Origin of the sequence: Mesorhizobium sp. BH1-1-5 (assembly GCF_020165615.1) — a bacterium.
Classification (GTDB): Bacteria; Pseudomonadota; Alphaproteobacteria; order Rhizobiales; family Rhizobiaceae; genus Mesorhizobium.
The window spans coordinates 1-44,995 of the sequence record NZ_JAIUIM010000040.1; the positions used below are offsets into that span (position 1 = coordinate 1).

The 44,995-nt window shown below is 65.1% G+C and carries 42 protein-coding genes; 25 read left to right on the forward strand and 17 right to left on the reverse strand.

Going from position 1 to position 44,995, the window contains the following annotated elements:
• The 7 genes from LB572_RS32205 to LB572_RS32235 form a co-directional block, all read left to right on the forward strand.
• On the forward strand, window positions 1–571 hold a 571-nt coding region (locus LB572_RS32205; protein WP_224670624.1), incomplete at its 5' end, for an arginase family protein.
• Window positions 568–1,362: an imidazole glycerol phosphate synthase subunit HisF gene (hisF, locus tag LB572_RS32210; protein ID WP_224670625.1), complete on the forward strand. Its 795-nt coding sequence runs from the start codon at window positions 568–570 to the stop codon at window positions 1,360–1,362. The genes LB572_RS32205 and hisF, both read left to right, overlap by 4 nt.
• 9 nt (window positions 1,363–1,371) lie before the next feature.
• A complete protein-coding gene (locus tag LB572_RS32215) occupies window positions 1,372–1,695 on the forward strand; it encodes a phosphoribosyl-ATP diphosphatase (RefSeq protein WP_224670649.1) in 324 nt (107 codons plus the stop codon).
• Window positions 1,696–1,732: 37 nt separating this feature from the next.
• Window positions 1,733–2,692, forward strand: a complete 960-nt coding sequence (gene coaA / locus LB572_RS32220) for a type I pantothenate kinase (protein ID WP_224670626.1) — start codon at window positions 1,733–1,735, stop codon at window positions 2,690–2,692.
• A gap of 176 nt (window positions 2,693–2,868) precedes the next feature.
• Window positions 2,869–3,903 carry a glycosyltransferase family 2 protein gene (locus tag LB572_RS32225; protein WP_224670627.1) on the forward strand — a complete coding sequence of 345 codons (1,035 nt, stop codon included), beginning with the start codon at window positions 2,869–2,871 and terminating at the stop codon, window positions 3,901–3,903.
• 80 nt (window positions 3,904–3,983) lie between these two features.
• Window positions 3,984–4,382 (forward strand): GtrA family protein, encoded by a 399-nt coding sequence (locus LB572_RS32230; protein ID WP_224670628.1) that lies wholly within the window; start codon window positions 3,984–3,986, stop codon window positions 4,380–4,382.
• Between the two features lie 38 nt (window positions 4,383–4,420).
• Window positions 4,421–5,974 (forward strand): hypothetical protein, encoded by a 1,554-nt coding sequence (locus tag LB572_RS32235; RefSeq protein ID WP_224670629.1) that lies wholly within the window; start codon window positions 4,421–4,423, stop codon window positions 5,972–5,974.
• Here the strand turns inward: LB572_RS32235 and LB572_RS32240 are convergent.
• The 4 genes from LB572_RS32240 to LB572_RS32255 all read right to left on the reverse strand — a co-directional run bounded on the left by LB572_RS32240 (window position 5,937) and on the right by LB572_RS32255 (window position 9,354).
• On the reverse strand, window positions 5,937–6,554 hold the full coding sequence (locus tag LB572_RS32240; RefSeq protein ID WP_224670630.1) for an alpha-ketoglutarate-dependent dioxygenase AlkB family protein: 618 nt from the start codon (window positions 6,552–6,554) through the stop codon (window positions 5,937–5,939). The two genes, LB572_RS32235 and LB572_RS32240, sit on opposite strands and share 38 nt — an antisense overlap.
• Before the next feature lie 113 nt (window positions 6,555–6,667).
• Window positions 6,668–7,144 carry a peptidoglycan-binding protein LysM gene (lysM, locus tag LB572_RS32245; RefSeq protein ID WP_140801603.1) on the reverse strand — a complete coding sequence of 159 codons (477 nt, stop codon included), beginning with the start codon at window positions 7,142–7,144 and terminating at the stop codon, window positions 6,668–6,670.
• Window positions 7,145–7,222: 78 nt separating this feature from the next.
• Entirely contained in the window at window positions 7,223–7,660 is a 438-nt protein-coding gene (gene arfB, locus LB572_RS32250; protein WP_140801602.1) for an alternative ribosome rescue aminoacyl-tRNA hydrolase ArfB, read from the reverse strand.
• Window positions 7,661–7,743: 83 nt separating this feature from the next.
• A complete protein-coding gene (locus LB572_RS32255; RefSeq protein ID WP_224670631.1) occupies window positions 7,744–9,354 on the reverse strand; it encodes a phosphoenolpyruvate carboxykinase in 1,611 nt (536 codons plus the stop codon).
• A 339-nt stretch (window positions 9,355–9,693) separates the two neighbouring features.
• Here LB572_RS32255 and LB572_RS32260 point away from each other — a divergent pair, with 339 nt between their 5' ends.
• The 14 genes from LB572_RS32260 to LB572_RS32325 all read left to right on the forward strand — a co-directional run bounded on the left by LB572_RS32260 (window position 9,694) and on the right by LB572_RS32325 (window position 28,517).
• Window positions 9,694–10,395: a response regulator transcription factor gene (locus LB572_RS32260; protein ID WP_126063331.1), complete on the forward strand. Its 702-nt coding sequence runs from the start codon at window positions 9,694–9,696 to the stop codon at window positions 10,393–10,395.
• A gap of 153 nt (window positions 10,396–10,548) precedes the next feature.
• Window positions 10,549–12,333 carry a sensor histidine kinase gene (locus LB572_RS32265; RefSeq protein WP_318014096.1) on the forward strand — a complete coding sequence of 595 codons (1,785 nt, stop codon included), beginning with the start codon at window positions 10,549–10,551 and terminating at the stop codon, window positions 12,331–12,333.
• A gap of 14 nt (window positions 12,334–12,347) precedes the next feature.
• A complete protein-coding gene (locus tag LB572_RS32270; protein ID WP_224670632.1) occupies window positions 12,348–12,809 on the forward strand; it encodes an HPr kinase/phosphorylase in 462 nt (153 codons plus the stop codon).
• A gap of 164 nt (window positions 12,810–12,973) precedes the next feature.
• Window positions 12,974–13,375 carry a PTS sugar transporter subunit IIA gene (locus LB572_RS32275; RefSeq protein WP_040986851.1) on the forward strand — a complete coding sequence of 134 codons (402 nt, stop codon included), beginning with the start codon at window positions 12,974–12,976 and terminating at the stop codon, window positions 13,373–13,375.
• Window positions 13,372–13,668 (forward strand): HPr family phosphocarrier protein, encoded by a 297-nt coding sequence (locus tag LB572_RS32280; RefSeq protein ID WP_140801598.1) that lies wholly within the window; start codon window positions 13,372–13,374, stop codon window positions 13,666–13,668. The genes LB572_RS32275 and LB572_RS32280 overlap by 4 nt, the downstream gene beginning before the upstream one ends.
• Window positions 13,669–13,835: 167 nt before the next feature.
• Window positions 13,836–15,236, forward strand: coding sequence for an adenosylhomocysteinase (gene ahcY / locus LB572_RS32285; RefSeq protein ID WP_140801597.1), 1,401 nt, complete (start codon window positions 13,836–13,838; stop codon window positions 15,234–15,236).
• Window positions 15,237–15,426: 190 nt separating this feature from the next.
• On the forward strand, window positions 15,427–18,006 hold the full coding sequence (locus LB572_RS32290; protein WP_224670633.1) for a sensor histidine kinase: 2,580 nt from the start codon (window positions 15,427–15,429) through the stop codon (window positions 18,004–18,006).
• 10 nt (window positions 18,007–18,016) lie between these two features.
• A complete protein-coding gene (gene tsaE, locus LB572_RS32295; RefSeq protein WP_224670634.1) occupies window positions 18,017–19,528 on the forward strand; it encodes a tRNA (adenosine(37)-N6)-threonylcarbamoyltransferase complex ATPase subunit type 1 TsaE in 1,512 nt (503 codons plus the stop codon).
• Window positions 19,525–20,262: a nucleotidyltransferase family protein gene (locus LB572_RS32300; protein WP_224670635.1), complete on the forward strand. Its 738-nt coding sequence runs from the start codon at window positions 19,525–19,527 to the stop codon at window positions 20,260–20,262. The genes tsaE and LB572_RS32300 overlap by 4 nt, the downstream gene beginning before the upstream one ends.
• Window positions 20,259–23,378 carry a double-strand break repair protein AddB gene (addB, locus tag LB572_RS32305; protein WP_224670636.1) on the forward strand — a complete coding sequence of 1,040 codons (3,120 nt, stop codon included), beginning with the start codon at window positions 20,259–20,261 and terminating at the stop codon, window positions 23,376–23,378. The genes LB572_RS32300 and addB overlap by 4 nt, the downstream gene beginning before the upstream one ends.
• The gene (gene addA / locus LB572_RS32310) at window positions 23,375–26,887 is read left to right on the forward strand and encodes a double-strand break repair helicase AddA (protein WP_224670637.1); all 3,513 of its coding nucleotides are present in this window, start codon (window positions 23,375–23,377) and stop codon (window positions 26,885–26,887) included. Before addB ends, addA begins: the two co-directional genes overlap by 4 nt.
• 74 nt (window positions 26,888–26,961) lie before the next feature.
• A complete protein-coding gene (gene trxA / locus LB572_RS32315; protein ID WP_112097238.1) occupies window positions 26,962–27,285 on the forward strand; it encodes a thioredoxin in 324 nt (107 codons plus the stop codon).
• A gap of 130 nt (window positions 27,286–27,415) precedes the next feature.
• On the forward strand, window positions 27,416–27,697 hold the full coding sequence (locus tag LB572_RS32320; protein WP_140801591.1) for a cupin domain-containing protein: 282 nt from the start codon (window positions 27,416–27,418) through the stop codon (window positions 27,695–27,697).
• A 55-nt stretch (window positions 27,698–27,752) separates the two neighbouring features.
• Window positions 27,753–28,517, forward strand: a complete 765-nt coding sequence (locus tag LB572_RS32325) for a sulfite exporter TauE/SafE family protein (protein ID WP_140801590.1) — start codon at window positions 27,753–27,755, stop codon at window positions 28,515–28,517.
• A 14-nt stretch (window positions 28,518–28,531) separates the two neighbouring features.
• On the opposite strand, the gene LB572_RS32330 is transcribed toward LB572_RS32325, so the two are convergent.
• The 4 genes from LB572_RS32330 to LB572_RS32345 form a co-directional block, all read right to left on the reverse strand.
• Entirely contained in the window at window positions 28,532–29,812 is a 1,281-nt protein-coding gene (locus LB572_RS32330) for a TRAP transporter large permease (RefSeq protein ID WP_224670638.1), read from the reverse strand.
• Window positions 29,809–30,339: a TRAP transporter small permease gene (locus LB572_RS32335; protein WP_224670639.1), complete on the reverse strand. Its 531-nt coding sequence runs from the start codon at window positions 30,337–30,339 to the stop codon at window positions 29,809–29,811. The genes LB572_RS32330 and LB572_RS32335 overlap by 4 nt, the downstream gene beginning before the upstream one ends.
• A gap of 53 nt (window positions 30,340–30,392) precedes the next feature.
• On the reverse strand, window positions 30,393–31,352 hold the full coding sequence (locus LB572_RS32340) for a TRAP transporter substrate-binding protein (RefSeq protein ID WP_224670640.1): 960 nt from the start codon (window positions 31,350–31,352) through the stop codon (window positions 30,393–30,395).
• A gap of 72 nt (window positions 31,353–31,424) precedes the next feature.
• Window positions 31,425–32,699: an aspartate aminotransferase family protein gene (locus tag LB572_RS32345; protein ID WP_318014097.1), complete on the reverse strand. Its 1,275-nt coding sequence runs from the start codon at window positions 32,697–32,699 to the stop codon at window positions 31,425–31,427.
• A gap of 329 nt (window positions 32,700–33,028) precedes the next feature.
• Between LB572_RS32345 and LB572_RS32350 the strand changes: the two genes are divergently transcribed.
• On the forward strand, window positions 33,029–33,694 hold the full coding sequence (locus tag LB572_RS32350) for a GntR family transcriptional regulator (RefSeq protein ID WP_224670642.1): 666 nt from the start codon (window positions 33,029–33,031) through the stop codon (window positions 33,692–33,694).
• A 6-nt stretch (window positions 33,695–33,700) separates the two neighbouring features.
• Here LB572_RS32350 and LB572_RS32355 read toward each other — a convergent pair whose 3' ends face one another.
• The 5 genes from LB572_RS32355 to LB572_RS32375 all read right to left on the reverse strand — a co-directional run bounded on the left by LB572_RS32355 (window position 33,701) and on the right by LB572_RS32375 (window position 39,145).
• Complete coding sequence (locus LB572_RS32355) at window positions 33,701–35,026, reverse strand: bifunctional folylpolyglutamate synthase/dihydrofolate synthase (protein WP_224670643.1); 1,326 nt, start codon at window positions 35,024–35,026, stop codon at window positions 33,701–33,703.
• Between the two features lie 255 nt (window positions 35,027–35,281).
• Window positions 35,282–36,208, reverse strand: coding sequence for an acetyl-CoA carboxylase, carboxyltransferase subunit beta (gene accD, locus LB572_RS32360; RefSeq protein ID WP_224670644.1), 927 nt, complete (start codon window positions 36,206–36,208; stop codon window positions 35,282–35,284).
• A gap of 95 nt (window positions 36,209–36,303) precedes the next feature.
• Complete coding sequence (trpA, locus tag LB572_RS32365; protein ID WP_140801582.1) at window positions 36,304–37,143, reverse strand: tryptophan synthase subunit alpha; 840 nt, start codon at window positions 37,141–37,143, stop codon at window positions 36,304–36,306.
• A 2-nt stretch (window positions 37,144–37,145) separates the two neighbouring features.
• A complete protein-coding gene (trpB, locus tag LB572_RS32370) occupies window positions 37,146–38,396 on the reverse strand; it encodes a tryptophan synthase subunit beta (protein WP_140801581.1) in 1,251 nt (416 codons plus the stop codon).
• An 89-nt stretch (window positions 38,397–38,485) separates the two neighbouring features.
• Window positions 38,486–39,145 (reverse strand): phosphoribosylanthranilate isomerase, encoded by a 660-nt coding sequence (locus LB572_RS32375; protein ID WP_140801623.1) that lies wholly within the window; start codon window positions 39,143–39,145, stop codon window positions 38,486–38,488.
• Window positions 39,146–39,255: 110 nt separating this feature from the next.
• Here LB572_RS32375 and LB572_RS32380 point away from each other — a divergent pair, with 110 nt between their 5' ends.
• Window positions 39,256–39,471: a hypothetical protein gene (locus LB572_RS32380; protein ID WP_140801580.1), complete on the forward strand. Its 216-nt coding sequence runs from the start codon at window positions 39,256–39,258 to the stop codon at window positions 39,469–39,471.
• A gap of 307 nt (window positions 39,472–39,778) precedes the next feature.
• On the opposite strand, the gene LB572_RS32385 is transcribed toward LB572_RS32380, so the two are convergent.
• The 4 genes from LB572_RS32385 to LB572_RS32400 form a co-directional block, all read right to left on the reverse strand.
• Window positions 39,779–40,537, reverse strand: coding sequence for a M48 family metallopeptidase (locus LB572_RS32385; protein ID WP_140801579.1), 759 nt, complete (start codon window positions 40,535–40,537; stop codon window positions 39,779–39,781).
• A 120-nt stretch (window positions 40,538–40,657) separates the two neighbouring features.
• Window positions 40,658–41,137: a DUF2852 domain-containing protein gene (locus LB572_RS32390; protein ID WP_224670645.1), complete on the reverse strand. Its 480-nt coding sequence runs from the start codon at window positions 41,135–41,137 to the stop codon at window positions 40,658–40,660.
• A gap of 116 nt (window positions 41,138–41,253) precedes the next feature.
• Window positions 41,254–42,396: a benzoate/H(+) symporter BenE family transporter gene (locus LB572_RS32395; RefSeq protein ID WP_224670646.1), complete on the reverse strand. Its 1,143-nt coding sequence runs from the start codon at window positions 42,394–42,396 to the stop codon at window positions 41,254–41,256.
• Window positions 42,396–43,169: an alpha/beta hydrolase gene (locus LB572_RS32400; RefSeq protein WP_224670647.1), complete on the reverse strand. Its 774-nt coding sequence runs from the start codon at window positions 43,167–43,169 to the stop codon at window positions 42,396–42,398. The genes LB572_RS32395 and LB572_RS32400 overlap by 1 nt, the downstream gene beginning before the upstream one ends.
• A 215-nt stretch (window positions 43,170–43,384) precedes the next feature.
• Here LB572_RS32400 and infC point away from each other — a divergent pair, with 215 nt between their 5' ends.
• On the forward strand, window positions 43,385–43,921 hold the full coding sequence (infC, locus tag LB572_RS32405) for a translation initiation factor IF-3 (protein WP_010912915.1): 537 nt from the start codon (window positions 43,385–43,387) through the stop codon (window positions 43,919–43,921).
• 263 nt (window positions 43,922–44,184) lie between these two features.
• Entirely contained in the window at window positions 44,185–44,832 is a 648-nt protein-coding gene (locus LB572_RS32410) for a methyltransferase family protein (protein ID WP_224670648.1), read from the forward strand.
• Window positions 44,833–44,995 lie beyond the last annotated feature (163 nt).

A 44,995-nucleotide genomic window follows, 5' to 3' on the forward strand; every position in this document is an offset into this window, starting at 1 on the left:
CCGCCCCGCGGCGGGCGCGGGGCCCGGCCCCGGCGCGGACGCCATCATCTGGGCCGACCAGCATGGCGACCTCAACACGCCGGAAACCAGCACGACGGGCTTTCTCGACGGCATGGCGCTGGCCACCACGCTCGGCCTGTGCTGGCGAGCGATGGCGGCGCAGATACCGGGCTTCAAGCCGGTCGATCCGTCGCGTTGCGTCCTGGTCAATGCGCGCGACCTCGACGCCGCCGAAAAGGACCTGCTGGAGACGCTGCCGATCATCCGGACCGAATGTCCGGACTGGAAGGCTGCTGCGCAACGGCTGAAGGCCGACGGCGCGAACCAGGTGCATATGCATGTCGATCTCGACGTGCACGACCCGGATAAGCTGCAGGCCAACCGCTACACCACGCCCGGCGGTCCGGCGCCGGAGCAGGTGCGCAGCGCGATGTGCGGCCTCGCCGGGCCGCTTTCGATTGCTGGGCTCACCATCTCGGCCTACGATCCGGCCTTCGACCCCAAGGGCGACGTGCCGCCGCTGGTCGGCGAGCTGGTGGTCGACCTGCTCTCGACCCTGGAAGGCAAGTGATGCTCAAGGCCCGCGTCATTCCGTGCCTCGACGTCAAGAACGGCCGCGTCGTCAAGGGCGTCAATTTCGTCGACCTGATCGATGCCGGCGATCCGGTCGAGGCCGCCAAGGCATATGACGCCGCCGGCGCCGACGAGCTCTGCTTCCTCGACATCACCGCATCGTCCGACAACCGCGAGACGATCTTCGACGTGGTCGCCAGGACGGCCGAGCAATGTTTCATGCCGCTCACCGTCGGCGGCGGCGTGCGCCAGGTGGCCGACATCCGCAAGCTGCTGCTCGCCGGCGCCGACAAGGTGTCGATCAACACGGCGGCGGTGAAGAACCCTGATTTCGTGGCGGAAGCCGCCGACAAGTTCGGCAACCAGTGCATCGTCGTGGCGATCGACGCCAAGAAGGTGTCGGCGCAAGGCGAGACCGACCGCTGGGAAATCTTCACCCATGGCGGGCGCGAGAAGACCGGCATCGACGCCGTCGACTTCGCCAGAAAGATGGTCGAGCGCGGCGCCGGCGAGATCCTTTTGACCTCGATGGACCGCGACGGCACCAAGGCAGGCTATGACATTGCGCTGACACGCGCGATCGCCGACGCCGTGCGCGCGCCGGTGATCGCTTCCGGCGGCGTTGGAACGCTCGATCATCTGGTCGAAGGCATCCGCGACGGCCATGCGGGCGCCGTGCTTGCCGCCTCGATCTTCCATTTCGGCACCTACACGATCGCCGAGGCCAAGGCGCACATGGCCAGTGCCGGCCTGCCGATGCGGCTGGACTCGGCTGCCTATGGGGCATAAATGACTGTTATGGCAGACTTTTCGCTCGCCGACCTGGAAATGATCATCCACCAACGCGCCCATTCCGGCGACGCGGACTCGTGGACGGCGAAACTGTTCGCCAAGGGCATCGACAAGGCGGCGCAGAAGCTCGGCGAGGAGGCCGTGGAAACAGTGATCGCCGCCATCCGCGGCGACAAGCAGGCGCTCGTTTCGGAAAGTGCCGATCTTCTGTATCATTGGCTGGTCGTCCTGGGCATAGCGGGCATTCCGCTTGACGACGTGCTGAAGGAGCTCGAAGGCCGGACCAGCCGCTCGGGCATCGCCGAGAAGGCGTCCCGCCCCCGGGGTTGACGGCCCGTGGCTGACGGCGAGGAGGGCAGGAAACCCCATGGACCAACTTGCTCCGACCGAGAAATATTCCCCCTATCGCTTCTTCTCCGCCGAGCAATGGTCGCAGTTCCGCGCCGACACGCCGCTGACGCTCACCGAGGACGAGATCGACCGGCTGCGCTCGCTCAACGACCCGGTCGACCTCGAAGAGGTCAAGCGCATCTACCTCTCGCTTTCGCGGCTGCTTTCGGCGCATGTCGAGGCGAGCCAGCTGCTGTTTCGGCAACGCCAGGCCTTCTTCAAGGCGCAGGACGTCGTCAAGACACCCTTCATCATCGGCATCGCGGGCTCGGTCGCGGTCGGCAAGTCGACCACGGCGCGCGTGCTGAAGGAGCTTCTGGCGCGCTGGCCGTCGAGCCCGAAGGTCGACCTCATCACCACCGACGGCTTCCTCTTGCCCAACGAGATCCTGCGCCGCGAGAACCTCATGGAGCGCAAGGGCTTCCCCGAGAGCTACGACGTCGGCGCGCTGCTCAGGTTCCTGTCCGGCATCAAGTCGGCGCAAAGCAGCGTCATCGCGCCGGTCTACTCGCACCTGACCTATGACGTCATTCCGGGCGAGTTCGTCACCATCGACCGTCCCGACATATTGATCTTCGAGGGCATCAACGTCCTGCAGCCGGGCAAGCTGCCGAAGGACGGCAAGATCGTGCCGTTCCTGTCCGACTTCTTCGATTTCGCCATCTATATCGACGCCGACGAGAAGCTGATCCATCAATGGTACATCCAGCGTTTCATGCGGCTGCGCGAGACCGCCTTCCGCAATCCGGACTCCTTCTTCCACCGCTATTCGCAGCTGTCGGAAGATGCCGCGCGCGCCATCGCGGAGGGGCTCTGGGCCAACATCAACCTGAAGAACCTGCGCGAGAACATCCTGCCGACCAGGGCACGGGCCGACCTCATCCTGCGCAAGGGCGCCAACCACCTGATCGAGGAAGTGGCGTTAAGGAAATTGTGACCCCCTTAACGACGCCTTAGGCAATCCCAATTAGCGTTGCCAGCCAAACTCTAAAGCGCGCCGCGCTGAAACGGTGCAGACGACGCGCTTCAGATCTTTGCTTTCATGCATGTCGTTTTCCCAAAACCGCTACGCGCTTTGGGCGACATGCACTGGCGGGTGTCGGGAGGCAACCGGTGATCAATGCGGGCAATGCCGCGGGCCTTAAGACCCCGGTCTATTCACTGGTCATTCCGATCTTCAACGAGGAGGCGGTGCTGCCGCTGCTTGTCCGGCGGATCACCGCCTTGCTCGACAAGCTCGACGCCAGCGGCGAGGCGATCTTCGTCGACGACGGCAGCCGGGACACAAGCGTCATCTTCCTGCGCGGCATGGCCGCCTCGGATCCACGCTTCCGGCTGATCGAACTGTCGCGCAATTTCGGCCACCAGATCGCGATCACCGCCGGCATGGACGCGGCTGCCGGCGATGCCGTGGTCGTCATGGATGCGGACTTGCAGGACCCGCCCGAAGTGGTGCTCGACCTCGTCGCCAAATGGAAGGAAGGCTACGAGATCGTCTATGCCCGCCGCACCAAACGCGAGGGGGAAACGCTGTTCAAGCGCGCGAGCGCCAGCCTCTTCTACCGCGCCCTCGAGCAGATGACCTCGGTGACCATCCCGCGCGACGTCGGCGATTTCCGGCTCGTGGGAAGGAAGGCCCTGGACACGTTCAAGCAGATGCCCGAGCGCGACCGCTTCGTGCGCGGCATGTTCGGCTGGATGGGTTTCAAGCAGACGGCGGTGTCGTTCGAACGACCCGAGCGAGCGGCCGGCGAAACCAAATATCCGTTCTGGAAGATGGTGCGGCTGGCGGTGCATGGCGTCATCAGCTTTTCCGACAAGCCTTTGCGGCTGGCGCTGTGGGCGGGTCTGGCCATTTCCGGCTTTGCCGCCCTGCTTGGCGTCTACGCCCTGTTTTCCTGGCTGTTTGCCAGCGGCGTCGTCCATGGCTGGACTTCGACGGTGATGATCATTTCCTTCCTGTCAGGCATCAATCTCTTCATGACCGGCATCGTCGGCCTCTATGTTGGCGGCATCCACGCCGAGGTGAAGCGGCGCCCGCTCTATGTGGTCGATCGCCTGACCGGTTTTGAGGAAGCGATCGCCGCGATGAGAAACGCCGAAGCGTCGAAGGACATGGCCGCGGCGCGCGAACGACGGCTCGGCTGACGTTGCGGCAGGCGCTGAATCCGCGAAAGTGCGTGGCCGCGCGAGCTCCCTCGCTCGGCGACAGCTTCCGATCATGGGCCATGGGTCGTTCGGAGTCGGCGCGGATCCTGCGGTTTGCGGCGATAGGCGGCATATCGACCTTGATCTATGCGGTGGTGACGCTGGCGCTGTCGGACCGGCATGGCTTCGGCATGCCGGCGACGACCGCCTCGATCGCCGGCTATGGCGCCGGCGCCGTGTTCTCCTATTGCGGGCACCGTTTCGTAACGTTCATGTCGGACGGCGCGGTCGGCTTCGAGATCGTCCGCTTTGCCTGCGCCACGGCGATCGGATTCCTGCTCTCGGTCGGGTTGGCGGTGGCGCTCGCCGACATCGCCGGGCTGCCGGCATTGGTGCCGGTGGCAATGGCCTGCGCGCTGGTTCCGGTCCTGAACTTCGTCATCTTGCGCAAATTCGTCTTCACGGCAGCGATGCGATGAACATGGAAACCCGCCCTTCGCTTGCCCAGAGGTCCGCCATGGCCCAGACCCTGGACCGCTCGCCGGCCGACACATCCGGCGCCGGCGTGGCCACGCGGACCCTGGTCCTCTGCCTCCTCGTCCTGGCGGCAGCGGTGCCCTGGCAAATACGATGGGGTGTCATACCCGACACCAGCTGGGCAATCACCATGGCCGAGCGGGTGCTCTCCGGCTCCCGGCTCTATGTCGATCTATTCGAGGTCAACCCGCCATTCACGCCCTGGCTGTTCATGCCGGCCGTGGCCCTGGCACAGGCGCTTGGCCTGTCGCCGGAAGTGGTGATCCATGTTTATGCCTATGCGGTCTGCCTGATCGGTCTCGGCTTCGCCGCGCTGATCGCCAGACAGGCAGGCTTTGCGGAGAACCGCGCGCTGTTGTCCATGCTGCCGCTGTTCCTGGCACTGCTGGTCATCTTTCCTGGCAATGCCTTCAGCGAGCGGGAGCATCTGGGCATTGCGTTGTTCCTGCCGTTGCTGGTGCTGATGGCCTGGCGCGCGGCGCCGGCGAGCGGGGCCAGGCCTGGCATGCTGGTGGCGATGCTTGCCGGGCTAGGTGGCAGCGTCCTGTTGCTGGTGAAGCCCTACTACGCGCTGGTGGTGTTCGCCCCGGCGCTGTACGTGGCCTGGCAGCGCCGGTCGATCCTGCCTTTGCTGGCGATCGAATATTGGGTGATCGGCCTGGTCTGCGTCGCCTATGCCGTTGCCGTGATGCTTCTCTATCCGGAATTCCTGAGCGTCATCTACCCGATCCTGGCCGACACCTATATGCGGATGGGAAACATGCAGGGGTTGCTGATCGCCTATGTACCTATCTATCTAATCGCGCTCCTGATCCTGCGTTTTCTCCGGCCGGGGTTGCCATTCTCGCCGCTGGTGAGCGTTTTCACGCAAGCCTCGCTTGCGGCAGTGGTGCCGTTGATCTACCAGGCCAAGGGCTGGCCTTATCACGCGTTTCCGGCGTTTAGCCTGGTGTTGGCGGCGCTGCTTTTGAGAACGGCGCAAGCCGATCCTTCGTCGCCAGGCAAGGCAATGGAGTTCGGCCGGAAGCTGCTGCTTGCGGCCGTCGTAGCGGCGGCCGCCATCCCGTTCATGAAAACGCAGAAGCCGGACGCCGAGCTTGCCGCCAAGATCGAGGCCGCGGCTCGTCAGCCGACCGTCGCGCTTATCGGTTCCGACATCGCGGCGGGCCATCCGCTCACCCGCATGATCGGTGGAACATGGATTTCGCGCTATTGCAGCGACTGGCTGGGTGAATCGGCGCTGTATCTTTCGGCAGTGGCGACCCGGGACGGCAACAAAGAGGCGGCCTACCACTATCGTGAGATCGCCGACCGCTACATCGACGGCAAGCTTGCCGAGCTTGAGACGAAACGACCGATGATGCTCATCATTCAGAAAAACGACAGTGTCTTGGCCGAGGAGCTGTCTCGCCATCAGGACTATGTCCGTTTCACGCAGGACTACCGGCCGATCGCCGAGGACGAGACCGTGCGGGTGCTGCTTCGCGACGCTCGCGTCAGCCAGGCGCCGTCACCCGCCGCAACGTCAGATTGATGCGGCCGCCATTCTTCAAGAGGGCCGACGTCGCGGAATAGATGCGGTCGACGCCGTGGAAGGCGAGGCGCCCTTCGCCGCCCAGCACGACGACGTCGCCGCTCTTCAGCCTGAATGACTTCGTGCCGCCTTCCCGCGTGCTCTGGCCGACCCGGAACAGGCAGTCGTCGCCCAGCGAGACCGACACCACGGGCGCGGCGAAATCCTGCTCGTCGCGATCCTGATGCAAGCCCATCTTGGCATCCGCCGAATAGAAGTTGACCAGGCATGCCTCGGGCGGATGCGGATAGGCCGAGACCTCGCGCCACAATTGCAGCAAAGCCTCGGGGATAGGCGGCCAGGTTTCGCCCGTCACCGGATGCATGGGCTGGTAGCGATAGCCGCGATTCTTGTCGGTCACCCAGCCAAGCGCGCCGCAATTGGTCATGCGCACGCTCATCTCCTTGCCGGTGCGCGGCATCGCCGGCACGTAGAGGGGCGCCGCCTGCACGACGCGCCTGATCTCCTCGACCAGCGCCTCCTGGGCGGGGCGCGCGAGGTAGCCCGGCATATGGCGGACGCCTTTCGGCAAAACGAGCATGGTCGATCCCGGTTGGCTTATCGATGCAGTCGACTGGCCCAAGCATGCCACCGGCAAAAGAAAACGGCGACCCGAAAGCCGCCGTTTGCGCCAATCCCTGCGATGTGCCGGCGTCAGGCCTGGTCGATATCGGGTATGCGCAGCACCTGGCCGGGATAGATCTTGTCGGGATGCGTCAGCATCGGCTTGTTGGCCTCGAAGATGATGTTGTTCTTCGCGCCCTTCCCCTTGCCATAAGATTTTTCGGCGATCTTCCAGAGATTGTCGCCCTTCTGGACGGTGTAGAGCGTCGGTTCCTTGGCCGGCGCCGCCGTGCCGGCCTCAGGCGCGACCTTCAGCTCGTCCGCCTGCACCTTGGACACGCCGAGCGTGTTGCCCACCGCGATCACCGCCTTCTCGAAGACCGACTGATCCTTGACCGTGCCCTTCAAAACCGCGGTGTCGCCTTGAATGGCAACCTGGACGCCGTCCGTGCCCAGCTTGTGCGAATCGAGCTCCTTCTTCAACGTATCCGCGTTTGGCGATGCCTCGTCGTCGCCGCCGATGCCGAGCTTCTTGCCGACGCCTTTGACGAAATCGAAAATACCCATGGCTGGTCTCCTCGCTGTTGCAGCAATCTGAGCTTGCCATCTGCAACCCAGAATTGGAAGCAGCCGATTCAACCGTGCTTAATCGTTATCGACGCGGCCGCGCAGCTTTTTCACCGTCGACCGGCCTGCCTTGCTCTTCAGGCGCCGCTCCACGGCACCCTTGGACGGCCTGGTCTTCTTGCGCGGCGGCGGCGGCGGCTCGGCCGCCTTGGCGACCAGGGCCGTCAGCCGCGCCCGCGCATCGGCGCGGTTCTGCTCCTGGGTGCGGAAGCGGCCTGCCTCGATGACGATGACGCCGTCCTTGGTGGCGCGCTGGCCGGCAAGCTTGATCGCGCGGGCGCGGACCCGCTCCGACAGGCCGGAAGCGTTCGCCGCGTCGAAGCGCAACTGCACTGCGGTGGCCACCTTGTTGACGTTCTGACCGCCCGGGCCGGACGAGCGGATGAAATCCTCATGCAGGTCGCCCGCACGAATGACCGCTTCGCCTGATATGATGATGTCGTCGTCGCTCGCCATGCATGCACTCATGACGCGGCGGCCGCAAAAAGAAAAGCCCGGCGTGAGCCGGGCCCTGGAGGTGAAGACGCTGGCGGCAGCGATTATTCAGCCGCTTCCTGCAGCCGTGGCGCGGCGCCGAGGATGGTGGCGTCGACGTGGCGTTCGAACTTCTCGAAATTGGTCGCGAACATGTTGACCAGCTTCGCGGCCTGGCGGTCGTAACCAGCCTTGTCCGCCCAGGTCGAGCGCGGGTCGAGGATGGCGCTCTCGACACCCGGAACCGCCACCGGCACTTCAAAGCCGAAATTGGCGTCGGTGCGGAACTCGGCCGACTTCAGCGAGCCGTCGAGCGCGGCGCCCAGCAAGGCGCGCGTCACCTTGATCGGCATGCGGCGGCCGGTGCCATAGGCGCCGCCGGTCCAGCCGGTGTTGACCAGCCAGCAGTCGACGCCATGGCTGGCGATCAGCTCGCGCAGCAGATTGCCGTATTCGGACGGATGGCGCGGCATGAACGGGGCGCCGAAGCAGGTCGAGAACGTCGCCTCCGGCTCGGTGACGCCCTTTTCCGTGCCGGCAACCTTGGCGGTGTAGCCCGACAGGAAGTGGTACATCGCCTGCGCCGGCGTCAACCTGGCGATCGGCGGCATGACGCCGAAGGCGTCGGCGGTCAGCATGATGATGTTCTTCGGATGGCTGGCGCGGCCGCTCTTCGAGGCGTTGGGGATGAAGTCCAGCGGATAGGCGCAGCGCGTGTTTTCGGTGAGGCTGCCATCGTTGAAATCCGGAACCCGGCCGGCGTCGAGCACCACGTTCTCCAGCACCGTACCGAAGCGCTGCGTGGTGGCGAAGATCTCCGGCTCGGCCTCGGCCGACAGCCTGATCGTCTTGGCGTAGCAGCCGCCCTCGAAATTGAAGATGCCGTGCGGGCCCCAGCCATGCTCGTCGTCGCCGATCAGCGTGCGCGACGGATCCGCGGAAAGCGTCGTCTTGCCGGTGCCGGACAGGCCGAAGAAGACGGCCGCGTCGCCGTCAGGACCTTCATTGGCAGAGCAGTGCATCGGCATGACGCCCTTTGCCGGCAGCAGGTAGTTCAGCATGGTGAACACCGACTTCTTCATCTCGCCGGCATAGGAGGTGCCGCCGATGAGCACGATCTTGCGGGTGAGGTCGACCGCGATCACCGTTTCGGTGCGGGTGCCGTGACGCGCCGGATCGGCGCGGAAGGAGGGCAGGTCGATAATCGTCATCCGCGGCACGAAACGCTCGAGCTCGGCGGCTTCGGGGCGAATCAAAAGATTGCGGATGAACAGCGAATGCCAGGCGAATTCGGTGATGACCCGGGTCGGCAGCTTCAATTCGGCGTCGGCGCCGCCGACGAGGTCCTGGACGTACAGGTCCTTGTCGGTCGCATGGGCGCGGAAATCCGCATAAAGCGCCTCGAACTGCGCCGGCGAGATCGCCTTGTTGTTGTCCCACCAGACATGCGGGCCGGTGCTGTCGTCGCGCACGACGAATTTGTCCTTCGGCGAACGCCCGGTGTGCTGGCCGGTCTCGGCAACCAGCGCGCCCTGCGCGGTCAACCTCGCCTCGCCGCGCCGGATCGCTTCCTCATAGAGTTCGGCCGCGCCGAAATTATAGCGCACCATGCCCGCGGTCTTCAGGCCGATCGTGTCGATGGCGCAGTCGGGGTTGCGTTTGCCGGCTTCCGACATCAAATTTCCTCTCTGGATTTGGCCGCACGTGACGGGTGGTTTCCCGGAGCCCGCGCTGGGGCCGCCAAGTTCAGAACCAGAAAAGCCGAATGATATCAAATCATTAATCGATTTAAAAAATTTGAAAGTTGTTTAAATCGTTTATATGTGCAAAAAATCACAGAGGTTGCCCAAGGATTGGCAGGCTTCAGTCGTCAATCCCAATATGGGTGCGATGGTGTGTAGCGGCAGGCCGCCCGTGACTTCGGACAGGGCCCGTGCCACATTTTGTACCCAATTTGTCCTGCAAAAGCCCCTTCTCGACGACAGAAGGGACAGCTCATGAGGGAGCCGCTTGAAATGGCAACAATCGCGCTTGTCGACGACGACCGCAACATTCTGACCTCGGTGTCGATCGCGCTCGAGTCCGAGGGCTATCGGGTTGAAACCTACACCGACGGCGCGTCGGCGCTGGAAGGCCTGGCGGCGCGGCCGCCGAACCTCGCTATCCTCGACATCAAGATGCCGCGCATGGACGGCATGGAGCTGTTGCGCCGCATGCGCCAGAAGTCGGACCTGCCGGTCATCTTCCTGACGTCTAAGGACGACGAGATCGACGAGTTGTTCGGCCTCAAGATGGGCGCCGACGACTTCATCCGCAAACCGTTCTCGCAACGCCTGCTTGTCGAGCGCGTGCGCGCGGTGCTGCGCCGCACCAGCGCCCGCGAGGCGGCGGCCAAGGCGCCCACCCAGCAGGCCCGCTCGCTCGAACGCGGCCAACTGGTGATGGACCAGGAGCGGCACACCTGCACCTGGAAGGGCGAGCCGGTGACGCTGACGGTGACCGAGTTCCTCATCCTGCATTCGCTGGCGCAACGCCCCGGCGTGGTAAAAAGCCGTGATGCGCTGATGGATTCGGCCTATGATGAACAGGTGTATGTCGACGACCGCACCATCGACAGCCACATCAAGCGGCTGCGCAAGAAGTTCAAGGCCGTCGACGACGACTTCGAGATGATCGAAACCCTTTACGGAGTCGGATACCGGTTCCGCGAGGCATGAGATAGGCAGTAGTGAGTAGGCAGTAGGGAATAGTCGGTAGTCAGTTTTGAATGTGCTAGCGGCCACTCATGCCAGCCTCGGTCTCAGCCAATCATTTCTCTATTCCCTACTGCCTACTGCCTACTCACTAATTTAACCAGGGCCTGCTATTCGATGGCAGTGGAAGTAGAGCGAGGCAGACGGGCGGGCGCGGCAAGGCGCCCATCGCGGATCGTGCCCGCCTTCGTGTCGAAATTCACGGTGCCGATGCGCCGGTTCCTCGGCCATCACATCTTCTCCAGCCTGACGCGGCGCATCCTGTTCCTGAACCTGGCCGGCCTTGCCGTGCTGGTCACCGGCATCCTTTATCTCAACACTTTCCGCGACGGGCTGATCGACGCGCGCGTCGAAAGCCTGATGACGCAGGGCGAGATCATCGCCGGCGCGATCGCGGCTTCGGCGACCGTCGAGACCGATTCGATCAGCATCGACCCGGAAAAGCTGCTGGAGTTGCAGGCCGGCGAGAGCCTTGGACCGGGTTCGGACCAGCTCGACAATCTCGACTTCCCGATCAATCCGGAACGCGTCGCGCCGGTGCTCAGGCGTCTGATCTCGCCGACGCGCACACGCGCCCGCATCTATGACCGCGACGCCAACCTGCTGCTCGATTCGCGGCATCTCTACTCGCGCGGCCAGATCCTGCGCTACGATCTGCCGCCGGTCGAGGACGAGCAGCCGGACCTCTTGGAACGGGTCGAGAAATTCATCTTCGACTTCTTCCGCAACAAGGACCTGCCGGTCTATCACGAGCAGCCCGGCGGCAATGGCGCGGCCTTTCCGGAAGTGGTCAAGGCGCTGACCGGCAGCCCCTCGACCATCGTGCGGGTGAGCGAGCAGGGCGAGCAGATCGTCTCCGTCGCGGTGCCGATCCAGCGTTTTCGCGCCGTGCTCGGCGTGCTGATGCTGTCCACCGAAGGCGGCGACATCGACAAGATCGTCGCGGCCGAGCGCAAGGCGATCCTGCGCGTATTCGGGGTGGCGGCCCTCGTCACCGCGATCCTGTCGATGCTTCTGGCGTCCACCATCGCCAACCCGCTGCGGCGGCTCTCCGCCGCCGCGGTCCGGGTGCGGCGCGGCGTCAAGAACCGCGAGGAAATCCCGGATTTCTCCGACCGGCAGGACGAGATCGGCAATTTGTCCATTGCCGTGCGCGACATGACGAATGCGCTGTACGCAAGAATCGAGGCGATCGAGAGCTTCGCGGCGGACGTCTCGCACGAGTTGAAGAACCCGCTGACGTCGCTGCGCAGCGCGGTCGAGACGCTGCCCTTGGCGAAAAACGATACGTCGCGCGCGCGTCTGATGGAGATCATCCAGCACGATGTGAGGCGGCTCGACCGCCTGATCACCGACATCTCCGACGCATCGCGGCTCGACGCCGAGCTCGCGCGCGAGGATGCGGCGACCGTCGACCTGAAGAAGTTCGTCACCGACCTCGTCGCGGTCTCGCGCGAGACGACGCGCAACAAGAAGGCGGTCGAGATCGAGCTCAAGGTCGCCAAGCTGCCGGCCGGCGCCAAGGGTTATGTCGTTGCCGGCCATGACCTCAGGATCGGCCAGGTCATCACCAACCTGATCGAGAACGCGCGCTCCTTCGTGCCCGACCAGCATGGCCATATAGCGATCTCATTGGCCCGCGCGGGCAAGTTCAACATCATCACCGTCGACGATAACGGCCCGGGTATCCGGGCCGAGAAGATCGACCGCATCTTCGAGCGCTTCTACACCGACCGGCCGGCCGGCGAGGCGTTCGGCCAGAACTCCGGCCTCGGGCTGTCGATCAGCCGCCAGATCGTCGAGGCGCATGGCGGCACGCTGACGGCCGAGAACATCCCCGGCACCAAGCCCGGCGAGATCAAGGGCGCGCGCTTCGTGGTGACGCTGCCCGCGGAAGGCTGATCGCCGGACCGACCATGCCAGACGCCGCCGTGAAGCTCCGCAACATCCATGGGACGGCCATCCTGATCGGCGAGTGCGGCGTGCTGATCACCGGGCCGTCGAGCGCCGGCAAGACGACGCTGGCGCTGGCGCTCCTCGATCATTGCCGAACCCGCGGGATGTTTTCCCGACTGGTCGGGGACGACCAGTTGTTTTCGGACGCGCGTGGCGGCCGGCTGCTGTGCCGCGCGCCGGCAAGCATCGCCGGCCTCGCCGAGGTGCATGGCATCGGACCGCGACCGCTGGCTTTCGAGCCGGCCGCCGTGATCGACCTCGTGGTGCGGCTTGTCGAACCGGCCGACATGGCGCGTCTGCAGGACGAGACCACAGAGACGATCGACGGATGCCGGCTGCCCCGCATCGACGTCGCCAGGCAGAATGTCGCGGCCGCGCTGCCCATGCTGATGGCGCGATTGTCGATCCAGCCTTTTTCGTGATCCGGCCCGGGTTTTTTGCTGCGATGCGTCAAAATGGCCCGAGCTGCCGCAATTTTGGGCTTGTCAACCGGCCGTGCGTCGACAAGATAGCGCTCCCGCCGCCTGGAATGGCTGGCGAACATAAGATACGCCTGTGAAGCGGCGATGACGGGAGCCACCAGAGAATGATCGGACTCGTGCTCGTGACGCACGGTCAACTCGCCACCGAGTTCCGGCATGCAGTCGAGCATGTCGTCGGGCCGCAAGACAATTTCGAAACCGTGGCGATCGGCGCAGACGACGACATGGAGCAGCGCCGGGCCGACATTGTCGACGCCGTGGCGCGCGTCGACACCGGCGCCGGCGTCATCGTGCTCACCGACATGTTCGGCGGCACGCCCTCCAACCTCGCCATCTCGGTGATGGAATCCGGCCGCACCGAGGTCATCGCCGGCATGAACCTGCCGATGCTGATCAAGCTCTCGTCGATCCGCAAGGGCGACAACATGACCGCCGCGCTCGACGAGGCGCAGGCGGCGGGCCGCAAATACATCAACGTCGCCAGCCAGCTCCTGAGCAGCAAATGAACGCACCGGCATCGGCGACGAATGAGGTGGTGCGGGAATTCCCGATCATCAATCAGCGCGGCCTGCATGCCCGCGCCTCGGCCAAGTTCGTCCAGGTCGCCAGCGGCTTCGACGCCACCATCCATGTCGAGAAGGACGGCGTGAAGGTCGGCGGCACCTCGATCATGGGCCTGATGATGCTGGCGGCGAGCCCGGGCTATTCGATCCGTGTCATCGCCAGCGGTCCGGAAGCCGTGCCGGCCATGGACGCGCTGGAGCAGCTGGTCGCCTCGCGTTTCGGCGAGGAAATCTAGTCCCCGGCTTCACATCTTCGCGCTTCCAAGACATGCGCGCATAAAGATTTCTTTATGTCCCATTGTCGTGCGGCGGCCGATCTGCTAGTCAGGCCGGCAATCGCGCCCTCTCATGCGCCTCCCGGCGTCGGCGCGCCTTTGAGAAAAAATCACACCGGAGCACTGCCATGACGGGTAGCAAGGACTATGTGGTCGCCGACATCTCGCTTGCCGGCTGGGGCCGCAAGGAGATCGAGATCGCCGAAACCGAAATGCCGGGCCTGATGGCCTGCCGCGAGGAGTTCGGCGCCAAGCAGCCGCTCAAGGGCGCGCGCATCACCGGCTCGCTGCATATGACGATCCAGACGGCAGTGCTGATCGAAACGCTGAAGGTGCTGGGCGCCGACATCCGCTGGGCCTCCTGCAACATCTTCTCGACGCAGGACCACGCGGCCGCGGCGATCGCCGAGGCCGGCATCCCGGTGTTCGCCATCAAGGGCGAGACGCTCGAGGACTACTGGACCTACACCGACCGCATCTTCCAGTGGACCGACGGCGGCACCTCCAACATGATCCTGGACGATGGCGGCGACGCCACCATGTACATCCTGCTCGGCGCCCGCGCCGAGGCCGGCGAGGACGTGCTGTCCAATCCCGGCAGCGAGGAGGAAGAGATCCTGTTCGCCCAGATCAAGAAGCGCCTGAAGGCCTCGCCCGGCTTCTTCACCAAGCAGCGCGAAGCGATCCGCGGCGTGACCGAGGAGACCACCACCGGCGTCAACCGCCTCTACCAGCTGCAGAAGAAGGGCCTGCTGCCTTTCCCGGCGATCAACGTCAACGATTCCGTCACCAAGTCGAAATTCGACAACAAGTACGGCTGCAAGGAATCGCTGGTCGACGGCATCCGCCGCGGCACCGACACGATGATGGCCGGCAAGGTCGCGGTGGTCTGCGGCTATGGCGACGTCGGCAAGGGCTCGTCGGCTTCGCTGCGCGGCGCCGGCGCCCGCGTCAAGGTCACCGAGGTCGACCCGATCTGCGCGCTGCAGGCGGCGATGGATGGCTATGAGGTGGTGACGCTGGAAGACGCCGCCCCCAACGCCGACATCGTCATCACCACAACCGGCAACAAGGACGTCGTCACGCTCGACCACATGCGGTCGATGAAGGACATGGTGATCGTCGGCAATATCGGCCACTTCGACAACGAGATCCAGGTGGCCTCGCTGCGCAACCTGAAATGGACCAACGTCAAGCCGCAGGTCGACCTGATCACCTTCCCGGACGGCAAGCGGATGATCCTCCTGTCGGAGGGCCGCCTGCTCAACCTCGGCAACGCCACCGGGCATCCGAGCTTCGTCATGTCGGCCTCGTTCACCAACCAGGTGCTGGCGCAGATCGAGCTTTTCACCAAGCACGGCCAGTATCAGAACCAGGTCTATGTGCTGCCCAAGCACCTCGACGAGAAGGTGGCGCGGCTGCATCTCGACAAGCTCGGCGCCAAGCTCACGGAGCTGTCCGGCGAACAGGCCGCCTATATCGGTGTGACGACGCAGGGTCCGTACAAGCCGGAACACTACCGCTATTAACCAAAGTGAAATTATCTACCAGATATTGAAGCCGGGTGGTTGACTTTCCGCCCGGCTTTATTTTTTGCGCCAATGATTCTTCACGCCGATTCCGGCAAGCGTTATTGTTGTGATTCGCGGTCCGGGGACATGTTGGGCCGGGGACGCATTCAGGGCGGTCTTGCATTCAAGCGGCGAAGAGGACCAAGACATGCCGGGGGATTACCCGCCACGCGCGGGAAAGGCCGTTTCCGGCGGCCATGAGGATTCGAACGAGGCCGGCCCCGCCGTGAGCGGCGGCGGTTTGCGTGCCGGCTTGCGGCTGGCCTCGCTTCTTGCCACCTCGGCGCTTGCCGGCCCGCTGCTGGCGTTTGCCGCCCACGCCGAGACGGGCATCCCGGGAAAGGCCGCACCGCCCGTCAGCACCGTCGAGGTCATGCAGCTCGCCATGTTCGTCGGCGTCATGGGCGCCGCGCTCGTCTCGGCCATCTTCCTGATCCGCGAGCGCACCCGCACCGCCTCGCAGAATGTCCAGCTCAGGGCCCGCATCGCCGACGTCAACGCTGCGCTGCAGCGTTCCGAGGCGCTGCTCAACCTGCGCGACCAACGCCTGGTGGTCTGGACCACGGACAACAAGAAGCCCGAGCTCATCGGCAGCCTGCCGCTGGAAAGCGGCGCGCCCGACGACAGGTCCGCCTTCCTCGCCTTCGGCCGCTGGCTGATGCCGCGCTCGGCGGCGGCGCTGGAGCACGCGGTTGCCGCGCTGCGCGAACAGGCGAAGGCCTTCGACCTGGTCATCGAAACGCAGGCCGGCGTGCCGCTGGAAGTGCATGGCCGCAAGAGCGCGGCGCATGTCTTGGTGCGCTTCGTGTCGCTGTCGGAGACGCTGCGCAGCCAGGCCAGGCTGAAGATCGAGAACCAGCGGCTCAGCACCGACTACGACACCCTGGTCGGTCTGCTCGACGTGTTGAAGATGCCGACGTGGCTGCGCGCCGCGGACGGTCGATTGCAATGGGTCAACCGCGCCTATGCAGAGGCGGTAGAGGCGGAAAGCGCGGCCGCCGCCGTGCGCGACGCGAAGGAATTCCTTGGCGGCCAGGCGCGCGAGCAGATCGCCGAGCAGCATAAGTCGCGCCCGGTGTTCGAACAGACGCTTTCCACCGTGATCGAAGGCGATCGCCGCATGTTCGCGGTCACCGATTTCGCCGGCGCCGACGGTTCGGCGGGGCTTGCCTGCGACACCAGCGCCGCCGAGGCGATCCGCGCCGAATATGAACGTACCGTGCGCAGCCATGCCGACACGCTCGACCAATTGAACACCGCCGTGGCGATCTTCGACACCGAGGAAAAGCTGCGCTTCTTCAATCAGGCCTTCCAGAAGCTGTGGGGGCTCGACTCGGGCTTCCTGCTCAGCGCCCCCTCCAACACGCTGCTGCTCGACAGGCTGCGCTCGGAAGGCAGGATCGCCGAGCAGCCGGAATGGCGGCGCTGGAAGGAAACCCTGCTCAGCGCCTATCGCGCCGTCGAACCGCAGGAACACTGGTGGCACCTGCCGGACGGCAAGACGATACGCGTGGTGGCGAACCCACAGCCGAAGGGCGGCGTCACCTGGGTGTTCGAGAACCTGACCGAGAAGATGGACCTCGAAAGCCGCTACCAGACCGCCGTGCGGGTGCAGGGCGAGACGCTGGACAATCTGGCGGAGGGGGTGGCCGTGTTCGGTCCGGACGGGCGGCTGCGCCTGTCCAATCCCGCCTTCGTCGCGCTGTGGGGGCTGGCGGTCGAAGCGGTCAAGACGAACGTCCATGTTTCGGCGATCCGCGACCTGTGCAACCAGCGTGCCGCGAACAGCCCGTGGGGCGGCTTCGTCGCCGCAGTCACCGGCTTCGACGACGAGCGCCGCGACCGCCGCGGCCAGGTCGAGCTCGTCGACGGCACGGTGCTGAGCTACGCGGTGATCCACCTGCCCAACGGCCAGGTGATGATCACCTTCGTCGACGTCACCGACACCGTCAATGTCGAACGGGCGTTGAAGGACAGGAACGAGGCGCTGGAGAAATCCGACCAGCTGAAGAACGAATTCGTGCAGCACGTGTCCTATGAACTGCGCTCGCCGCTGACCAACATCATCGGCTTCACCGAGCTTCTGTCGCTGCCCGCGACCGGGCCGCTGACGCCGAAGCAGCGCGAATATGTCGAGCATGTCGGCTCGTCGTCATCGGTGCTGCTCACCATCGTCAACGATATCCTCGACCTGGCGACCGTCGATGCCGGCATCATGCAGCTCGACATCTCCGAGATGAACATCGACCGGACCATCGCGGCGGCCGCCGAACTGGTCGCCGACCGGCTGGACGAGCACCGGATCAAGCTCGAGATCGATGCGGCGGAGGCGCCGGCGAGCTTCCACGGCGACGAGACCCGCATCCGCCAGATCCTCTACAACCTGCTCAGCAACGCCGCGAACTATGCGCCGGAGGCAAGCACGATCCGGCTTACCTGCCGCCGGCTGGCCGACAGCGTCGAATTCTCGGTGCATGACGACGGTCCCGGCATGCCGCCGGACGTGCTGGACTCAGTCTTCCGCCGCTTCGAGCCGCGCGCCAATGGCGGGCGGCGGCGCGGCGCGGGGCTCGGGCTCTCGATCGTCAAGAGCTTCGTCGAACTGCATGGCGGAACCGTGCGCATCGAGACCGGCCAGGACAAAGGCACCACGGTGATCTGCACCTTCCCGGACAAGCCTTCGGGTATTCCGGATACGCCGGCGGGCATCCGCGACGCGGCCGAGTAGCGCGGCCTATATGACGGGGATGGTGCTGGAGCGTTTTCTCGCCGACGAGGCGGCAACGGCAAGGCTTGGCGAGGACCTCGCCATGGCTTTGCGCGCCGGCGACGCGATCGCGCTGAGAGGCGATCTCGGCGCCGGCAAGTCGACGCTGGCGCGCGCGCTGATCCGGGCGCTTGCCGACGACACCGGCCTCGAAGTGCCTAGCCCGACCTTCACGCTGGTGCAGAGCTACGAGACGCGCGTTCCGGTGCATCATTTCGACCTCTACCGCCTCTCCTCACCGGACGAGCTCGACGAGCTCGGCCTCGACGATGCCCTCAGCCAAGGCGCGGCGCTCATCGAATGGCCTGAACGGGCCGCGGACCGCTTGCCGGAAAACGCGCTGTGGGTCGATCTGGCCGAACATGGCGAAAGCCGCGTGGCGAGATTGTCCGGACAGGGACCGGTCCTCGAACGCGTGGCGCGGTCGCTGGCGATGCGCGATTTCCTGGCCGCGGCCGGATGGGACGAAGCCAGCCGCCGCCATTTCGTCGGCGATGCCTCCGCCCGCTCCTATGAAATCGTCTCATTGCCCGGCCAGGCGCCGCGCGTGCTGATGAATTCGCCGCGCCTTGTGCTCGGGCCGCCGGTGCGCGACGGCAAGCCCTATGCGGTGATCGCCCATACCGCCCAATCCGTCGCCGCCTTCGTCGCCATCGACCGGGCGCTCCATGCCGCCGGCGTCAGCGTGCCGGCGATCCATGCCCAGGACCTCGACCAGGGCTTTCTGCTGATCGAGCATCTCGGCTCTGAAGGTTTTTTGAACGGCGACGGCCAGCCGATCGCCGAGCGCTATGAAGCGGCGGCCGAGCTGCTAGCCATGATACATGGCAAGACTTGGCCCGACCATATGGAAGCGGCGCCCGGCGTGGTCCACGAGGTGCCGCCTTTCGATCGCGACGCCATGCTGATCGAGGCCGATCTTCTGGTCGACTGGTATGTGCCGTGGATCACCGGCGAACCGGCAAACGACGCGTTGCGGGCAGGCTATCACCAGGTATGGAACGCCCTTCTCGACCGCCTCGCGGGGCGCGAATACACGCTGATGCTGCGCGACTTCCATTCGCCCAACATCATCTGGCGCGCGGAGCGGTCCGGTCTCGACCGGCTCGGCATCGTCGACGTCCAGGACGCGCTGATCGGGCCTGCCGCCTATGACGTCGCCTCGCTGGCTATGGATGCGCGCGTCACCGTCTCGCCCGAGATCGAGCGGCGGACGGTGGCAGCCTATGTCGCGGCGCGGCGCGCCGCCGGCACCTTCGACGAGGCCGGTTTCGCCGAAGCCTACGCGATCATGGCCGCGCAGCGCAACTCGAAGATCCTCGGCATCTTCGTGCGGCTCGAAAAGCGCGACGGCAAGCCTTACTATCTGAAACACCTGCCGCGCATCCGCGACTATCTGAGGCGGGCGCTGGCGCATCCGGCATTGGCCGATTTGAAAGATTTCTACATGGCCCACGGCCTGCTCGAGGAACGGGTCCCATGAAGCCCCCAACCACGACGCCGACGACCGCGATGGTGCTGGCGGCCGGGCTCGGCATGCGCATGCGGCCGATCACCGATACGATGCCCAAGCCGCTGGTGAAGATCGCCGGCAAGACCTTGCTCGACTGGGGACTGGACAGCCTGGAAGCCGCCGGCATCGCCAGGGCGATCGTCAACGTGCACTACCTGCCCGAGCAGATCGTCGCCCATGTCGCCGGCCGCAGGGCGCCGCAGATCGTCATCTCCGACGAACGCGAGGCGCTGCTGGAATCGGCGGGCGGCATCGTCAAGGCGCTGCCCCTGCTTGGCAACGAGCCCTTCTACATCATCAACGCCGATACCTTCTGGATCGACAGCGGTCAGCCCAGCATCGAGCGCCTTGCCCTTGCATGGGACGCCGCCAGGATGGATATTCTGCTGATGCTTACCGATCTCGACTCGGCGACCGGGCATTGCGTCGGCACCGATTTCCTGGTGGCGCCGGACGGCGCACTTACGCGCTCGAAGGGTGATCCGACGGGGCTCATCTATGCCGGCGCCGCGATCATCCATCCGCGTATCTTCAAGGATGCTCCCACCGGCTCGCATTCGCTCAATCTCTATTTCGACCGGGCGATCGCCGCCGGACGCCTGTTCGGCATGAAGATGAACGGACGCTGGATCACCGTCGGCACGCCTGACGCCATTCCGGCGGCCGAAGCGGCGGTCGCCGGCGCCCTCGCGAAAGCGATATGAGCGGCTCGCGCCGCGTCTTTTCCATCCCACCCGGAGCGCCGTTCCTGCCGACGCTGGCGGAGGCTTTGCTCGACGGCCGGCTGATCCCCGGCTTCCGCTTCGACGGCGACCCGCTGGCGCTTGCCGACGCCACCATCTATGTGCCGACACGCCGCGCGGCGCGGGCGCTGCGCGGGGCTTTCGTCGACATGCTCGGTCAACGATCGGCGATCCTGCCGACGGTGCGGCCGCTCGGCGAGTTCGACGAGGACGAGGCGGCCTTCGACGCGGAGGCAGCACCTGCCATCGAGCTTGCGCCGCCGATAGCCGCGCAGGAACGGCTGCTCTTGCTGGCGCCGCTGGTGCGCGCGTGGAAGGAAAGCCTGCCGGCGCATGTCAGGGAGCGGTTCAACGAGGAGTTCGTCGTGCCGACCTCGGCCGCCGACGCCATCTGGCTAGCGCGCGACCTCGCGCGGCTGATGGACGAGATCGAGACCGAGGGCACGGATTGGGCGAAGCTGGCGACGCTGGTCCCCGGTAACCTCGCCGGATGGTGGCAGGTGACGCTCGATTTCCTCGGCATCGTCACCGGCAACTGGCCGGAATTGCTCAAGGAGCGCAACCGCTCCAATCCGGCCGCGCATCGCAGCACGCTGATCCGGCTGGAAGCGGGGCGGCTGAAGCGCAATCCGCCCGCCGGGCCGGTGATCGCCGCCGGTTCGACCGGCTCCATCCCCGCCACGGCGGAACTGCTTGCAATGATCGCCGGTCTGCCCAACGGCGCCGTCGTCCTGCCCGGGCTCGATCGCGAGCTGGACGACGCATCATTCGCGGCGATCACGGCGCCCGGCGCGCGTCCGGCAACACTCGGCCATCCACAATACGGCCTCGCCAAGCTGATCGGCGGCATTGGCATTTTGCGCCACGATGTCGAGGATATCGTCGCCGCGCCGCCGCCGCTTTCATTGCGCGCGGCCCTTGTCGGCGAGGCGCTGCGGCCGGCCGAAACCACCGAATACTGGACCGAGACGCGGCCGCGTTTCACGGCATATGACATCGAACAGGCGCTTGCCGGCGTGACGCTGGTGGAGGCGGCGAACGAGCGCGACGAGGCGGCGGCAATCGCCATCGCGTTGAAGCGCGCCGTGGAGATCCCTGGCAAGCGCGCGGCGCTCGTCACCGGCGACCGGGCGCTGGCGCGGCGCGTGTCGGCCGAGCTTCTGCGCTTCGGCGTCGTCGCCGACGATTCCGGCGGCGCGCCGCTCATCAACACGCCGGCCGCCAGCCTGCTCAGGCTCGCGCTGAGCGCGGCATTCCGGCCCGGCGATCCGGTCGGCCTGCTCGCCCTGCTCAAGCATCCGATGCTCGGGCTCGGCCTTGAGCGCCAGAGCGTGCGCAAGGCCGCCGAACTGGTCGAACTGGTGGCGCTGCGCGGCGGCACGGGCCGGCCCGACGTCGCATCGCTCGGCGCGCTTTTCGAGACACGGCTTGCGGAGCTGAGCGGCGACACGAGGCAGCCTTTCTGGTTTTCACGCCTGTCGGTCCGCGGCATCGAGCAGGCGCGAGCTATGCTTAGCCGCCTTACAGACGCGCTCTTGCCGCTCACCACGATGCGCGACGAGAAAGACGCCGACATCGCGACGCTGACGCGCGCCAGCGTTGTCGCGCTGGAGGAGCTGGGCCGCGCAGCCGATGGCAATCTGGCCGACCTCTATGCCGGCGACGCCGGCGAAAAGCTGGCCGAGCTGCTGCGCGGGCTGGTGGCGGCGTCCTCGTCCTTCACCTTCGCCGCTTCGGAATGGCCCGACGTGATGGAGGCGTTGATTGCGCCGGAGACGGTGAAGCCGGCGCAAGGCACCGACCGCAACATCGCCATCTGGGGCGCGCTGGAAGCCCGGCTGCAAGATGTCGACACGCTGGTCATCGGCGGGCTCAATGAAGGGGTCTGGCCGCGCAAGCCCGAGAGCGACCGCTTCATGTCGCGGCTGATGAAGACCGGCATCGACCTCGAACCGCCGGAACGGCGCATCGGCCTTGCCGCGCATGATTTCCAGATGGCGATGGGCGCCGGCGAAGTGGTGCTGACGCGTTCGGCCCGCTCCGGCGATGCACCGGCGGTTCCGTCGCGCTGGCTGCAGCGCATGCTGACCTTCATCGGCAAGGAGCCGGCGGCGGCACTGCGCGGGCGCGGCGACGCGCTGCTTGCCTGGGCGCGCGCGCTCGATGCCGGCGAGAAGAAGGATTTTGCCCCACGCCCGCAGCCCAAGCCGCCGCTCAGCATGCGGCCGCAGCATTTCTCGGTCACCGAGATCGAGACTTTGCGCCGTGACCCCTACGCGGTCTACGCGCGGCGCATCCTCGGGCTCTCGCCACTGGAGCCATTGATCCGCGATCCAGGTGCGGCCGAGCGCGGCACGCTGTTCCACGAGATCCTGCACCTGTTTTCGCGGCGGGTGGAGGATCCAAGGGCGCCAAACGCGCTGGCAAATCTCATCGAAGCCGGCCGTGTCTGCTTTGCCGAGGCAAAGCTTCCGCCGGATATCGAGGCCATCTGGTGGCCGCGCTTCGAAAAGCTCGCCGAAAACATCATCGAATGGGAGCATGGCCGCGCCGATGCCGTTGCCAGGCGCTATGCCGAGGAGCGCGCCGACAAGACCGTGGTCGGCCGCACCGGCGTGACGCTCTCCGGCTATGCCGACCGCGTCGACCTGCTGGCCGGCGGCATGGCCGACATACTCGACTACAAGACCGGCTCCTCGCCCTCGAAAGCGCAGGCGCACACGCTGCTGTCGCCGCAGCTTGCGCTGGAAGGTGCCTTGCTCAGGCGCGGCGCCTTCAAGGAACTCGGCATTCGCGAGCCCTCGCAGCTTGCCTTCGTGCGGCTGAAGCCGAATGGCGAGGTGTTCGAGGAATCGATCCTCGAATACAACCGCAAGCCCCGCACCGCCAACGACCTCTCGGAGGAAGCCTGGGCGCGGCTGGAGCGGCTGCTCTTCCATTATGCCGACCCGACCGCCGGCTACCTGTCGCGCGCCCTTCCCTTTCGCGAGGGCGAGGCCGACGGCGACTACGACCACCTGGCGCGCGTGCTGGAATGGTCGGCGGGCGGCGCCAGCGAAGACGAGGCGGAAGGATGAAATATCCGATCCCCTCCGATACCGCCGCCAGCCAGGCGCGCGCCTCGGATCCGGCCTATTCCGCCTGGGTGTCGGCCAATGCCGGCTCGGGCAAGACCCATGTCCTGGCGCAGCGCGTCATCCGTTTGCTGCTCAACGGCACCGATCCGTCGAAGATCCTGTGCCTCACCTACACGCGGGCAGCCGCCGCCAACATGTCGAACCGCGTGTTCTCGACCCTGTCGGAATGGACGGCGCTGCCCGATGCGGAGCTGGCGGTCAGGATCGCGGCGCTGGACGGCCGCGGCGCCGATCGCGACATGATGCGGCGGGCGCGCCGGCTGTTTGCCGAGGCGCTCGAGACGCCGGGCGGGTTGAAGATCCAGACCATCCACGCCTTCTGCGAATCCGTGCTGCACCAGTTCCCGCTCGAAGCCAACATCCCGGCGCATTTCGAGATGCTCGATCCGCAGATGGAGGCCTCGCTGTTCGGCGACGCCCGCCGCGACATGATCTCGGGGGCGGGCGCCGGCGTCGAAGGCTTGGCGGAAGCCTTTGCCACCGTGCTGGAACGCGGCGGCGAGTTCGGGCTCGACACGTTGCTCGGCGAAACCGTCGGCAAGCGCGACGAACTGCGCGATTTCATCGCCAAGCTCGGCAAAAGCCAGGATTTCCGGCCGCTGTTCGCCGAATTCGGCTTCCGAGCCGGACAGACGGCCGAGGACATCGCCGCTTCGCTCTGGCCGCTGCCTGGCTTTGCGACCGGCCAGTTCGCAGAATTCGCCTACGCCGCGGAGGCCGCCGACGCGAAGCAGGTGCTGAACAATGTCCTGCCTTATGCGCAAAGCGCCTTTGCCGAGGCCGACCCGATCCGACGGCTGCGGCTGCTGGCAAAGGCTTTCCTCAAGGCCGACGGCGACCCCTATGAGCCGCCCAAGATCTTCAGGAAGGCGCTGGTCGACCGGCTACCGGACCTGCCCGAACGCTATCTGGTGGCGGCCAGGGCAATCCTCGACGTGACCGACCGGCTGGCGCTGTTCCGCATGCTGGAAGGGACAGCGGCGGCGCTAACCGTCGCAGGCTGGCTGATCGAGCGCTACGAGCAGCTGAAGCGCGGGCGGGGCTTCCTCGACTTCAACGACCTGATCACCCGCACCGTTAGCCTCTTGTCGCGGCCCGATGCCGGGCCGTGGGTGCAGTTCAAGCTCGACCAGGGCATCGACCATATCCTGCTCGACGAGGCGCAGGACACCAGCCCGGACCAGTGGGAGGTGGTGAAGAAGCTGACGGAAGAGTTCTTTGCCGGGCTCGGCCAGCGCGAGGCGGTCACGCGCACGATCTTTGCCGTGGGCGACGAAAAGCAGTCGATCTACTCCTTCCAGGGCGCGGCGCCGGATTCGTTCGCCGAAAGCCGGCTGTTGTTTGCCGGCCGCGTGCGCGACGCGGAAGCCGCCTTCGCCAATCTCAAGCTCACCTGGTCGTTCCGTTCGAGCGACGACGTGCTGGCCGCGGTCGACCGGGTCTTCGCCGAACCGGGTGTGCGGCGCGGCATCAGCCACGACCCCGATCCGCTGAGACACCAGGCGATCCGCAATGACGCGCCAGGCTATGTCGAGGTGTGGCCTTCGGTCGGCGCCGAAATGGTCGAGGAGCCGGATGACTGGACCTTGCCGGTCAACCATGCCAGCGCACCCGCCGTGCGCGTCGCCGAGCATGTGGCGGCGACCATCCAGACCTGGCTCAAGCACGGCGAGGTCATCGAGGGCAAGGGCAGGAAACTGACCGCCGGCGACATCCTCGTGCTGGTGCGCAAGCGCGACCGCTTCGTCCATGCGCTGTCGCGCAGCCTGAAGAACCGGCAAATCCCGGTCGCCGGGGCCGATCGGCTGAGCCTGCCCGGCCATATCGCCGTCCAGGACCTGATCGCGCTTGGACATTTCCTGATCCAGCCGGAAGACGATCTTTCGCTGGCCGCGGTGCTGCGCAGTCCGATCTTCGAGGTCGCGGAGGAGACGTTGCTGGCGCTCGCCGGCTCGAGGCCGAAAGGCCAGTCGCTGATTGGCTCGCTGCGGCAACATGCGGCCGAGGATGTGGCCCTCGCCGCCGTGGTTATCCGGCTGGATGGCTGGGCAACCGAGGTTGCGTTCAAGCCGGTGTTCGAATTCTACGCCGCGGCGCTGGCGCGCGACGATCTGCGCCGCAAGATGACGGCGCGGCTCGGGCCGGAAGCCGGCGACATCCTCGACGAATTCCTGAGCTTTTGCCTGGCCGAGGAACGGACCGGACTGCCGGGGCTGGAATCCTTCCTGTCGACGCTGGAAAATGCCGGCCCCGAGATCAAGCGCGAGATGGACCAGACGCGCGACGAGGTCCGCGTCATGACCGTGCATGCCGCCAAGGGCCTGGAGGCGCCGGTCGTCTTCCTGGTCGATGGCGGCTCGGCGCCGTTCAGCGACCAGCATCTGCCGCGGCTGATGCCGTTCGAGGGCTCCGGCGAGCAATGGAGGGGCAAGGGCTATTTGTGGCGCTCGGCGAGCGATGTCGCCAATGGCGTCTCGAAGGCGGCCTCGGTCCGGGCGCGCGAACTGGCGGATGACGAATACCGGCGGCTGCTCTATGTCGGCATGACGCGCGCCGAGGACCGGCTGATCGTCTGCGGCTATCACGGCAAGCGTCAGCCCAGCCCCGGCACCTGGCATTCGATCGTCAGCCGGGCATTGCTTGGCGCGCCCGAGAGTGCCGAGCGGCCCCATCCTGCCACGGCCGATGTAGCCGTGCATCGCTTCCACATCACCAAATTGCCGCCTGTGGCGCTGACTGGCGCCAACGAGGCAGAACCTTTCGAGCACACCGCGCCGCTGCCCGAAAACCTGTTCCGGCCGCTGCCGCCTTATGAGGAGCTGCCGCGGCCGCTTTCGCCTTCCGGCGCCTCGGCTCTGATCGACGAGGCAAAGGACGCCGCCCCCGACACGCGCTCGCCGGTGCTCGACGCCGCAGCCGAACCCGGCTTTGCGGTCGTGCGCGGCCTTGCCCTGCACAAATTGCTGCAGATGTTGCCCGGCATCGCGGAGGCGGAGAGGCGGGGCGCGGCCGAGCGTTACCTGGCGCGCGCCGGCGCGGACTGGCCTGATAGCGAGCGCGACAAGGCGCTTGAGGCTGTGCTGTCGATCCTGTCCGACAACCGCTTCGGCCCGTTGTTCTCGCCGTCCTCGCGCGCGGAAGTCGCGGTGATGGGCAGCCTCGAGGTGAAGGGCAAGCTGCGCTCGATTTCCGGCAAGATCGACCGGCTGGCGGTCACGCCGGAGAAGGTTTCGATCGTCGACTACAAGACCAATCGGCCGCCCCCCAAAAGCCTGGCGGAGGTTCCGCCTGCCTATGTGCTGCAGCTTGCGCTCTACCGCGCGCTGCTTAAGCCGCTCTATCCGGGCCGCGAGGTGACGGCCGCGCTGCTGTTCACCGAGGCGCCGCGGCTGATCGAGCTGCCCGCCCCAGTCATGGACGACGCCCTTGCCCGACTCACGGGAGCGTGACACAAGAACTGCTTGAACATCGCCGCCACAACCACCACATTTGGTGCAACCCGAGTTTTCGAAAGGATTTCAGCATGGCCACCGTCAAGGTCGACAAGGGCAATTTCCAGGCCGATGTGCTCAACGCCAAGGAGCCGGTCGTGGTGGATTTCTGGGCCGAATGGTGCGGCCCTTGCAAGATGATCGGCCCGTCCTTGGAAGAGATCGCCACCGAGCTCGGCGGCAAGGTCAAGATCGCCAAGCTCAACATCGACGAGAATCCCGAGCTTGCCGCGCAGTTCGGCGTGCGCTCGATCCCGACCTTGATGATCTTCAAGGGCGGCGAAGTCGCCGACATGAAGGTGGGCGCGGCGCCGAAGACCGCGCTGTCGCACTGGATCAACGGCAGCCTCGCCTGAGCCAATCCAAATAGTCGAAGAAAAAGCCCGGCCGTCGCGCCGGGCTTTTTCTTTGGCGTCATGGCTCGACGCGCTCTGGCCCTCGCACGTAGGCACGTCATACTCTCTGCTTCAGAAAAAGGAGAGCGCCATGACCGGGACAGCCAAGGCAACAGTTCACGTCGACAATGAGCGCGTCATCGTCACCGAGTACCGTTTCGCGCCGGGCGCCAACACCGGCTGGCACCGTCACGGCCACGATTATGTCGTGGTGCCGCTGATGGACGGCAAGGTGAAGCTGGTGACCAGTGACGGCGAATCCTTCGCCGAGATGAAGAAAGGCGCGCCCTATTTCCGCCGCGAGGGCGTCGAGCACGACGTCATCAACGCCAATGACGGCGAATATGCCTTCATCGAGATCGAGCTGAAGTAGGACCAGCCGTGATCGCCGGCTTGCGCCGTCTCATCCCGGCGTCGTACGGGACGCCATGGGTGTAGCACCTCTCGTGGCGTTTGCCGGCTTTGCGGCGGTCGGCGCCTATGTCCAGACGCTGACCGGTTTCGCCTTCGGCCTGGTGATGATGGGCGCGATCGCGCTTGTCGGCCTGTTGCCGCTGCCCGACGCCGCCGCGATGGTGGGTATGCTCACCCTGGTCAACGCCACGCAAATGCTGATCCAGGGCGGCTGGCGCGAGGTTGCGCGTCGCGAGCTGCGGCTGATCCTGATCGCAAGCCTGCCTTCGTTGTTCGTGGGTTATGCCCTGTTGGAATGGCTGGCGGACGCACGGGCCGACCTGCTGAAAATCGGGCTTGGCCTGGTCATCATGCTGTCCAGCCTGCAACTGGCTATCAGGCCTGCCGGTTTGGCAAAACGGTCGTCGGACGCAAGCTTTGTCGGCTTCGGCGTCGTCTCGGGCCTGATGAGCGGACTGTTCGCGACCGGCGGCCCGCCGCTTGTCTATCATCTCTTCCGGCAGCCCTTCCCGCATGAACGCATTCGCGAAACGCTGGTCGCCGCCTTCGGCGCCGCGCAGGTGGTGCGGATTGCGATGGTCGTTGCAAGCGGCAACCTGCCGACCATGTCGCCTGTCGCGCTCATCCTGGCCGTGCCGGCGGTGATGGCGATGACTTACGCGGCGCGCCGCTGGCCGCCATCGCTGTCGCCGCGGGCGATGCGAAAAATCGTCTTTGTGCTGCTTTTCCTGTCCGGCCTGTCGCTGGCATTGCCTGCCACCATGCATCTGGCCGCGTAAGCCACAACGAAGCGCTACAGGCCCATCACGCCCGGCAGCCAGAGCACGGTCTGCGGCACGAAGGTAATGATCAGCAGCACGGCCAGGATGATCGCGACGATCGGCAGGCTGGCCCAGATCACCTCGCGCATCGGCACCTTGGCGATCGACTGGGTGATGAGAAGGTTGAGACCCAGAGGCGGGTGGATCAGGCCGACCATCAGGTTCAGCACGATCACCAGGCCGAAATGCGTCGGATCGACGCCAAAGCTCTTGGCCGCGGGCAGGAAGATCGGCACGAGGATGATGGTCGCCGGCGTCGAATCCAGAAACATCCCGGCCACCAGGAAGACCACGTTGACCAGCAGCAGGAACTCCCACGGCGACAGGTCGGCATTGTGGAGCAGGCTTTGTATGTCCGCCGGAATGCCGTGGACGACGACGAGGTAGGCGATGAATGACGAGACCGCGACGACAAGCATGATGTTGGCGGTCTGCAGCCCCGCATCGGTCAGCAGGTTCGGAAACTGCCGCCAGCTGAACTCGCGATGGATGACCCAGCCGATGAAGATGGCATAGAGCACCAGCACCGCGCCGAGCTCGGTCACCGTGAAAAGACCGCCCTTGGCGCCGACGACCAGGAGCAGCGGCATCGACAGCGCCCAGGCGCTGCCCTTGAACTGCTTGCCGATCGTGCCCCATGACGGCCGTCCGCGCGCCCGAAGCTGGTGCCTGCGGGCATAGGAGGTCACATAGGCGATCAGCGCCAAAGCAATGAGGATGCCGGGGACGTAGGCGCCGACGAAAAGCTTGGTGATGGAGACCTGGGCGATGACGCCATAGATCACCAGCGGGATGCTGGGCGGGATGATCGGGCCGATCACCGCGGCCCCGGCCGTCAGCGCCGCCGCGAAGGCGCCGGAATAGCCGTCCTTGCGCATTTCGGGGATCAGCAACGCGCCGCTTGCCGAGGCGTCGGCGACAGCCGAACCGGATATGCCGGCCAGAAAGACGTTGGTGCCGATATTGACGACGCCCGAGCTGCCGCGAATGCGGCCGAGCGCGGAGGAGAACAGGTCGACGACGCGCGTGGTGATGCCGCCGCTGTTCATCACCGAGGCGGCCAGGATGAAGAAGGGCACGGCAAGCAGCGGGAAGGAATCGATGCCGTTGACCATCTTCTGCGCGAGGATGAAGCCCGGCATGCCCCAGATGGCGATCACCAGCAGGGCCGAAAGCCCGAGCGCGATGGCGACGGGAACCGCCAGCAAGGCGAGCACCAGGAACACGACCGACAGCACCAGCAGCATCATCATGACCGGGCACCTTCATGCGCGACGGGCTTTTCGGCAGCCGGAACCGTTTGCTGTCCGGCGCGGCTTGCGCCGAACAGCCGCTCCAGGATGAAGAACAGGCCGAGGACCGAAAAGGCCAGCAACGCGCCGTAGAACCAGTCGAAGCTGATGCCCGTCGCCGGCGCGATCTTCTGCCCGACCACGATCATCAGATGGCGTGCGTAGACGGCTAGGGAAACGAGAAACACCGCGGTCGCGATGTCCACGAGAACCTTCAGCCGGGTAAAGATGCCGCTGCTCAGCCGGTCATGCAAAAGGTCAATCACGATGAGCTGGCGCTGGCTCACCAGCAGCGCCGCGCCAAGGAACGTCATCCAGATGAACAGGATGCGCGAGATCTCGGCCAGCTCCGGCGTCGGCGCGCCGATGAAATAGCGGCTGAACACCTGGATGCAGACGAGAAGCACGATCGCGAGCAGCGCCGCGCCGACGAGGAAGCCGAGCACGCGGCGCAACCCGTTACCCACGGATGCGAGCAGGTTTGCCATGGAGCATCTCCGACTGGAACCGCCCGCCCAGGCAAGGGCGGGCGCGCCAGTTGCTACTTAACCGCCCGGATCTTGTCGATGTAGGGCTGCAAGGCGGCGTCGTATTTCGAGTCCGCCGCGGCCTTGGCGATGAATTCGTCGAGGTTGGGCTTATGGACGACGACACCCTGGGCGACGAGCTCTTCCAGCACCTTGGCCTGCGAGGAATCGGTGTATTCCCGATACCAGTCGGCGCTGGCGTCGGCGCTCTTGGCGAAAGCGTCCTGCACCCGCTTGTCGAGGCCCTGGTACCACGGTTCGCCGCACATGAAGCCCATCGTTTCCGCCATGTGATTGGTCATCAGCAGATGCTTGGCCACTTCGTAGAAGCGCTGGTCCTTGATCGCCACCAGGGGCTGCTCGACGCCATCGACGACACCTTGCTGGATAGCGGTGTAGACTTCCTCGAAAGGCACCGTCGCGGGGTTGGCCCCAAGCGCCTGGATGGAAGCAATGTAGGCCGGAATGCCGGGCGCGCGGATCTTGCGGCCCTGCAGATCAGCCAGGCTTTCGGCCGGCTTGGTCAGCAGGAACTGGCGGAAGCCGTGGAAGGCCGGTCCAAGCACGCGGAAGCCCGCATCCTTGGCGATGGCGTCGAGGATCTCCTTGCCGACCGGACCGCGCCAGATGCGGAAGAAATGATCCTCGTCGCGATAGAGATAGGCCACGCCCTCGACATTGGCCGCCGGGTGGAAGGAGCCGAGGTCGCCGACGCTTTCATACATGCATTCCAGCACGCCGCCTTTCACTTGCTCGACCATTTCGTCGACGGTGCCGAGCTGCGAGCTCGGGAAAAGCTGGATCGAGACGTCGCTGCCCAGCTCCGCCTCCATCTTCTGCTTGAACACCTCCATGGCCTTGGTGTCGGGGCTGTCGGGCGAACCGGCGCCGCCGATCCTGATGGTGACGCCCGCCTGGGCGGAAACGGTGGTCAGCGCCGCGATGCAGGCGGCCGCCAGTATGGATTTGAGCATTGCAATTCCCCTTCTTCTTTGTGGTTGGTTTCGAGTTCGGCCTGCCTCCCACGGCATTCCGGCTGGTGACCTTCAAACGATCTCGGTGATGACCTCGTCGAGCGTGTCGACGATGACTTCGATCTCTTCCTCCGTGACGATATATGGCGGCGTGATCTGGATATGATCGCCGCCCTGGCCGAAATTGGCGCCCGGCACGCCGCCGCCAACGATCACGCCGCGCTCGCGCATGCCGGCCACCAAGCGCGAGGTGAACGCCTTTTCCACCGGGAAAGGCTGGCGCGTGGCGCGGTCGGCGACGAATTCCACCCCGGCATAGAGCCCCCTGCCGCGCACGTCGCCGATACAGGCATGGCGCTGCTGAAGCTGCCTCAGGCGGCTTGCAAGATATTGTCCGATCTGGCCCGGCCGTTCGAACAGGCCTTCCCTCGACATGATGTCGAAGACCTGCTGGCCGATGAAGCAGGACGCCGGATGGCCGCTATAGGTGAAGCCGTGGACGAAGCGCTTGCGGTTGTCGCGGAAGAAGTCGGTGATGCGGTCGTTGACCAGCACCGCGCCCAGCGGCGCGTAGCCGCTGCCGATCGCCTTGCCGCAGGTGATCATGTCGGGGGTGACATCCCAGTCGGCAATGGCGAAGGGAACGCCAGTGCGGCCATAGCCGGCGAGCACTTCGTCGGCTACGAACAGGATGCCGTAGCGGTCGCAGACCTCGCGCACCCTTTTGTAGTAATCCTTATGCGGCACGAGGCCCGAAGCCGTGGTGCCGACGATGGTTTCGGCAAAGAACGCCGCGACCGTCTCAGGGCCTTCAAGGTTGATGGCGCGCTCCAGCTCGTCGGCGCAATCCAGCGTGCAGCCGCCATTGTCGCGGCAATATGCGCAGCGATATTCGTAAGGCGGCGAAATATGCACCACCGGCAGCAGATAGGGCGAATAGGGCGTGCGCCAGCTCGTGCGTCCGGACAGCGAGAGGGTGGCGATGGTGACGCCATGGTAGCTCTGCCAGCGCGAAATGATCTTGTGGCGCTGCGTATCGCCGCGCTCCAGATGGTATTGCCGCGCCAGCTTCAGCGCGGTCTCGTTGGCTTCCGAGCCGCCGGACACGAAATAGACCGACGCCATTCCCTTCGGCGCCACCGACAGGATCGAACTGGCGAGCTGTTCCTGCCACGGGTGGGTGAAGGTGGCCGTGTAGGCGAATGTCACCTTGTTGCCGGCGTCGGCCAGGGCGCGATAGATCTCGGTCCGGCCATGGCCGATGCCGACGACGCCGGCGCTGCCCATGCCGTCGAGATAGGCCTTGCCGTCGGTGTCGTAGACATAGACGCCGCTGCCGTGAGCCACCTTCGGTAGCTCCGCCGCATAGTCTCTCGAAAAGATTGGTGACATTACCCCGGCCCGTCTGACGTCGGGCGACAATCGCGAAAGTCGGTAAAGCTGTCAATATCGATTATCGATAAATGATAAGAGTCATGACCTGCGCCATTCGATCTGCTAGAGAATTCGCCGTGGGGTTGAATCCCTTGCCCGAGAGGAAGCCGCCGGCCCAGGAAGCGCGCAGCGGCAGTCTGTGGCCATCGCCGTAGCAGGCGGGGTGGCCATCGCAGGTCCGTATTGGACAAGAGGAACGATTTGAAGCGGCTCGGAAGCACAGGACAGGAAAACTCCAGACCATGAGAATCTCGGGCGACAATCACCCATCCCTGGAAAGCGAGATCGGCAAGGCGCTGAGGGCAGCCATCGTCGATGGCGAGATCGAGCCCGGCACCCGGCTCATCGAGCTCGACCTTGCGGGCCGTTTCAACGTCAGCCAGGGCACGATCCGTGGCGCCCTCAAATATCTGCAGGCGCAAGGGCTGATCGTCTATCGGCCGCGCCGCGGCAATTTCGTCATCACCGTGGAAAAGCCCGACGTCTACGAAATCTCGATGCTGCGGGACTCGCTGGAGGCGCTCGGCGCGCGGTTGGCCGCGAAACGCATAGACGAGGCCGGCCGCAAGCAGCTGACCGACATCGTGGCGGCCATGAAGACCGCCGCCTCGAACGGCAACCGCAGGAAGCTGATGGAGCTGGATTTCGAATTCCACCGGACGGTCATCGGTATTTCCGGACACCGGCGGCTGATGGAGATCTACGAAAGGCTCGAAGGCCAGACGCGGATGTTCCTGCGGCTGACGGATCGGTTCTACAACAATCTCCACGACATACCGACCCTGCACGAACCCCTGGTCGCCGCGATCGTCGGCGGCGACGCCGACACGGCATTCCAGCTGGCCATCCGCCATGCCGATGCCGACGCCGAGGAACTTGTGTCGAGCATGGCCTCGGCGAGCCGCTGAGTCCCCTCAGGTCGGCGGCGTGCCGTTCTCGGCCAGCACAGCGCCGGCGAAATAGAGCGAGCCGCCGATCAGGATGCGCGGCGCCGGGCCGTCCCAGGAGTCGCGCAACAGCATCAGCGCGCTGGCGACGGAGCTGACCGGCTCGGCCGACAGGCCGGCCTCTTCGGCACGCAATGCCAGCTCGTCATTCGGCACGCCGGCTTCGCTGTTGGTCACCGGCACGGTGTAGACATGGCGGGCCAAACCCTTGAAGGCGCTGAAATAGCCGGTCTGGTCCTTGGTGTTGATCATGCCGGAGATCAGCACCAGCGGCCTTGGATTCTTCTCCTCCTGCTCGGCGAGCGCCTCGGCGATGACGATGCCGGCGCCGGGATTGTGGCCGCCGTCCAGCCAGATCTCGGCGCCCTTCGGCGCTAGGTCGACCAGCTTGCCCTGCGTCAGCTTCTGCATTCGTGCCGGCCAGGCGACATTGGTCATCGCCCGCTCGGCGGCGCGGTGGCCGATCTCGAAGCCGGCAGCCTTGACTGCGGCGATCGCCGCCGCGGCGTTGGCGTATTGATGGCGCCCGGGCAGGCGCGGCGACGGTAGGTCCATCAGCCCGTCCTCGTCCTGATAGACCATGCGGCCGTTCTCCTCGAAAGCGAGGAAATCCTGGCCATAGACCACGGTCGGGCAGTCCAGCCGCTCGGCTGTCTCGATCAGCACCTGAAGCGCGGTGTCGCTTTCCTGGGCGCCGATCACCACCGGGCAGCCGCGCTTCATGATGCCGGCCTTTTCGGCGGCGATGAGCTCGACGCGGTCGCCGAGATAGGCTTCGTGATCCATCGAGATCGGCATGATCACCGAAACGGCCGGTCGCTTGATGACGTTGGTGGCGTCGAAGCGGCCGCCGAGGCCGACCTCGATGATCGCCGCTTCCGCCGGGTGCTCCGAAAACAGGATGAAGGTGACGGCGGTGAGTATCTCGAAGACGGTGATCTTCTGGCCGCCATTGACTTCCGCGACACGCGCGATGGCCTCGGCGAAAACATCGTCCTCCACCAGCCTGCCGCCGCCTTCGGCCGCCAGCCGGTAGCGTTCGTGCCAGTTCACCAAGTGCGGCGAGGTGTGGACATGGACGAGGTGGCCGGCCGCCTCCAGCAGCGCGCGCGAGAAGGCGGCGCAGGAGCCCTTGCCATTGGTACCGGCAATGTGGATGACTGGCGGCAACCGGTCCTGCGGATTGCCGAGGCGTTCGAGAAGCCGCGTGACGCGGTCCAGCGAAAGGTCGAAGCCTTTCGGATGCAGCGTCATCAGGTGTTCGATTTCGCGTTCGGCGGAAAGCGTTGTCATAGCGGAATCCTAGAGCAGTTCATCGTTTCATGGAAATTCTGAACCGCTCTCTCTTTTTTTGTTTACGCAATTCCGGACGGAAAACCGTTTCACACTTTTCCTGGAATTGCTTTAGCGCCTAACCCAGAGACCGGGAATCGGTCTCGGAACGGTCATGCGCAAATCAGAGGCTACAGCACGCAACAGGCGACGCAAATCGCGGTTCGCGGCGAAGGATGTCGCGCAGGCCTATATCGCGTCAGGGCCGATCTCGCCTCAGGCTTGCGGCCGCGCCTCGGCGTTGACCACCGCCGGCGGCAGTATCTCCGGCTCCAGCGGCTTCTCGGCCTCCGGCATCTTGAGCAGCATCTTCAACAGCCGCGCGATGGTCTGGCGCATCTCCAGCCGCGACACGACCATGTCGACCATGCCGTGCTCCATCAGATATTCGGCCCGCTGAAAACCATCGGGCAGTTTTTCGCGGATGGTCTGCTCGATGACGCGCGGGCCGGCAAAGCCGATCAGGGCGCCGGGTTCGGCGATCTGGACATCGCCCAGCATGGCGTAGGAGGCGGTGACGCCGCCGGTGGTCGGGTTGGTGAGCACGACGATATAGGGCAGGCCGGCTTCCTTCAGCCGGTCGACGCCGACCGTGGTGCGCGGCAACTGCATCAGCGACAGGATGCCTTCCTGCATGCGGGCGCCGCCGGAGGCGGCGAACAGGATCAGCGGCCGCTTGCGCTGCAGCGCGACCTCAAAGGCATGCACGATGGCCTCGCCGGCGGCCATGCCGAGCGAGCCGCCCATGAAGGCGAAGTCCTGCACGGTGACGATGACCGGCAGTCCGTCGATGGTGCCGGCGCCGTTGAGGATCGCATCCTCGAGGCTGGTCTTGGCCTTCGCCTCTTTCAGGCGGTCGGTGTAGCGCTTCTCGTCGCGGAATTTTAGCGGGTCCAGGACGACCTTGGGGTTTTCCAGCACCTCGTATTTGCCGTCGTCGAAGAAGTATTTCAGCCGCTCCTTGGCCGAGATCTTCATGTGGTGGCCGGAAGCCGGGATGACGAACTGGTTGGATTCGAGATCCTTGTGGAAGATCATCTCGCCGGTCTCGGGATCCTTGATCCAGAGGTTTTCCGGCATGTCGGCGCGCCGGCCGAGCATCGAATTGATCTTCGGGCGGACGTAATTGGTGATCCAGTTCATGGCTTCGGCTCCTGTCCTGGAAGAGACTTCGAGCAATTCAGGAAAAATCTGTGGCGGATTTCCGGCCCGAACTGCTGAGGAAACAAATAGTGCGGCTATTCGGCGGCGGCGAGGCGGGCCGAGCGGACGCCCTGGGCAAGACCGCTGACCAGGGTGGCCACGGCTTCCGCCGGATCGGCTGTTTTCTCGCCCTTGGGTCCCAGCACGTTGGCGATCGCGTTGACGATCGCCGTGCCCACGACAACGCCGTCGGCCGAGGCGCCGATGACACGCGCCTGCTCGGCGGTCTTGACGCCGAAGCCGACGCAAACCGGCAGCGCGGTGTGGCCCTTGATGCGCGTGACCGCCGCCGAGACCTTGGCGGTGTCGGCGAGCGCCGAGCCGGTGATGCCGGTCATCGAGACGTAGTAGACGAAGCCGGAGGTGTTTTCCAAAACCTTGGGGAGGCGCTTGTCGTCGGTGGTCGGCGTCGCCAGGCGGATGAAGTTGACGCCGGCCTTCAGCGCCGGAATGCAAAGCTCCTCATCCATCTCCGGCGGCAGGTCGACGACGATCAGGCCGTCGATGCCGCTCGCCTTGGCATCTACCAGGAAGCGGTCGACGCCGTAGATGTAGATCGGATTGTAGTAGCCCATCAGCACGATCGGCGTGTCATTATCGCCGGCGCGGAATTCCGCTGCCATCTTCAGCGTCCTGGCCAGCGTCTGGCCACCTTTCAGCGCCCTCAGACCCGCCGCCTGGATCGCCGGACCGTCGGCCATCGGATCGGAGAACGGCATGCCGAGCTCGATGATGTCCGAGCCCGCGAGCGGCAGCCCCTTCATGATCGCCAAGGCGGTGTCGTAATCGGGGTCGCCACCCATGATGTAGGTGACGAGAGCCGGGCGGCCCTCGGATTTGAGCTTCGCCATGCGGCGGTCGATGCGGGTGGTCATTGTCAGATCTCCATGCCCAGCATGTTGGCCACCGTATGCACGTCCTTGTCGCCGCGGCCGGACAGATTGACGATGACGATCTGGTCCTTGTCCATCTTCGGCACGATCTTCATCGCATGGGCGATGGCATGCGCCGATTCCAGCGCCGGGATGATGCCCTCGACCCGGGTGGTGAGCTGGAAGGCTTCCAGCGCCTCGTCGTCGAGGATCGGCTCATATTGGACGCGGCCGGAATCGCGCAGCCAGGAATGCTCGGGACCGACGCCGGGATAATCCAGGCCGGCCGAGATCGAATGACCGTCGAGGATCTGGCCGTCCGAGTTCTGCAGCAGATAGGTGCGGTTGCCGTGCAGCACGCCGGGCCTGCCGGCGCTCATCGAGGCGCAATGCTCGATGCCGTCGAGGCCGCGCCCGCCGGCTTCGATGCCGATGATGCGCACATCCTTGTCGTCGAGGAAGGGATGGAAGAGGCCGATGGCGTTGGAGCCGCCGCCGACGGCGGCGATGATGACATCAGGCAGCCGGCCTTCCTGCTCCAAAATCTGGGCGCGGGCTTCCGTGCCGATCACCGATTGGAAGTCGCGCACCAGCTCCGGATAGGGATGCGGGCCGGCGGCGGTGCCGATCAGGTAATAGGTATCCTCGACATTGGTGACCCAGTCACGCAGCGCCTCGTTCATGGCGTCCTTCAGCGTGCCGTGGCCGGCGGTGACCGGCCGCACCTCGGCGCCGAGCAGCTTCATGCGGAACACGTTCGGGCTCTGGCGCGCAACGTCGGTGGCGCCCATGTAGACAACGCAGGGATAGCCGAAGCGCGCCGCGACCGTGGCAGAGGCCACGCCATGCTGGCCGGCGCCGGTCTCGGCGATGATGCGCTTCTTGCCCATGCGCTTGGCGAGCAGGATCTGGCCGAGGCAGTTGTTGATCTTGTGCGAGCCGGTGTGGTTGAGGTCCTCGCGCTTGAAATAGACCTTGGCGCCGCCCCCGAGGCCCTTCGCCGAGGAAACCTCACGAAGATGCTTCGTCAGGCCCTCGGCGAAATAGAGTTTTGAGGGCCGCCCGGCATAATGGGTCGACAGGTTCTGCAGCTCGGCCTTGAACTCGGGATCGTTCTTGGCCTTGTTCCACTCGTCTTCCAGATCGAGGATCAGCGGCATCAGCGTCTCGGCGACAAAGCGGCCGCCGAAAATGCCGAACATGCCCTGTTCGTCGGGCCCGGTGCGGAAGGAATTGGGCATTGCCGGCTTGTTCATCGCCGATCTCCTGACTCTTTGCTTCTGAGCATGTCCTTGTCGGAAAACCGGTTCCCACTTTTCCGGGACATGCTCGGGTTTGAACCTGCTCAGGCGGCGCGGTCATCGCGCGCGGCCCTGACGGCCCGGAAAAACTGCTCGATCAGCGCCGGATCCTTGACGCCCGGAGCGCTTTCCACGGCCGACGAAACGTCTATTCCGGGCGGATTGGCCAGTCTCAGGGCATCACCGATATTGGCGGCGTTGAGGCCACCGGAAAGCATGTAATCGACGCCGGCGTCAAGGCCGGCAAGGATGCGCCAGTCGAAGGCGACGCCGTTGCCGCCTGGAAGCTGCGATCCCTTCGGCGGCTTGGCGTCGAACATGAAACGATCGGCGATGCCGACGAACGGCTTTATGCGCTCGATATCGGCAGCCTCGCTGACGGAAAACACCTTCATGACCGGGAGGCCGTAACGGGCCTTGAGCTCCGCCACGCGCTCGGGCGTCTCCGAACCATGCAGCTGCAGCATGTCCGGCTGCATCCTGGCGACGATCTCGTCCAGAAACGCATCATCGGCATCGACGGTGACGGCGACCGCCTTGGCCTTGCCGCGCGCCGCTTCGCGCAGGCGCCCGGCCTCGGCGGGCTCGACATAGCGCGGGCTCTTGGCGAAGAAAATAAATCCGACATGGCTGGCGCCGCCGGCAAGGGCAGCGGCCATCGCGGCGTCGGTCTTCAATCCGCAGATCTTGATGTCGAGCGTCATGGCGCGGGATTGGCACGAAACGGGAAAAGAGTCGAGAAAAAGCATGCTGTTGCCGGCTCTGCGGAAAACACTACCTTCATATAGGAACCACAGGCGGGAGCACGACAAGCATGGCCGACCGGACCGTTGCCGAACTCAGGCAGAAGATCGCGCAGGCGCGCGAGGTGATCACGCATCTGATGGACAAGGCCGCCTTCAACGGCGCCGAGGCGCATCGGGCGCTGGAGTATTTTGGCAGCGATGCGTTTGACGGGAACTTTCTGCCGTGGCCGCATACCGAGGAAGGGCTACGGCCGGAGGAGTTGAACGCGGCGAATGACGATTGAGGAGAAGGTTCCTAGGGCGCCAGCCGTAACTTCGTCATCCTAGGGCGGAGCGACGCGAAGCGGCGCGCAGACCCTAGGATCCATGCCGTTACATTGGTCGAAGGACGCGGCGAGGGAAGATATTCCCTTTTCGTTTAATGATATAGCGTCTTTTGCATCGCTGCGGCGCTCGCACGTCACGGCATGGATTCTAGGGTCTGCGCCGCGTCGCTTCGCTCCTTGCTTCGGCCTAGAATGCCGAAGCCGCGAGAGCGTTCGGCCAATCTCCACCGTTTGCGGGCTGGTGGCCCCGCACAACCTATCGCCTCTACTCGAACACAATAGCCTGCAGCGCGCCGCCGTTGCGCTTCAGCCAGTCCTTGCAGCGGTCGGTGTCGGGACAGAGCTTCTCGCACAGTTTCCAAAACTTCGGGCCGTGGTTCATCTCCTTGAGATGCGCCACCTCATGCGCCACCAGGTAGTTTATCACCGCCGGCGGCGCCATCATGATGCGCCAGGAGAAGGAGAGATTGCCCTCCGAGGTGCATGACCCCCAGCGGCTGGAGGTATCCTTGTACCTTATGGCCTTGGCGCGCTTGCCGATCGCCTCGGTGTGCTTGACCACCAGCTTCTCGATCTCCTTCTTGGCCTCGCGCTTGAGGTGGTCGGCGATGCGGCGCGGCAGATGGATGCGCTCGCCATGGACGATCAGAAGCGGGCCGCGCTCGTCGCGCGAGACGGCGACGGTGCCGCGCTTGGAGGGCTCATGCACGATGCGGTGCGGCACGCCGCGGATCGGGATCCTGATGCCGGGACGCACCTGCGGCCTCGTCGGCACCTTGGCCAGGCGCTGCTCCAGCCAGTCCTGGTGGCGGTCGAGGAATTTCTCCACCTCGCCGCGGCGCAGGCCGGGCGGCACGGTGACGCGCAGGCCCTGGCCGCCGGAATCGATGCGCAGCGTGAGCCGCCGGGCCCTGGCGCTTTCGACGATTTTCAGCGGCAGCGTGCGGCCGGCGACGCAATGTTCGCGCTCCACCACTGGCGTGGGCTTTGGCTTGGTCAGATTGCGAAAGAAGCCGAGGGTCATGGCTGGACGATACGCGATTCGAAAAAAACGGCCAGTGGAGGGAAGCTACAAAGAGAACAAAAAAGAAACGGCGCCGCTCGCGCGACGCCGTTTTATCATCCTAAGACCGGTCGCCGGATCTTAGTCGTCGAGCAGGTTCGTGCCCTTGCCGCGCTTGGGAGCGGGCTTGTCGGTCGAGCCGGTGGTGGTCGGCGCGGTCGACTTGTTGCGGTTCGCCATGAAGCGGTCGAACTCGTCCTGGTCCTTGGCGCGGCGCAGCTCGCGAGCGTAATCGTCGAACTCGGTCAGCATCTCGTCGAGCTTGCGACGCTCCTCGGCGAGGCGCTCGAGCTCCTTCTCGCGCCAGTCGTCGAAGGCGACGTTGCCGGTGCGGGCCGAGCCGTGGCCCCAGCGGGCCGCCTTGTCGGAGCCGCGACGGCAGCAGGCGAAGATGCCGTCCGTGGCGCGGTTGACGTCGCGCTTGAAGCCATCGAGCCGGTCGCCCCAGATGATGTAGGCGAGCATGGCGAAGCCGAGCGGCCAGAACACCATGAAGCCGATGACCATCAGCGCGATGGTGGCCGGCGTCCAGGCCGGACGGATCAATGCACTTGTGTTCATTTTCTCCAAATCCTTCCGTTGGAAACAGCCAAACCGGCTGCGTGGAATCGAAATGGGAAGGCGAAATAGGCGATTCAAGGCAAGTTCGGCCAAAACCGGCGAAGCATCTGAAATGATTATCGCTTTTTGAGTTTTTCCAAGAAAAGCACTGCCATTCCGGCAACCAGCCCCCAAAATGCCGCGCCGACGCCGAAGAGCGTGAGCCCCGAAGCCGTGACGGCGAAGGTGGCGGTGGCCGGCATGCGTTCGGCCTCGTCCTTCAGCGCGATCGACAGCGCGTTGGCCAGGGGCGCCGTCAAGGCGAGCCCCGCGACCAGCACGATCAGGCTTTGCGGCAGGACCGCGAAGATCGCCACGAGGGAGGCGCCGAAGATCGCGAAGATGAGATAGGCGAGCGAGTAGAACGGCCCGGTCTTCCAGCGCTCGGCCGGGTCGGGATGGACATCGGGGCCGGTGCAGATTGCAGCCGAGATCGCCGCAAGATTGGTGGTGGCGGCGCCGAACGGCGCCGAGAGCAGCGAAAACAGACCGGTGACGCCGATCAGTGGACCTGGCTCCGGATGATAGCCCGCGGCGCGCAGCACCGCGAGGCCGGAAAGGTTCTGCGAGGCCATGGTGACCAGATAGAGGGGCAGGGCAAGGCCAATGGTCGCCGAGGCGGTGAATTGCGGCGCAATGAACGTCAATGTCGACAATTCCGGCGCCGGCAGGCTGCCGACGCGGCCGGTGAGGAACGCGGCGAGGCCGCCGCCGATCAGCACCACCAGCACCGATAAAGCCGGATTGAACAGGCGGATGACGAAGAAGGTGGCGATCAAGGGCAGGATCAGCCAGGGGTCGGCGGGAATGGCCTTCACCGCATTGACGGCGAAGCTGACCAGGATGCCGGCCAGCATGCCGGACGCGACCGAGGCCGGGATCTTCGCGATCAGCCGGGTCAGCGGCCCGAACAGGCCGGTGGCGACCAAAAGGACGCCGGTGACCATGAAGGCGCCGACGGCCTGCGGCATCGTGAAGCCGCTGGAAGCCGCGATCAGCGCCAGGCCAGGCGTCGACCAGGCGGTGATGACCGGCATCTTCGTGCGCCAGGAGAGCCACAGGCATTCGACGACCATGGCCAGGCAGATCGCCGTGACGCCGCTCGCGGTCTCGATCTGGGTGGCGCCGACGGCGTTGGCGGCGGCGATGACGAGGGCCAGCGTGCCGCCGAAGCCGACGATCGCGGCGACGAAGGCGGATATCGGGATGGAGATGCGCATTATCCGGCCGCCCGCTTGACCATGTCGCCGACGGCCCGCTCGAGCAGGTCGAGATCCTCGGGACGGGACAGGCGATGGTCGCCGTCCGGGATCAGCGACAGCGTCACATCGTCGGCCGGCAGCATGGATGCAAGCTTCAAGGCATGGCCGGACGGCACATCCGGATCGGCAAGGCCCTGCAGGATATGCACCGGGCAGTGGGTGTCGATCGGCCCGGTCATCACCCGGTTGGCGCGGCCGTCCTCGATCAGCGCGCGCGTGTAGATATAAGGCTCGTCCGAATAGTCGGACGGCTCGGCGAAGAAGCCTTTTTGCTTGAGATCCTGCCGCTGCGCGTCGGTCAGCACCGGCTCGATCAATTCCACGGTAAAGTCCGGCGCCGGGGCGAGCAGCACCAGGCCGGCGACGCGATCCTCGCCCGCCTTGCGCAGTTCCTGCGCCATGCGCAGCGCGATCCACGCTCCCATCGAGGAGCCGACCAGTATCTGCTTGCCCTGGCCGAACCGGCGAAAGACGGCGAGGCTCTCGGCCAGCCATCTGGAGATCGTGCCGTTGGCGAATTCGCCGCCCGACTCGCCATGGCCGGAATAGTCGTGGCGCAGATAGGCGTGGCCCTCGCGAGCGGCCCAGGCGGCAAGCGTCGCGGCCTTCGTGCCCAGCATGTCGGACTTGTAGCCGCCAAGCCAGACCACGCCGGGCGCCGCGCCGGGCGCCTGCCTGACGGCGATGCTCGATCCGTCCACATCGATGAAAACCGGAGCGCTGGCGGCCATGAGCTTGTCCTTTCGGCCGGTCTTTTGGCACAGGCCGGGGTTCAACGAAAAGTGCTCGCGGCGTTTCTTTGCTTGGTGCAGACAATTGCCAGGCGGCAGGTGATTTTGCGACGCGGCTATGCTATTGACTCACGCCCCGCGCTCACCACATAGGCGCGTCCACCTATTTTGACTCTACAGAAACCCTGAACGAAACGGCCGAGGAGACCACGACCATTCGCAGACCTTTCAAAGCAGCGGCACCCACCAAGGACGGGCCGCGCTCCAACCGAGACATCCGGGTTCCCCGGGTCCAGCTTATCGACGCCGAAGGCCAGAACCGAGGCGATGTTTCCATCAACGACGCATTGCTGCTCGCCGAAGAGGCAGGGCTCGATCTGGTCGAGATATCGCCCAATGCCGTGCCGCCCGTCGTCAAGATCCTCGATCTCGGCAAGCTGAAATACGCCAACCAGAAGAAGGCGGCCGAAGCGCGCAAGAACCAGAAGGTCATCGAGATCAAGGAGATCAAGATGCGCCCGAACATCGACAGCCACGACTACGAGACCAAGATGAAGGCCGTGCGGCGCTTCTTCGAGGAAGGCGACAAGGTCAAGCTGACGCTGCGCTTCCGCGGCCGCGAGATGGCGCATATGGAACTCGGCATGCAGCTTCTGAACAAGGTGCGCGAGGAAGTTGCGACGATCGCCAAGGTCGAGGCGGAGCCGAAGCTCGAAGGCCGCCAGATGATGATGGTGCTGGCGCCGCGCTGACCAAGGATGGCGCGGCCGCCAAAGCGTCGCGTCCATCACGGTTTCGAGAGCAGCCGGGCTCTTTCCGTCCCGCTCTAAAATCCGCCCGAATTGCCGGGCACGGCGTCCCGACGATCGGCGGGGCGCCTGTTTTCAATCCGATCGCCGGTTACCTCGACGATCACTTCGCGATCGCGAGCAAATCGGCGATCGGCTTTTGCCGGTCGCGAACAAATCGATGATCGAGTTCCTCGATCGCGAGCAAATCGACGATCGGATGGGTCATGGTCGATGAAGTGAAGGTCCAGGCCGACAACCAGAATGAAGGCTTGGGCGGCTACCAGCACATGCGCCGGATCGTGCTGGCGGTGCTGATCGTGGTGCTGTTCTGCGCGCTGCTGTTCGGCCAGTCTTCCTTTCCGCCGGACACGCCCATGCATGAGTCGATCGAGATGTTCGGTGTGCTCCTGATCTTCCTCGGCATTGTCGGGCGGCTGTGGTCGACGCTCTATATAGGCGGTCGCAAATCGGCCGAAGTGGTCACCGGCGGCCCCTATTCGATCACCCGCAACCCGCTCTATGTGTTCTCGACGGTGGCGGCGGCCGGCGTCGGCGCGCAGATCGGCTCCTTCAGCGGCATCATCCTGTTTTCACTGCTCTGCGCCGGCGCCTTCCACATCGTCATCCTGCGCGAGGAGCGGTATTTGAAGGAGGTGCTCGGCGCGCCTTACCAGGCCTATCTCGCCAAGGTGCCGCGCTTCTTCCCGAACCTTTCGCTCTACCAGGAAGGCGATACCGGCAGCTTCAAGCCGCGCCTCTTGCTGAACACGTTGCTCGACGGGCTGGTGTTCCTGGTGGCGCTGCCGGCCTTCGAGCTGATCGACGGCTTGCAGCAGTCGGGGATGCTGCCGGTGTGGTTCACCCTGCCCTAGGGTGACTGATATTGAGGTGAGGCCGGCCTGACCTCAATCTCAGCCACCCTACCCTGCAGAGACACCGCGTCGCATGGCTTGAGGTGTGTCGGTAGCTAATCAAGTTGTCCGGTTTGGTAGCACATCATTTGTCCGCTTCAGTTTTGCGTCGAAGCGGTTCACG

Excerpts from the sequence above, each read along its gene's own strand:
- LB572_RS32215 (WP_224670649.1), top strand. The coding sequence starts at position 1,372 with ATGGCAGACTTTTCGCTCGCCGACCTGGAAATGATCATCCACCAACGC.
- coaA (WP_224670626.1), top strand. The coding sequence starts at position 1,733 with ATGGACCAACTTGCTCCGACCGAGAAATATTCCCCCTATCGCTTCTTC.
- LB572_RS32230 (WP_224670628.1), top strand. The coding sequence starts at position 3,984 with ATGGGTCGTTCGGAGTCGGCGCGGATCCTGCGGTTTGCGGCGATAGGC.
- LB572_RS32235 (WP_224670629.1), top strand. The coding sequence starts at position 4,421 with ATGGCCCAGACCCTGGACCGCTCGCCGGCCGACACATCCGGCGCCGGC.
- LB572_RS32240 (WP_224670630.1), bottom strand. The coding sequence starts at position 6,554 with ATGCTCGTTTTGCCGAAAGGCGTCCGCCATATGCCGGGCTACCTCGCG.
- lysM (WP_140801603.1), bottom strand. The coding sequence starts at position 7,144 with ATGGGTATTTTCGATTTCGTCAAAGGCGTCGGCAAGAAGCTCGGCATC.
- arfB (WP_140801602.1), bottom strand. The coding sequence starts at position 7,660 with ATGGCGAGCGACGACGACATCATCATATCAGGCGAAGCGGTCATTCGT.
- LB572_RS32255 (WP_224670631.1), bottom strand. The coding sequence starts at position 9,354 with ATGTCGGAAGCCGGCAAACGCAACCCCGACTGCGCCATCGACACGATC.
- LB572_RS32260 (WP_126063331.1), top strand. The coding sequence starts at position 9,694 with ATGGCAACAATCGCGCTTGTCGACGACGACCGCAACATTCTGACCTCG.
- LB572_RS32265 (WP_318014096.1), top strand. The coding sequence starts at position 10,549 with ATGGCAGTGGAAGTAGAGCGAGGCAGACGGGCGGGCGCGGCAAGGCGC.
- LB572_RS32270 (WP_224670632.1), top strand. The coding sequence starts at position 12,348 with ATGCCAGACGCCGCCGTGAAGCTCCGCAACATCCATGGGACGGCCATC.
- LB572_RS32275 (WP_040986851.1), top strand. The coding sequence starts at position 12,974 with ATGATCGGACTCGTGCTCGTGACGCACGGTCAACTCGCCACCGAGTTC.
- LB572_RS32280 (WP_140801598.1), top strand. The coding sequence starts at position 13,372 with ATGAACGCACCGGCATCGGCGACGAATGAGGTGGTGCGGGAATTCCCG.
- ahcY (WP_140801597.1), top strand. The coding sequence starts at position 13,836 with ATGACGGGTAGCAAGGACTATGTGGTCGCCGACATCTCGCTTGCCGGC.
- LB572_RS32290 (WP_224670633.1), top strand. The coding sequence starts at position 15,427 with ATGCCGGGGGATTACCCGCCACGCGCGGGAAAGGCCGTTTCCGGCGGC.
- tsaE (WP_224670634.1), top strand. The coding sequence starts at position 18,017 with ATGACGGGGATGGTGCTGGAGCGTTTTCTCGCCGACGAGGCGGCAACG.
- LB572_RS32300 (WP_224670635.1), top strand. The coding sequence starts at position 19,525 with ATGAAGCCCCCAACCACGACGCCGACGACCGCGATGGTGCTGGCGGCC.
- addB (WP_224670636.1), top strand. The coding sequence starts at position 20,259 with ATGAGCGGCTCGCGCCGCGTCTTTTCCATCCCACCCGGAGCGCCGTTC.
- addA (WP_224670637.1), top strand. The coding sequence starts at position 23,375 with ATGAAATATCCGATCCCCTCCGATACCGCCGCCAGCCAGGCGCGCGCC.
- trxA (WP_112097238.1), top strand. The coding sequence starts at position 26,962 with ATGGCCACCGTCAAGGTCGACAAGGGCAATTTCCAGGCCGATGTGCTC.
- LB572_RS32320 (WP_140801591.1), top strand. The coding sequence starts at position 27,416 with ATGACCGGGACAGCCAAGGCAACAGTTCACGTCGACAATGAGCGCGTC.
- LB572_RS32325 (WP_140801590.1), top strand. The coding sequence starts at position 27,753 with ATGGGTGTAGCACCTCTCGTGGCGTTTGCCGGCTTTGCGGCGGTCGGC.
- LB572_RS32330 (WP_224670638.1), bottom strand. The coding sequence starts at position 29,812 with ATGATGATGCTGCTGGTGCTGTCGGTCGTGTTCCTGGTGCTCGCCTTG.
- LB572_RS32335 (WP_224670639.1), bottom strand. The coding sequence starts at position 30,339 with ATGGCAAACCTGCTCGCATCCGTGGGTAACGGGTTGCGCCGCGTGCTC.
- LB572_RS32340 (WP_224670640.1), bottom strand. The coding sequence starts at position 31,352 with ATGCTCAAATCCATACTGGCGGCCGCCTGCATCGCGGCGCTGACCACC.
- LB572_RS32350 (WP_224670642.1), top strand. The coding sequence starts at position 33,029 with ATGAGAATCTCGGGCGACAATCACCCATCCCTGGAAAGCGAGATCGGC.
- LB572_RS32355 (WP_224670643.1), bottom strand. The coding sequence starts at position 35,026 with ATGACAACGCTTTCCGCCGAACGCGAAATCGAACACCTGATGACGCTG.
- accD (WP_224670644.1), bottom strand. The coding sequence starts at position 36,208 with ATGAACTGGATCACCAATTACGTCCGCCCGAAGATCAATTCGATGCTC.
- trpA (WP_140801582.1), bottom strand. The coding sequence starts at position 37,143 with ATGACCACCCGCATCGACCGCCGCATGGCGAAGCTCAAATCCGAGGGC.
- trpB (WP_140801581.1), bottom strand. The coding sequence starts at position 38,396 with ATGAACAAGCCGGCAATGCCCAATTCCTTCCGCACCGGGCCCGACGAA.
- LB572_RS32375 (WP_140801623.1), bottom strand. The coding sequence starts at position 39,145 with ATGACGCTCGACATCAAGATCTGCGGATTGAAGACCGACGCCGCGATG.
- LB572_RS32380 (WP_140801580.1), top strand. The coding sequence starts at position 39,256 with ATGGCCGACCGGACCGTTGCCGAACTCAGGCAGAAGATCGCGCAGGCG.
- LB572_RS32385 (WP_140801579.1), bottom strand. The coding sequence starts at position 40,537 with ATGACCCTCGGCTTCTTTCGCAATCTGACCAAGCCAAAGCCCACGCCA.
- LB572_RS32390 (WP_224670645.1), bottom strand. The coding sequence starts at position 41,137 with ATGAACACAAGTGCATTGATCCGTCCGGCCTGGACGCCGGCCACCATC.
- LB572_RS32395 (WP_224670646.1), bottom strand. The coding sequence starts at position 42,396 with ATGCGCATCTCCATCCCGATATCCGCCTTCGTCGCCGCGATCGTCGGC.
- LB572_RS32400 (WP_224670647.1), bottom strand. The coding sequence starts at position 43,169 with ATGGCCGCCAGCGCTCCGGTTTTCATCGATGTGGACGGATCGAGCATC.
- LB572_RS32410 (WP_224670648.1), top strand. The coding sequence starts at position 44,185 with ATGGTCGATGAAGTGAAGGTCCAGGCCGACAACCAGAATGAAGGCTTG.